Raw genomic sequence first — 57,671 nt, forward strand, 5'->3', positions numbered from 1 at the left:
TTTATCATGAGGTAAAGATATAAATTAAGTCTTAAGTCTTAAGTTATAAGTTATAAGTTTTTTCGACAACAATCTTTTTTTATCAGAATCTTTAAAAATCAAATAGTGTATCAAATACGATTTAAAATTTATATAATATATGTTTTGACTTTCTATATCATTAATATTCGTACCTTGTAACCTCTAAATAAACAATATTAATTACTTTTTTAGCAGAAGCTGATAAAATTAATATGGCAAAATTTAGAATACATCAACAATATTTTTATTTTTGTAATTGAAAAATCAAAAAAAATGAATCTTCACGAATATCAAGGAAAAGAAATTCTTAGTAAATATGGTGTGAAAGTACAACGAGGAATCGTAGCAAGTACACCAGAAGAAGCTGTAGAAGCTGCTAAACAATTAACTGAGCAAACTGGTACAGGTTGGCATGTTGTAAAAGCACAAGTACACGCAGGTGGTCGTGGAAAAGGAGGCGGAGTAAAACTTGCTAAAAACTTGGACGAAGTTAAAGAAAGAGCAAACGATATCATCGGAATGCAATTGGTGACTCCTCAAACTTCTGCTGAAGGTAAGAAAGTTCATCAAGTATTAATCGCTGAGGATGTTTATTATCCAGGTGAATCTCAAACAGAAGAGTACTACGTATCTGTATTATTAGATCGTGCAACTGGTAAAAACATGATTATGTATTCTACAGAAGGTGGAATGGATATCGAAGAAGTTGCTGAATCTACACCAGACAAAATCTTTACAGAAGAAATTGATCCAACGGTAGGTATTCAAGGATTCCAAGCGCGTAAAGTTGCTTTCAACTTAGGTTTATCAGGAAACGCTTTCAAAGACGGTGTTAAATTTATCACTGCTTTATATAATGCATATGTAGCGATTGACGCTTCTATGTTCGAAATTAACCCAGTTCTTAAAACATCTGACGATCAAATTATCGCTGTAGATGCTAAAGTAACTATCGACGACAACTCATTATTCCGTCATCCAGATATCGCTGCTTTACGTGATACAAGAGAGGAAGATGCAACTGAGGTTGAAGCTGGTGAAGCTGGATTAAACTTCGTAAAATTAGACGGAAACGTAGGATGTATGGTTAACGGGGCTGGATTAGCAATGGCAACTATGGATATCATCAAATTATCTGGTGGTAATCCTGCTAACTTCTTAGACGTTGGTGGTACTGCTGATGCTGAACGTGTAGAAAAAGCTTTCCGTATCATCTTAAAAGACGAAAATGTAAAAGCTATCTTAGTTAACATCTTTGGTGGTATTGTACGTTGTGATCGTGTTGCTCAAGGTATCTTAGATGCTTACAAAAACATGGGAGACGCTATCAATGTTCCAATCATTGTTCGTTTACAAGGAACAAATGCTGAAATCGCTAAACAAATGATTGACGATTCTGGATTACAAGTTCACTCTGCAGTTACATTACAAGATGCTGCTGATAAAGTAAAAGAATTATTAAACTAAGATTAGTTTAGTTACAATATCTAAAAACTCTCAAAGGAAACTTTGGGAGTTTTTTTATTCAATTTATTTTTAATAATAACAAAAGAACTATTTTAGTTACTAAAAATTTGAACTTTGTTTTTTTCTATAGAAAATATGTATCATAAACTTTATTATCAATAACAAGTTTTCTTATTTGTCCTATTTCTACAAGAGCTTCTATTTCTTTTTTTAATTTTTCTTCTGTAATATTTATATCAGAATTACTTTTTATAAATTTATATAAATTCCATATTGTGTATTGATATTTCAAATCCTCATCATAAGGAATAAAGTTATAATCACAAATAATGTTATTTTGAATAACTTCGCAACCACCTCCATGAAATCGGTAATTAAAATCATCTATACTTCCCTTTCGTTCGAATAAAACACCTATATGATCTTCATATAAATTATCATTTATATCATAATGCTTCTTTAGCGCTTCTTCAAATGAAATAATGAATGACCTATAAATTCTTAAATGTAATTGTATATCTATCATAATTTTAATCATTTATATAAGTTATTATGTATTTAATTTACTTTTAATAAAATAAAAACCTCCTCTCAGCTATTGAGAGGAGGTTTCCTTTTACGCATATTAAAAAAGTCTATATATCGTCAAAATCGATATTCGTAAACGACTCCACTTCCGTTTCATCTTTACTTACAACTTTATTTTTTGGATCAAAATCTTTTTGATGTCTTTCCGAAATAACCTCTTGTCCTTTCTGTGCAAAAACAAAATCTGTTGTTTCGTCTAACATTTCCTTGAAGCTTTCAAAGTCTTCTTTATACAAATAGATTTTATGTTTTTTATAATACACATTTCCATCGTCTTGTGTATTCTTTTTACTTTCTGTAATTGTCAAATAATAATCACCAGCTCGTGTTTCGCGAACGTCGAAAAAATAAGTTCTTCTTCCAGCCCTTAATACCTTAGAAAAGACTCCTTCTGCATCCACCTTTTCTTGGTTTTCAAAATCATTCATAAGTCTAATAGAGTTTAATTGTTAAATGTTTCCTAACAAATCTAAAAAAAATTAAGAAAACAACAACATTTTAGACAATTAATTTCTATTTTTTTATGAATTAAGCAAATATTATCTTAATCAAGAAGCTGTTTATTATACAATTCGTAATAATATCCATGCTTATTTAATAATTCGCTGTTCGATCCATTCTCCAAAACATGCCCATCTTCTAATACTAAAATCTGATCTGCACGCTTAGCAGAGGAAACACGATGTGTGATGATGATTGTTGTTTTACCTTCTATCTCCGAAGCCAAATTATTCAGAATTTGCTCTTCCGTTTCTGTATCTACTGCAGACAAACTATCATCAAAGATTAATATCTTCGGATCGTTTACCAATGCACGAGCAATAGAAACACGTTGTTTTTGTCCTCCAGAAAGTGTTACACCACGTTCACCTACTACAGTTTCATAACGTTCTTTAAATCGATCAATATTATCATGTACAACTGCTTTCTTCGCATAAAACTCAGCTGTTTTCTCGTCATCATCATCTGTACCGAATAAAATATTATTGGTCAAAGAATCTGAAAATAGAAATGCTTCTTGCGGAACATAGCCAATTTCTTCACGAATTGATTCGACATTAATATCATGAATATTTTTTCCATCAATCAAAATTTCACCTGAAGATGGTTCTAAGGAACGAGCTACTAATAATGCAATTGTTGATTTTCCTGAACCTGTTTTACCAAGAATAGCTAAAGTTTCTCCTTTATTAATTTTGAACGAAACATTATCTAACGCCTTAATTCCTGTATTTTCGTAAACATAAGAAACGTTCTTAAACTCGATTGTTCCTTCTACTTCATGATTAACCAATTGTTTCTCTTTCACATCAGTTTCAGCATTCAAAAATTCGTTGATACGGAACATCGATGCTTCTGCACGTTGAACTACCATTGTAATCCATCCAAGAGAAGTAAAAGGCCAAATTAACATATTTAGGTAAAGGAAAAATTGAGCAATAGAACCAATATCCATTGTACCTTGTATGTATTTTATTCCTCCTAAATATAAAATAACCAAATTACTAACACCAACAACCACAACCATCAAAGGACCAAAAGCAGCTTGAATTTGAGCTAAATTTAATGCACGTTTTTGATATTCATCTGCTTCACCTTCGTATTTAGACTTTATAAATTCTTCTGAATTAAAGGATTTTATCACACGAATTCCAGCAAATGTATCTTGTACAGACGACGAAATTGTAGATTGTTGTTCTTGTACACGTTTACTTTTCTTATTTATATTTCGTGCTACGCTGTAAATTAATAGCGATAAAACTGGCAAAGGAGCTAATGTATATAACGTCAATTCCTTATCAATTTGTAACATAAAATAAGCAATAATAACTACACGAGACATCAAATCTATTGGATACATAATTCCTGGTCCAAGATACATGCGCACCAAACCAACATCTTCGGTGATACGATTCATCAAATCTCCCGTTTTATGTTTTTTATAAAACGACAATGACAGTTTTTGATATTTATCGTAAATCACATTCTTTAGATCAAACTCAATATAACGAGATGCCACAATAATCATTTGTCGCGTTCCTACAGTCAAAGCACCACCCAAAACTTTAAAAAAGAAGAACGCCAAACTCGTGTACATCAAGCCTTGTTTTAATAAATCAAGATTGCCTGTTCCATTATTTTTAAAATTCTGTAATAATTCTTCAACCGTATTGATTGCTTCTTTGATATATGTTACGGAAAAAACTTGTACCCAATTGGCACAAATAGTAAAAACGAAACCCCAAAATAGCTTCCATTTATACTTCCATAAAAATTTATTTAACTTTTGTAATGATTTCACAAAACAAAATTACATTCTTTTTTTTACCTTTGCATCAATTTATTAGACGTTATATCATTGAAATTATGTTGGGAAGAAGACAACTACGCGAAAAAGTAATGCAGAATATCTATGCTTACAATAGTTTAGGAACTGAAGGCGAGGAAAGGACGGTCGAGAAAAATATGATGAAAAGTATCGATCAAATCTATGATTTGTACATTTATATCCTAAATTTGATTAAAGTTCAAAAAGACATTGCTGAGCATAAAATTGAACTTGCAAAATCAAAAAACTTTCCAACCGAAGAAGATTTAAATCCAAATTTAAAATTTGTTCAAAATAAAGTTTTCAAAATTTTAGAAGAAAATCTTGAGTTGTCTCGTTATTCGAATGACAACAAATTTTTACTTTGGGATATTTATGATTCTTATCCAAACAATATCTATAAAAGCCTTACAGAAAGCGAAGCGTACAAAACGTACATGAGCAATGACAAGAGATCTTTTGAGGAAGATAAAGAGTTTATTATGGACTTTTTTGTAGAATTGATTGCTGAATACGAAGATTTACACGATTACTTAGAGGGAATTCAAATTACTTGGGCAGATGATGTACATATTGCAAATGCGATGGTACACACCACAATAAAATCGTTCCGTCAAAATAGTTCACCATTGATTTCATTATTCAAAGTTTACAAAGACTTAGATGACAAAAAATTTACAGAAGAATTATTCCGTAAAACAATTCGTCATCAAGCCGAAACGAAAAAAATGATTGACGAAAAAGCGGATAACTGGGAATTAGAGCGTATTGCAACTATCGATTTGATTATTTTGGAAATGGCTTTGACAGAATTTCTATATTTCCCAAATATTCCAGCAAAGGTTACAATCAACGAATACGTAGAATTAGCGAAAAATTATTCTACAGAAAAATCACGTGTTTTTGTTAACGGAATCTTAGACAAAACCCTAAAAGAGTTAAAAGACAATAATAATTTACCAAAATACGGTAGAGGTTTATTATAATCCTTATTTTTTCTTAAATTTGACTGAGACAAATAATTATAAAAATGAAAAGTAAATTATTTATTTTAGGTGCATTCGCCTTATCATTCGCAATCAGCTCTTGTGGAGAAAAAAAAGCAAGCGATAACTTTACAGCAGAAGAAACAGCACAACAAGCTGAAAATGTTGTAGATCCTGCTACTGCTCCAGTTTTAACATTAGCTGAAGCTAACCACGATTTTGGAGATGTACAAGCTAATAATAAAGTAGAAACATATATCAAGTTCAAAAACGACGGTAAATCACCATTGGTTATTCGTGATGCTTCAGCAACTTGTGGATGTACAGTTCCAGAATTCCCTTCTACTCCAATTGCAGTAGGAGCTACAGATTCTATAAAAGTTGTTTATACAGCTGGAAATATGAACGGTAAACAACAAAAAACAGTCACTTTAGTAACAAATACAGTAAACGGTCACGAAAAATTTGACATTTCTGCTAACGTTATTGGAGCAACTGCAAATGACCAAAATGCTCAACAAGCATTTGGACAATAAATATTAAACCATTAAAATATAAAAATGATTCAAACAATCTTTTTACAAGCTGGTGCTCAAGGCGGAGGTATGTCGATGCTTTTGATGTTCGGAGGTATGTTCGTGATTATGTATTTTTTCATGATTCGTCCACAACAAAAGAAAGCAAAACAAGAGAAACAATTCCAAACAGACATCAAAAGAGGAGACCAAGTTGTTACAACATCTGGTATTCACGGTAAAATCAATGAGATTTACGATGATGCTGTAGTAATTGAAACTGGAGCTGGGAAAATTAAATTTGAAAAAGCTGCCATTTCTCGTGAATTAACTGCTGCACGTTACGGAAAAACTACAGAAAAAGCTGAAAAAACAGAAAAAGCTGTAGAAGAAAAAAACTAAAATTAAGGTTAACATATATTTAACTGATTGCCGAAGGAATTATTCTTCGGCATTTTTTTAACTTCAAACCATGAAAAACAACCAACCTTTTGTAGTAGGAATTACAGGTGGCATAGGCTCTGGAAAGAGTACCGCAGCAAAATTCTTTGAGGAATTAGGCATTCCTGTATATAATTCTGACACAAGAGCGAAAATCATTCAGAATGAAAATTCCGAAGTAAAAGTTAAAATTATAAAAGCTTTTGGAGAAGATTCGTACAATGAATACGGTTTAAATAAACCATATCTATCCAAACAAGTTTTTCAGAACAATGAAAAGTTGAACATTTTAAATTCAATTGTTCATCCAGCAGTTTTCCAAGATTTTGAAAATTGGAAAAAAGCTCAAAAATCGGATATTGTGATGAAAGAAGCTGCTATTTTAATAGAAAGTGGAAGTTACAAAGATTGCGATGTTGTGATAAGTGTAGTGGTTGATCTGGAAACGAGAATTGCACGAACTGTAGAAAGAGATGGTTTATCACGAGAAGAAATTCTTGCAAGAATAAACAATCAGATTTCGGACGAAGAACGAATCGCTAAATCAGATTTTATCATTGATAATAATGGCGATTTAGCTCACTTGAAAAATGAAGTGGAAGAAACGTTTATCAAAATCAAAAAAATGATTTAATCGTCCAAATTTTAACAAAAAGATAGAAATTAGAAAAGATTAAACTATTTTTAATCATTCAATAAAAAATAAATGAAAAAAGGATTTTATAAAATCTTAATCGTTATCATGAGTGTTGCCCTTATAGGATTGATAATCATTCAATTCTATTGGCTAAACTTAACAATTCAGAATGGTACAGACAGTTTTAACAACAACGTGTACCAAGCGATGAATTATACAACTGAAAAAATAAATAAAAACGAATTAGAGCGATATTATAAGAAATTCAATAATATACAATCAGATTTAAAGTCAAATAAAGATAAACCGCAAGTTGTAACCAATCAAGTCATCAAAGATTCGCTTGGTGTAACGTATGCTTATGTAACGCGTTATGTGGTCGAAAAATCGATGTTGCCGTCATCTGGAAAATACAATGATAGTTTGACGAAAGCGAATATTTATTCGCAGGAGCGAGTTTTCAAGATAGACAAAGATTCTTCTGCTAGAGGAATTCCGAATCTGAATCTGAATTTTGAGCATGCTTTACAAGACGGAACATTTACGCTGGAAAGCGCTGCGCGTTGGGATGCAGGCTCTACGCCGATCGACAAACGTGTGAATTATGCAATGTTAGATTCGATTTTGAAAAACGAATTACGTAACAGAGGAATTCATCAAGCAATGCCAATTTTGGCAGTTTTGAAAAAAGATTCGACAGAAACAAATGTCAAATCAAAAGATTTTGATCGCAATAAAATCGAATTTATGGTTCCGCTATTTTTGGACAGAAAGGATCATATCGAATATTATTTGGCAGCAAATTTTGTTAACCGAAATTTAGCCATTGTTGCGCCAACAGTTCCAGTTATTTCATTGACATTTATCTTAACCATGATTATTATTACGGTTTTCTCATTGTCAATTTATTACATGCAATTGCAACGCAAGAGTTCGGAAATTAAGACTGATTTTATCAATAATATGACGCACGAATTCAAAACGCCTATTGCAACCATTAATATTGCGTCTGATGCATTGCGTAACGAAAAAATATTTACTGATCCTGAAAAGGTGAAATATTATGCAGATTTGATCAAACAAGAGAACAAACGTATGAATGCTCACGTTGAGATGGTCTTACGAATGTCAAAGCTTGATCGCAATCAAATGGATATGAATTTTCAGGAAGTAAATTTGAATGGGATTGTACAAAAAAGTGTTGAGCCGATAAGATTTATTGTAGAAGAAAGAAATGGTACAATATTTGAAGAATACAACGCAGAACAATCATTTGTAAAAGGAGATCCGTTCCATTTAGAGAATATCGTTATTAATGTATTGGATAATGCTCGAAAATACTCTCCAAACACACCGGAGATTAGAGTAAAAACATACAACAAAGACAACAATTTTTTAATTGAAATTTCTGATAAAGGAATGGGAATGCCGCAAAACGTTCTGAAAAAAATATTTGAACAATTTTATAGAGAAGAAACGGGAAATATACACAATGTAAAAGGTCATGGACTTGGGTTGGCTTATGTCAAAAAAATCGTTCAGCTTCACGGTGGACAAGTTTGGGCAGAAAGTTCAGCAGGAAAAGGAAGTACTTTTTTCATTAAAATTCCTCTAAAATCATAGATCAATGAGTGATAAACAACGATTACTTTTAGTAGAAGATGATCCAAGCTTCGGAAGTGTATTAAAGGATTATTTGGTTATAAACGATTTTGACGTAACGCACGCAATCGATGGTGAAGACGGTCTTGCCAAATTTAAAGAAAGTGATTATGATCTATGCATCCTTGATGTAATGATGCCTAAAAAAGATGGTTTTACATTAGGAAAAGAGATCAAAGAACTAAAAAGTGAACAACCAATTATATTTTTAACAGCGAAAAACATGCGCGAGGATGTTTTGAATGGTTACAAAATTGGAGCAGACGACTATGTCTTAAAACCATTTGATTCGGAAGTTTTATTGTACAAAATAAAAGCTGTTTTACAACGTAATTCTGGTGAAGAAGAAAAATTTGAACAAGAAGATTTCAAAATTGGTAAGTTTACGTTCAATGCAAAATTGAGACAATTAATTTACGATGGTAAATCACAAAAACTTTCACCAAAAGAAAACGAATTGTTGCGTTTATTAGCTGTTTACAAAAACGATTTAATGCCTCGTGAGATTGCCTTAACACGTATTTGGCACGATGATAATTACTTTACATCGCGTTCTATGGACGTATATATTGCAAAATTACGTAAGTATTTAAAGAAAGATCCTGCAGTAGAAATCGTGAATATTCACGGAGAAGGGTTCCGACTTTTAATTCAAGAATAAGATTACAGTCTTTATAGAAAAAAACCTCAACATAGTTGAGGTTTTTTTTTGTGGCGCTGTATTTTTAATTATCAACTTCTGCTCCTAAATTTCTGTATTGTTGACGAAACTTTTCAGCCCATTTAAACCATTCATCATATTGGGCATCAGGATGATTTTCTTTATCTAAAAAAGATTTGATATAATCATCTGAAAAATCTTTTGGATAATTTTGCATTGAATCAAACTCGTTATTTAACCAAGCTTCGTTTAAAATTTGGTTTACTTTATCAACTGACAAATGAATGTCATAATTATGATATTGTCCAGAAGCAGAAGATTTGAAGGTTGTTTTCATTTTCTCTTCTTTCGTTCTTGCAATAAGATTTCTATTATTTTTGTGTTTCCCAAACCACACTCCTGCATTACGCAATTGTATTTTTTCGTCTAACAAATTGACAGAATCTTTCCACATGTACAACCAATAATCTTTTCGGTAAACTCCCATTAAAATAGAGTTTAATATCCAATATTTACGCTTAGTTTGATTATCAACCAAACCTAATTTATACAAGAAGGTAAAAAACTTAAATTTATTAAACATAAATAAATCCATAATAAACGGATTAGATGTAAATGTTTTTAAAGGATAAGTCGTTTCTAATTGATTAGAAAGTGAATTAACTTCAGCATAGTTATCATCAGAATAAATACCTAAAATACCTAATTTTGTTAAATGAATGTTGTTAGACTTCATTTCAGAAATCAATTCGTTACAATTAATTTCTTTGGTAAACCAAACGTCATCTTCTGTGATTAAAAAATAATCTGAAGCATTTTCTACTGCCTTTCTCCAACTTTCCGTAGGTACTGCAAAACCATTGTTCACAATATCTTCTTTTATGTTTTTAGACTTCTGATTATAATTAATTGTAGGAATAATTTCCACTGCATATTTTTCTACAATTTTATCTAAATATTCTTTTGGAGTACCATCATCAACAATCTTTATTAGAAAATTACCTGTTACATTTTTGATAATCGATTGTATACATCGATCCAAATAATAAGGACGATTAAATGATTTTATAATGATATCCATTTATTATTTTTTCATTTTGTATAAAATAGCCTGAACTGTAGAAATTGGGCTTCTAAAAAAACATTCAATCAAAGGAATTAAAAATGTAGGATTTTTCTCATTAAGTAAGTAATTAAACTTTTTATACATCACTTCTGATCTTGATTTTCCTAAAATTTCTTTGCGTTTTTTTCCTTTGATACCTCTTCTATCTAGTGCACGTTCTTTTATAATATGATGATCACGATAGGTTATATAACTTTTCTTAAAACCTTGAGAAATTCCTGTCGGAGAAATACGATAAAAATAAAGAGGTTGCTCTACAAAATCTATCTCGCCTACTTCCTCTACTTTATAATACCAATCCTGATCTAACGCATTTCTCATAGTTCTGTCAATGTTACCATTTTCGATAAACTTCAATCTATTAAACACAAAAAAATGAGTCATAGCAGACTTTCCATATTCTAAATAAGTCATTCCATTTGGAATTTTAGTACTTGTTTTACAAACTTCTACAGGATTAAGATCTTTATCACAAATCCAATGTTGAGAATATAAACCAGCTAAATTTGGTTTTTCTTGTAAACGAGATAACATTACTTCTAATGCTTCTGGCACCAACGCATCATCAGGATCAATAATACCTACATAATCTGCTTTTGCAAGATTAATTGCATCATAAATAGCTTGTCCATAACCACCATTTTGTTTCTGTTGATAGAAAGATATGCGCTCATCTTTCGGAACATATTCTTTAATAATTTCTACAGATTCATCCGTTGAACAGTCATCTAAAATTAACAACTCAAAATTTTCGAATGTTTGAGCTAATACACTTTCTATTCCTTTTCTCAAATAATGTGCATTATTGTAATTACACATTAACAAGGTAATAGCAGGCTGATTTATTGACATAATTTAGTATTTATTCGGAATGTTTTTCATTTTTACTAAAGCAGAACCAAAAACTTGATGCATATCGTAGTATTTATATTCTGCTAATCGTCCACCAAAAATCACATTAGAAACTTCTTTACTTAATGATTTATATTTTGAGAATATTTCATCATTTTCTTGATTATTAATTGGATAATATGGTTCTTTATCCAAATTCCAATCATCAGAATATTCCTTTGTGATATATGTTTTGGATTGAGTACCATATTCGAAATGCTTATGTTCAATTATTCTGGTATATTTTTCATTATGCGAAGTATAATTTACAACAGCCACACCTTGATAATTTTCTTGCTCAATAATTTCGTTCTCAAAACGTAAACTTCTGTAATTTAATTGCCCAAATTTGTAATCAAAAAAAGCATCAATTGGTCCAGTATAAATTATATTTTCAGCAAGATTATTCCAATATTCTTTATCTTTAAAATAATCCGTATCAAGTCTTACCTCGATTCCTGCCAATAGTTTTTCAAAAATTTGAGTATATCCACCTATTGGAATCCCTTGGTATTTATCATTAAAATAATTGTTATCATACGTAAAACGAACAGGTAAACGTTTGATAATAAAAGCTGGTAAATTAGTTGCTTTTGTGCCCCATTGTTTTTCTGTATACTCTTTAATTAATTTATTGTAAATATCAAACCCAACTAAAGAAATCGCTTGTTCTTCTAAATTTGATGGATTTTCAACTCCAAATTCGTTCGCTTGTTGAGCAATAATTGCTCTTGCTTCATCAGGAGTTTTTACATTCCATAGTTGATGGAACGTATTCATATTAAACGGTAGATTGTAGATTTCTCCTTTATAATTTGCTATTGGCGAATTTGTATATCGATTAAATTCTGCGAATTGATTCACATAATCCCAAATCGTTTTATCATTTGTATGAAAGATATGAGCACCATATTTATGCACATTTATCCCTTCTATACTTTCTGTAAAACAATTTCCAGCAATGTGACTTCTTTTCTCAATAACGAGACATTTATATCCTTTTTTTGTTAACTCGTAAGCTGATACAGCTCCAAAAATACCTGCACCGATAATAAGAAAATCATATTGATTATTCATAGAATTTAGTTTGATTTAGTTGGTAAATTTACAACTTTTCGTTGTATTAACTACTTTATTACAAGAATACTAAATTGTAAAAAAAAATACATTGTTTTTTTACTAAATTTGCACAACTAAACTTATCACATGCAAACTCCATTAGTCAGTATCAATATTCCTGTTTTTAAATGCGAAGATTATATAATCAGATGTTTAGAATCTGTAAAAAATCAAACGTATCAAAATCTTGAAATTATTTTAGTTAATGATTGTACACCCGATAATAGCATACAACTTATCGAAGAATTTCGCGCTAATAATACAGCTCTAAACATAAAGTTATATCATTTAGAAACGAATCAAGGCTTATCTGTTGTTCGCAATACTGGAATTGAAAAATCTACTGGAAAATATATTTATTTTTTGGATAGTGATGATGATATTACATTTAACTGTATCGAAAAATTAGTAGAAAATGTACTGATAAATAACACCCAAATGGTTATTGCTCAAAATCGTTGGATGAATACATTCGATAATACGACGAAAGATTTTGGTTTTCCAACAAGATCTCAATTAAAAATTTACGATTCAAATTCAAGTATTTTTGAAGCTTATTGTAAAGGTTCTTTTCCTGTTTCTTCTTGGAATAAGTTAATTGATTTGGTATTTATCAAACATCATAATATTTATTTTGTTCCTGGTTTATATGCGCAAGACGAATTATGGATGTTTCATTGCATGGAAAAGATAGACAGTTTATCTATTATTGATGATATAACGTATAATTATTATTTGCACGCTAATTCTGTCATTTTTAATCGAACTAAACGAAACTCTGAAAATCATCAAACTATTTTAGAATGGATTGTAAAATCTTATCAAAAAACAACTGATACAGATAGAAAAAGATTAATACGAGGTTGGATGATCAACTTTAAGAAATTGATTATTCAAATGCAATGGAAAGTCTTAAAAGACGAAGCTTATTTCAAAATAAATTATAATCGCATGAAAAAAGCACCATCTCTTACTTTTTCTGATTATTGTAGTTCTGATTTTACAAAAGAACAAAAAAAGGAAAATTTATTACTAAATCTTCCTACTAATATTGGGTTTAAAATCTTTAAGAAACGTTATGAGGGGTAAATGTATTGATAAATTAAATTCTGTTAAATGGAAACTTTATTATAAAATAAATTTATTAAAATTAAAATATATTGGTGATAACAAACAATTTATATATAAAAACTACGTACGTATAAAGATTAAAGAAGGAGAAGTGGATCAGGGTATTGACAAATTTATATGGTCTTATTGGAACACCTCAGAATTACCATCAGATATAGTAAATTTTATAAATTCTAATCGTAGAATTAATCCTAATTTTAAATATATAATAGTAAATGATTATAATCTCCAAGAATATTTAAATGATTTTCCTAAAGATATTAAGTTTCCAAGTGTACAACATAAAGCTGATTTAATTCGATTGTTGCTATTAAATAAGTATGGAGGAATTTGGATAGATATCACAACTATTCTAACAAAATCATTAGATTGGGTCATTGCACTGCAACAAAATCATAAAACTGAATTTGTAGGTTATTATAATCCTCATATGATGAGAGATAATGATAGTTTACCTATGATTGAAAATTGGTTTATGGCTGCTCCAAAAAATTCTAAATTCATTAAAATATGGTTAAATGAATTTCTTGAAGCACTTAAAAGTGAGAGCCCTAGAGATTATTATCAAAAACATCATGATTTTGAAGACATAAGACAAAATATAAACCCTCCTTTTGATAGAACATTTACTATGCATTTATCAGCTCAAAAAATTTTACAACATAATCAATTTTCGTATTATTTAATAAATGCTGAAGATGATGGTCTCTATTTTAATTATTGTTCAAAAAATAGAGTTGAATATTGTTCAAATTTATTATTAAGAGGATTTTCAAATCTACCATCTGTAATTAAAATAACAGGTGGAGATCGTATAAAATTGAATGATTTTATAAATAAAAAAGTATTTTCTAAAAAATCAATTTTTTATACGTACAAAATTATAAATAATTATTAAAATCTGGCATCAACCTTTTGTCATAAATGATTTGTTTATGATACTTTAAAGATAGTGGAACCATTATTCTTGATAAAATGCTAAACCATTCGATAGGATAACCTTTATTAAAACCTCTGTCTATGCCTGGATTTTTTTTAAGTTCATCATAATATTTATCTAATCTATAATGCAATTCTTGATACCATTCTGCAACAAAAAGTGAATAAGGTTTACATATAAAACCACAATTCCCTATACATAATCTATAATATTTAAAAATATCTTTATTTAACTCAATATTATCTCCTTTCCCTCCCATTTTACTTGGATTAAACTCAGGATAGCCAGCAATAACTTTTTCTGAGTTAGATTCTAAATTTTCAAAAATTTCTATCCAATTATTATTATTTCTCTTTATATCACTATATCCTCCCCCATAATGATACATAAAATAACACCTTAAATAATCTGATTTATGGACTAATGAAAGATACTGATAAGCTGGATGTAAAGGAAAATCAGGCAGAATATAACTATTCAAATTTTTTGTTGTAATTAATTTAACTTCTATTCCAGTATCCTTTTTTAAAATATTTAAACACTCTATTCTATTATTTGTTATTTTATTTTCTCCTGTCCAAAAACAATAAATAACCCTATCTATTTTTTGATTACTTTTTACTGGATATTTATCATCTAAGTGATTATTTAAAAAGTGATTTTTATACTTATTAGAAAAATATTTGTACGGGATTACTTTATGATAACTAAGTCTATAAAATGATCTAACTTTGAGTAAGAAAACATAAAGAAATTCTAATTTAGTTCTTAAAATTTTTAGTAACCGTTCTTTCATTTTTTTAGTAAATAATATTTTAAATAAGTAAATAAACTTAAATTATTTCGAATTATTTTTTTTTGATTTGAGTTTATTTTTTCGGTATAATAAATTAATTTCTTAACAAATTTTATTTTTTCATACTTATTAAATCTTAATTCATATTCATTAAGTAAATCATTATAAAATATACTCATGGCAGTTTTTTTATACTTAACAACTTTAGCACTAACATTTGTTGTTAACTGTACTTCACTTCTTCTTATTCCAACAAATGCCTGATTTGATATTTCTAAACTATCCATCCCAAATTCAAAAACTAACATTGCATCACTTCTCCAAGCTAAGGGATATTTCCTAATTCCTCTTTTTTCAAAAACTTCTCGAGAAAATACATTTTCAGATATTGAAATCCAATAAATTTGATTTAAGTCATTTAATAAATGTTGTTTAGAATTAAGATTTTCTATTTGATTAAATTCTTTCAGTATTTTACTTTGTTCAGATATCTTTAACATCTTAAATCTTAACAAGTCGAAATTACCTTTTTTATAAATAATCTCATAAAAAGTTTCTACAAAATTATCACTGACTAAATCATCATCACCTAAAATTTGAATATATTCTTCTTCATTTGTTAATGCAATACACCTTTCCCATTGTTCAACTAATTTACCTTGGCCTCCATAATTTTCTTCAAATTTCAAATAGGTTAAATTAATTTTTTGTCTATATGATTCTATCAAAGTCGAAGGGTCTTCTGGACTATTATCATTCCCTATGTATAAATTAAATCTATTATCAGTTTGATTTGATAAACTTCGTAATGTCTCTTCAAAATAAGTTAATTTATAATACGGGATAACTATTGCTAATTTAATTTCTGACATAATACTCTTTGATTAAATTATTCAAATACTCTTTTTTATCTTGTAAAGAAAATTGATACTGTAATTCATGTACATCTATTGAATAATGTTCACCTTTATTTTCAATACTTTTTTTTGATTTTTTATTTAATAAAATTTCAAAAGTCAAAATGATCTCTGGGATATAAAAATTTTCTGTATAAGCGACATTTACAATTTTATTCCATTTACCAAATTCTATGTATTGTAGTGTAATACGTTTTACATCTTCTACATCAATCAAATTACGTGTTGCATGTTGATGAACAACCAAATCCTGTCCTGTCTTGATTTGTCTTGATAAATAATTCATCAGCAAATTAGGATTTCCTCCTCTCCCAACAGCATTACTAACTCTTAAAATAAGAAAATGTTCTGCTTTTTGTTTTATTATTTCTTCGATATGAAGTTTATGAAGTACATAAGGCGAATTATATTTTGAAGAATCGTAAATAGAACATGTACTAAAATAAACAAACAATTTGTTTGAATATTTTGCCATTGTCTCCTCAACTAAATTTTGTTCGCGTAAAAACTCTTCTTCCCTTGTTTCTGAAGAATTAGAAACTCCAGAAGCAAAAAAAACAACATCATCTCTATCGCTATCAAGAAACTGAGAAGCAATTAACCCTTTACCAATAATCATAATAAATGATCTAAAATAAGTTGTGATGCATTTCCATTTCCAAAAGGATTAATAAAATTATTATTTCCTTTTTGTAATTCGTTGTAAAATTCATCTTTTATCATTTGCTTATTTGCACCAACTAATACACCACATCCACATGCTAAAACTTCTGGTCGCTCGGTTTCTTCTCGCAGTATAATAACTCTTTTCTGTAGAGTTGGTGCTTCTTCTTGGATTCCACCAGAATCAGAAATAATTAGTAGTGATTTTGCCATTAATTTTACCGCCTCTATATAGTTCAGTGGTTCTATAAATTTTATATTTTGTGGTGTACGTTGTCAAAATAATTTAGACACCTCTTTCTAAAAATTAAGAGAGTGTTTGGTTTATAAATTTATTATTTTTTCTTGAAAATACAACTGCCTTCTTTTTGCAATTGTTTGTTGTTTAATAATTGCTCTTTGTTCCAAAATTTTATCTGCTCTACCAAAATAAACATCCGAAGGTGTAAGGTTGTTCAAAGCCTCATGATACCTAGAATTGTTATAATTTTCTACAAACTTATTTAGAGCTTCTTTCAGCTCATCAGGATGATAATAATGATCTAATTTCACTACATTTTTCATTGTTCTATGATACCTTTCGATTTTTCCTTGTGTTTGTGGATGTAGTGGTTTTCCTCTTACATGCTTCATTTTTTGCGTATTTTTCAAGTAATCTTTTAATTCACTTGACACATAACAAGGTCCATTATCCGATAATAATTTTGGTTTCTGTTTCGTCTTTAATTTCGCTTTTTCAATTGCTGTTTTTACAGTTCTTTTCACATCTTCAGCTTTCATGGAGCTACACAATTCCCAATGAATAATATATCGACTGTAATCGTCTAAAATTGTGCTCAAATAATACCATCCCCATCCAATAATTTTAAAATAAGTAAAATCGGTTTGCCACATTTGATGAACAAAATTTGTTTTATCTTTAAATTCATTCGCTGCTACAATTAAAATATGATTGGGAGCAGAAATTAAATCTCGTTGCTTCAATATTCGATAAACACTCGATTCTGAAATATAAATTCCTAATTCATCAGTCATTTTGAAAGCCAGTTCTCTAGCAGATAACTCTGGATAATCTAGAGCTAATTCTACAATTAAATCTTTCTGAGATTCAGGAATACTATTCCATTTTCGATGAATTGAATGGCGTTTAGATTCTAAACCTTCAAAACCATTTTCTAAATAATTTGAATACCATTTATAGAAGGTGCTTCGGGCAATTCCAAACTCCTCTAAAGTTCGTTTAACCCCAATTTCTGATCGAGTTACAATCTGTATGATTTCGTGTTTTTCACTTGCTGATAATCGCATATATTTCTTGAATTTTGTCTTTAATCCAACGAATCCAAGGTTTTTTTTACGATATCATAGCGAACAACTAAATCAGCTACAATCTCTTTTAAACGCTGATTCTCTTTGCGTAAATCACTTACATCATCACTTGTTGCTTCTCGTGTAATATCTCCAGACAATCGTTTTTTACCAGCTTCTAAAAATTCTTTATTCCACTTATAAAATTGAGATTGTGAAATAGCATATTTGCGGCAAAGTTCAGCTATTGAAATCTCAGCACGTAAGGCTTCCATCACAATTAAAATCTTTTGTTCCGCTGTAAATATTCGTCTTGTGTTTTGACGAATATCTTTTACAAATTTTTCAGGAGTTTTCTTTTTTGAATTTGCCATAATTAAAGTTAATGCTTTTTAAAACACTAGCTTAAATTTTAGGTCTTAGATGTCCACTTTTTGCTGACGATTTACAATTTTGTGGAACATCATCAAATGTTTTGAAAATAAACTCTCTCGTTTTTGGATTAGGGTGTAAACTCCAATAAAATGTAATCAAAGGATTCTCAATCGCCAATTCTTTTATAGCCTCGCAAATAGAAAACATATTTTCACTAATATTTTCTCTTCTATGTGCTGTAATAAAAACGGTAGCTTCTTTTTCTAAAGATATAGCCTCTTTTTTTAAGACGTGGCTTAATAAATCAATAATTGTATTTCCTGTAAGTATAATTTTATCTTCAGAAATATTCTCTTTTAATAAATTATTTTTAGCAAGTTCTGTTGGTGCAAAATTTATTTTACTTGTCAACGAAACTACTCTACGGTTATACTCTTCTGGAAAAGGAAAACAAATATCATCTGTTCTTAATCCTGCTTCTACATGATAAAATTCTTTTTTTTCTAAAAATGCAACCATTGATGAAGCAAGAACAGTAAATGTATCTCCTTGAGCAATTATTTTTTCTATTGCATTCGATTTTACAATCTCAGCAATACCATCTATTAATTTTGCTAATAAATTAGAATTTGAATACTCATTTGATTGGGATTTAAGAAAATAATCTGGCTTAAAATCAAATAATTCTTCCATTTCTGTCAAAATGTTGGTATGCTGACCCGTGTTTATTGTAATAAACTGCAATCTTCTTTTCTTTGCTTCAAGTAAAATTGGATATACTTTCAGAAATTCAGGTCGAGTTCCATAGATTAAGGCTATCATTTTAGTTCAGTTGGTTTTAAATCGTATTAATATTATCCGTTGTGCTTTTTTTTGTTTATTTTATCAATAAAACTGTCATTTCGAGTGGAATTCTGAAAGAATTTTGTGTCGAGAAAAAAGTTATTGAAGATAAAATTCTATGCTCGATTAATTTTCTACATTTTATTTCGATAAATCACTCGAATTCACGAATTTTAATTCAAAATGCACAACTGGTTAAATATAAGTAAAATTAATAGAATCTTTAGTAAAGGTTATTCTTATGACCTTATCATCTCTTACTAAAAAGATTTTTTAGCACATAGTTAACAATCATACGAAATGGAATTTGATTCAGAACCTGTTCTACTTCTATCATCTTATGATTGTAAATTACATTATGCACTTCCTTTTTCCCATTTTTTAGTTCAGCAAACTCTCTTGTTTTATAATAAGCATGTACATAATCTTTGAATGGATTTGGATAATCTCTATCATGCCATGTTCCGACAAAATGATGAGTTGCATAATTTTTAGGTAAATCTAAACAGAAATAAGTAGATGGGTAAATTACAATTCCATCTTTTCCTTCTTGGTATTCATCTCTATCAGGGTCAATTCCATATTCTTTCACTAATAAATCAGATACAAAAACGGTATTAGTCGTTAAGTCGAAACTTGTTTTTTCATCATAAAAATCAATTACTCGTTTTGCCCAAGGATGTCCTTTTTCTGTTGCCCAAAGTGCTGTAAAAGGTGAACCTTTAATCTCAAAACCAGAAAATGCACGATGAATTAAAAATTCATCCAACGAAAACTTTACCTCAACATCAATATCCATATAAATACCTCCATATTGATACAAAGCTAATGCTCGTGAATAATCAGAAACAAATGCCCACTTTTTATTCTCTGCAGCTAATCTAACATATTCACAACAATTGATATCGAAGTTAGTTTCATTCCATTCCATAATTTTGTAATCAGGAAGGGCTTTTTTCCAACTTTCAAGACAGATATAAAAAGATGCTGGTTTAGGATTACCTCCAAACCAACAGTAATGGATTATTTTTGGGATCATTGAGGTATTTATTTAAATTCTATCATTCTTATTTTATTCAATCCTTTGATTAATCCAAATTCTTTAATTATATAATAATATAATTCTTTCTTATTGATTTGTTTTAACATTTTTTTATTTTTATAAAAACAAGTTATAGCATTAGAAATTAAAAACTCACGCGAAACTTTAGATATAGTTAAATCTATGGTTTCTTTATAAGTATCAAAGTAATAATAATATTGATTCTCTGCTAATTTTTCTAAGTTATCAAGATTCACCTGATATGAATCTTTATGATATCTTCTAAGTGTTAAAACTTCATCTAAAAAAATTGCATTCTCCGTAAGCAATACCAATTTTACAAAATAATTATATTCTTCTGCGGACTTATTCCTTTCAGTAAAGAAAATTAATTTCGCTATTGAAGATTTAATGATTACATCAAATGTTATCCAATTAATTTTCTTTGTAATAAAATTATTTGCGGTTATTGGCAAACTAGATATTTCTCTATAATTAAGTGGATTTTTACTCTCAGGGTTATTAAAATATTCAGATTTAGAAACTATAAAATCATAATTATTTCTCAAAATTGTATTAAGCTTACTCTCTATATGATTAGGTAACATCAAATCATCACTGTCAAAGAAGATAATATAATCTCCAGTAGATCTCGTCTTACCAATATTACGACAAGAATTGGCTCCTTTCGGATAATCTTTTGGACGTTGATATAATCTGAATCTCTCATCTTTTTCGACAAAACTTTGTATTACTTCTAAAGATTTATCAGTAGAACCATCGTCAACAATTATACATTCCCAGTTTTTATATGTCTGTTTAATAATAGAATCTAACGTTTCTTCTATGAGATTTGCTCTATTATAATTAGGAATAATAATTGAAACTCTATTTGCCATAATTAAAGATTATTTTCGATTTTTTTATTCATAATACATTTAATTAATAGATGTTTATGATTTAATTTTCATTAAAAAATTTATCATATTTTACTCCATAGATTGTAAATAAATTCAGGAGTTTTATTAAACAAATAGAAAATAAAAATACCAATACCTAAGAAGATTCCCTGAAAACTTTTGAATGTAAGTAATTCTTTAACAATAAAAAGCATACTCTTAAAATCTCTCTCTTGTACAACCTTAATTGATAATCTTTTTAATCTTTGTTTTGTATCTGTAACAATACGTAAATAGTTATTCTTTTTAGAAATTTTCAATTTCTGAAAATTAACAAAACATCCCGAAAAATTAAAAATTTTAGGCTGACTACTATTTTTTGCTGATTTTGTGCTTGAATGTTGTCTATAATAGAAAAGTGCTTGATTAATTATTTTATAGTTAAGTGTTTGGTAATTTTTTGAAAAAATACTCAGAAGAAATTCTGTTTCTTGCCCTCGTAATATGGCTTCATTAAATCTAAAGTTATTCTTTGTTAAAAAGAATTTATTAAATAATATACTTGGAGTTAATACATTAAAATTATCTCCCCAAACCAAATAATCATATAAAATATTCTTTTCAATTATAATATCATGCTCTTTGATTAATTCTAATTCAGAATTAACTATACTATGCGAGCAAATAATAATATCATCATTCTCTATACTATTTATTTTTACTGAAATAAAATCACTGGTCATCACATCATCACTATCAAACCAATTGATGTATTCGCCTTTTGAAATATCAAATCCGTAATTCCGCGCACCATTCCCTCCAGGCTTATAGTTACTTTGGCGTTTATAATAAGAAATTCTAGTTTCCTTTTCTATATAATGATTTAAAACTTCTTCTGTATTATCTGTACTTCCGTCATCCACTACAATACATTCCCAATTTTGGTAAGTTTGTCCAATAATCGAATCTAATGTTTCGCCTATTAAATCAGCACGATTATATGTTGGAATAATGATAGATACTAAAGGTTGTTCGGTCATTTGATTTAAATTTGTTTTTATCGTGTGAATTCCTGAACATTGTTTTCGGAACTTTTCACGTTCTGATTCTTAAACAAAATATAGGACAAATCTTTACAATTAAAAACAAATGATTGACTGGTTAGGTCGTGTTGAATATTGAATGATCTCGATACAAACTCAACTAATTTTGTTTAACGTGTAGTTATATAGTGTTTAAGTCACGCAAATATACAGAATTAGATTTGGAATGACATGTATTTTATAAAATTGTTGTGAGGGTAAAATGATAAGGATGCGCCGCCCCAGAAGAAGCATGTGGTTGATAAACAACTGTTATACTGATTATTGGTAAAGCAAATTCGGTTACTTTTTCATTATCGTTTATCAATTCACATGTTATTTTTTGTCTTGGATTTTGATTTTCTACAAGAGAGTAATAGAAATATTGCGGACAAACAAGTTCTAACTCTAACTCCTTATTGTAATATATCCATCCAAAACAGATTTCTAAATATGCAGTAGGATGCTTTTGAGCACAAAAATGACTTAAATTATTTTCTATAAACAAAGTGTTTTCGTCTAAAGAATAGGTACAATCAAATGGATTTAATTTCGAATTTTTATTTAGTTTCTTGTGCTGAAGTTTTCCTTTTTCGTGAGCATCAATCAAAGCTAAATAGAAGTTTTCTTGTGTTGATTCTTTTCTTATTTTGGAGAAAAATGACATCAATTGATTGTGAAAAGTTCCATCTTTTTGTCGCCATATCATAGGATTAAGTGCTTTTTTGAAACGCCCTACGAATATGGCGACTTCTTTAAAACGTTGTTGTACAGCTTTTGTACGGGGATGTTCGTGTGATTTTCCATTTACAAACCCTCCTGTATTTTTTTTGACAAACGTTTGTCCATTACGCTGAAAAAATATCAAATCTCCTACTTTTCCTCGAATATTAAATAAATTGTCTGACTTTGCCATAATAACATTATATTTACTTACTGAATGTCAATAATTTAAATATACTATTATTTTACATTTCTTCAAAATTTATTCGATTTGGTTATTCCTTCTATAACGCCTTTATACTACCTTTATATCGTTTTTATACACCTTCTATACCTTGGTTAGTTCATCCTAAAAAGAAGACAAGAGTAGAGTTAAATACATCTACTTAGATTGTTGTTTAGTTTATCTTAAAATACTATTGTATAAATCAAAATGCTTTTGAGCAAATTGTTTGGGTATGCTCTTTTCCTTTTCTGACATTATAAATTTAATTCGTCACTTATAATAATTAATCATTTTCTATAAGAATACCTTTTCGAATATTTACTGAAAATAGTAACATACATAAGTAGATTCTAGATTAGAAATAACAATTATAAACCATTGTATTCTAAAAAAATGTAAGGTTTATTTTGTTTAGATTTTTCTAAATTTTGAATGGTTGATTGATAAGTTTTATTTATTAAATTCTTTTGTTTTTTTAAACGCTTCATTTCTTGGAAATTAAATAAGAATATATTCTTCAAAATTTTATTTCGAATAATTTTTAAATCTTTTATTTGATTTAGTGAGTGATTTGGATTTGAATATTCTAATAGTAATTTTCTTTCTTTTGAAATTTCAGGATTAAAGTATTTTGTATTACTTCTTCCTTCACGATCGTGATAGATAAAGACTTTTGGGTAAACTCCTATTTTTAAACCTTTGTATTTTAAACGATGAACATAATTATCATCTTCAGCATAATGAAAAAATGTTGGGCTAAATCCTCCAACTTTTTCAATGCTTTTTTTAGTTAGTAACCATGCCGCTGCACAAATAAAATCAGATTGGTACAATCTATTTTGTACCGTATTTAAGACAAAGTCTGAGTAGAGTTTTTCACAGTTTTTAGGAGAAATATAATTTGAAAAATTGTAATCTAATGCACTCCCTTTTCCATTTAAATGAATTGGACTAACAATACCAAAATCTGAATCTACTTTGGATATTTTAACTAAATTTTCTATTGTATTCGAATCAACCCAAGCGTCTTGATTTAAAAGAAAAAAATACTCTGCTCCATTTTCTAAAGCATATTTTAATCCTTGATTATTAGCACCTCCAAAACCTTTATTTTCTTTGTTTTCAATTAAATAAACTTCAGGATAATTTTCTTTAATAAATTCTACAGAATTATCTGAAGAATTATTATCAATTGCAATAATCTTTACAGGAATAGTACTATTAATAATTGAATCAAAACATTTCTGTAACCAATCATTACGCATCCCGTTGTAAATTACTATTATAACATATGTATCCTCCATTAATAACGTATTTTATAATATAATTTGAAAATATTTTGCAATATTGGATACTTTTTGATTAATAACTTTCTCTTTCGAGTATTATTTAAATAAAAAAATAATTTGTTTAACTGAAAATCCTCATATTTTTCATAATCTTTTATTATACGATTTCTATTTACATTAGTTTCCTGAGAGTCATGAATTCTAAAACTAACCAAAGGCTCATTAATAATTATAATTTTATATTTTAATAACACTCTATACCAATATTCATAATCTAATATTTGCTTAAGATCATTATTAAAAACACCTATACTATTCATAATTTCTTTTTTAAACATGACAGTTGTAGGTTCTCCTATTTTATTTAATGGTGATTGAAAAAAGTCAGATCTCTTAAAAATATTCTTATTTAAATAATATAAGTTTGATTCAAAATCTAACAAATCTTCTAATTGAATTTGTAAATTACTATATTTTTTTATCCAATTAGACATTTCCTCATCAGATATTGATTTATTATTATTTATAAAATTTCTTTTACAAGCTACAAACTGAACTCCTTCATTATTATTAAAAACGTCAATCATTTTTTCTAAACAATTAGACTCTAATAAATCATCTTGAAACAAGAATTTAATGTATTCACCTTTTGCTTTTTGAACACTATAATTCCAATTCGCACCAATACCTGCAGGTTTATGATTATAAATATGAACTGGAAAATTAACTGCTTCCTTAAATCTTTTACAAATTTTTAGAGTTTCATCATTAGAATTATCGTCGGATACTATTACTTCTATATTTTTATACGTTTGATTCTTCACCGAATCTAATGCTTCTTGTAGATATTTCTCACCATTGTATGTTGGTATACAAATTGATATTAGTAGATTATTCTTCAAAACTAAATTAATTTGATTTTTTTATAACGTCAAATATCTCTTGAAAATTTTCAAGATATATTTTCTGATTTCGATCGTTTTGTTCCTTTATCTTAACGTTTAAATCACTACTAATAAGTCGTTCTACTAATTGAAACATTTCTAATTTTTCATCAAGATAAGAAAATTTTAAGTCCTTTATTGACCATGTTTCTATATAAGATTTTTGTTTTTTAATCTTATAATCTAGACCTACGTAAGGAACCCCATAATTCATAGCAGTAATTATTCCATGTAAACTTGTACCTATAAATACTTTACCATTAGCTATTATATTTATAATACTCGGTATATCTGGTTGCTTTATTAAAATACTTTCAAACTTTAATAAATCTTGAAACTTATTTAAAGCTTTATCATCTTCATGTCCACTTGCTGTACCTATTGGTAATAATATAATTTTATAGTTATACTTCTTATATATTAGTTTCAATTCATTAGCAATATGTTCGTATTCGTCTTTTAAGCTTAATATTGAAATTTGAAAAACAATATAGTCCTTTCCTATAAGTGGAACTAAATCTTTTTTAGGAAAAATTTTTGATAACATAACAACTGAATCTGGAGAAACTTTCGCTTTAATATTTTTTTTCTTTAAACTTGTATATGATATATCGTCTCTAACATTGAGTACACTAGCATCTTTCAAATCCCTCATTATAAACCCATCAACTCTATAACCACCTCCAACTGAATTATAAAAAAATTTAACATCAGGATTTTTGAAAAGTTTTCTACTCATCGAAAATGGATATGGGCTAATGCCACCTAAAATTTTTCTTGATAAAAATTTTAATAATTTATAATTATACTTTCGAGGTAAATAATTTCCTATATAATTAAAAGTTTTTGATAATTTAGGATTTATAAAATAATATAATCCTTCCCAAGTTGCCCCTAAACACTCTCCACCAGCTATTATTATAAAATCAATCCTAGAGCCATTAATATCTTTTATCATTTTCTTATAATTTTCAGATTTAAAGGCTCCAATATGAGTAAAATCAGATTTAATTAATGAGTATTTTTTTAAAACAATATCGCGATCTACAATAGATGAGAAACAATAATCAATAACTATTGGAAATAAAAAATCCCCATAGTTCATTCGATCATGTGGACCAAATATGGCAATTTTATTAAGTTTATTTTCTATTTCATTCATTTTTGTTCTATTTCGGCATTCATAAAATAAGGTGCAAAATCCGCCAACTCTAATCCCTCTACCTTAAACTTAACAAAATCTCGGTAGATACATAACCATTCATTTATTTTATCAGAACTATTATTCGTGTTTTCAGCTAGCATATAAGTAATAGAATATTCTCCGTCAATCAATCGTATGTCTTTTAAATTGATTTTCAAAGTAGATTGCTTTTCACCTTTAAAATACCCATTGAAACGATTCGTATAAACAGATCCTACTACCTTCATATCCTTATCACTAATTCGGATAATTGCAAAATATTCTTTATAATGTTTCTTTAAATTAACATCAAATTCGAGCTTTATATCTTTTCCAAACGGAATAACAATTGCTTGATTTTTACTTTCGTTTGATTCAAAAACAACTTCTTGATTATTTAATTTAAAATTAGACAACTCCGCACCATCTTGCATCTCAATTAAACCTAGTTTGTCGTTACTAAACTCATTTAGGTACAAGTCAATTCCTTTGTGAATATTAGTTCCATGGTAATACGATTTACCATGACGCATAAACAACACTTGGTTACATGTACGTGTAACATCTGGCATAGAGTGACTCACAAATATAACCGCTGCTTTTTGCATAATCTCCAACGTCTTGTTGAATGATTTTATTCGAAATCCAACATCGCCAACAGCTAAAACCTCATCTAAGATCAGTACATCGGGCTCTGTAAAAGCGGCAACCGAAAAACCTAAACGTACTTTCATCCCCGACGAATAATATTGTACAGGCGTATCAATAAATTCTTCTAACTCTGAAAAGGCAACAATTTCATCGTATTTCGCATCAATCTCTTTTTCTGTTAGTCCTAAAACAGCTCCATTGTTATAAATATTTTCGCGTCCTGTAAGAATTGGGTTAAAACCAGCAGTTAGCTCAATTAAGGCATTAACACGTCCTTTCATGGTAATCTTCCCACGATCTGGAGCGATTAAGCCTGTTAAAACTTTTAGCAATGTTGATTTTCCCGCTCCATTGTGTCCTAACAAACCAAGACATTCACCTCGGCGAACTTCAAAACTGATGTCATCTACCGCCCAAAACTCTTTTTTACGTAAATCTCTAACCTTATTGTTACCAAAAAAACTACTTCCTAAATCTTGTAAACCATACAATAATCCTAAATTAAGATCCTTACAAAATTTCTTCGAAACATTTTCTACTTTAATTAAAACTTCGTTTTCCATCACTTACAATTACATACGTTCTACAATAATCGGAATAGATACACGATAAAAAATCCAACCAATAATTAATGCGATTAAGCTCACTACAAATATCAACAACAGATACATCGGTTGATCCCATCCATAACCTGTTAATAAATTACGTGCAGAATTGATGATAGGTGTTAATGGATTAATATTAACCAATTTTGCCAAGAAAGGGTTTTTCATCTCTTGATACACAACTGGTGTGGTATACATTGCAAAAGATAAAAACAAAGGAATTCCTCTTCCAACATCTTTATACAACATACCAATTGGTGTTATTAACAATCCAATTGCATTTCCTACAAAGATTAGAAACAAAACCATTGCTAATCCTAATAGTACGTTTACACCTGGATTAATTTGAAAAACTAACAAGGCTAATCCAATAATAACAATTTTTATAACAGTGTTAAAAACTACTTTATAAAACCCTGACAATAAAATAGCTTCTTTCGGGAAATTAATTTTTGAAATTAATGCTTTTGCTCCATTAGTCGAAACTAAAGGCGAGTTGATGCTTTCAGAAAAAATACTCCAAAGCATTGATCCAATAAATACAAATAAAGGATAAGGCAACTGATCAGTTTCAATTTTCACAGCGCCAGACATACTCAGAAATATCCAAACAAGTGCATTGATTAAAGGTGTGATAAAAGCCCACATAACACCTAATAAAGATTGTCTATATTCGGCTTTTTTATCTCTGATGAATAATCTTTTTGCTAACTCTCTCGAGTCTAAAAAATCGGTTAACATCGCCTTAATTTCGGCAATAAAACCTGTTTTTCTTTTGGAAGAATACGTTGTAATCTTCAAACTCATAAAATAAATTTAGGTTGTTTAAAATTTTAGGTTCTTTTTTCAGAACCTAAAACTATTTAATTATACTGTTTTTCGTAATAATTCTGATAATCACCAGACGTTACATTATCTAGCCATTCTTTGTTTGATAAAAACCAATCGATAGTTAGACTCAAACCTTGCTCAAACGTCACACTTGGTTTCCAGCCTAATTCTTCATTGATTTTTGTTGCATCAATTGCATAACGTAAATCGTGACCTGGACGATCTTTAACGAAAGTTATAAGCTTTTCAGAAGTTCCTGCTTCTTTTCCTAATTTTTCGTCCATTTGTTTACACAATTCTTTTACCAAATCGATATTTTTCCACTCATTGAAACCTCCTACATTGTAAGAACCTCCATTTTTTCCTTCGTGGAAAACTAAATCAATCGCTTTTGCATGATCGATCACAAATAACCAATCGCGTGTATATTTTCCATCTCCATAAATTGGAAGTGGATTTCCGTTCAAAATATTATGAATACATAACGGAATTAATTTTTCTGGGAAATGATTTGGTCCGTAATTATTTGAGCAATTCGTCATCACAATTGGTAAACCGTATGTATCATGATAAGCTCTTACAAAATGATCCGAAGATGCTTTTGATGCCGAATATGGTGAATGCGGATCATAAGACGTTTCTTCTGTAAAAAATCCTTCATCACCCAAAGCACCAAAAACCTCATCTGTCGATACATGATGAAAACGTTTTCCTTCGAAACCTTGTGCTGAGCCTGTCGAAGCATTCATCCAAATTGTTTTTGCAGCATTCAACAAATTCACTGTACCAATCACATTTGTCATCACAAAATCTAACGGATTTGTTATTGAACGATCCACGTGAGATTCGGCAGCTAAATGAATAACACCATCTGGTTGATGCTTTTCAAAAACCTCTAAAATATGTTTGGCATCCGTAATATCAGCTTTTACAAATTCGTAATTTGATTTACTTTCGATGTCTTTCAAATTCTCTAAATTTCCTGCATACGTCAATGCATCAAGGTTGATGATTTTCGTTTCAGGATATTTTAAGACAAATTCTCTTACAACGTGAGATCCGATAAATCCAGCCCCACCTGTAATTAAAATAGTTTTCATAGTATTTTAGTTGTTATTTTTAATCGTTTCCAAACAAATCGCGCGTATAAACTTTCTCTTTCACGTCAGCCAATTCAGGTGCATTTCGATTCGAGATAATCACATCACATTCTTGTTTAAAAGCTTCAAAATCATTCATTACCTTTGATCCAAAGAAAGAATCTTCTTTCAGAACTGGTTCATAAACCACCACTTCAATTCCTTTTGCTTTGATTCGTTTCATTACTCCTTGAATCGCAGATGCTCTAAAATTATCTGAACCTGATTTCATAATTAAGCGGTAAACACCAACTTTCTTAGGATTTTTAGCGATGATAGAATCTGCAATAAAATCTTTTCGCGTTCTGTTTGCATCAACAATTGCTTGAATGATATTATTTGGAACCGCATCATAATTCGCCAATAATTGCTTCGTATCTTTTGGCAAACAATATCCACCATATCCAAATGATGGATTGTTGTAATGCGAACCGATACGAGGATCCAAACCAACTCCTTCAATAATTTGCTTACTATCCAAGTTGAAAGTTTGTGCATAACTATCTAACTCATTAAAGTAAGCGACACGCAATGCTAAATAAGTATTCGAAAATAATTTGATTGCTTCTGCTTCGGTTGAATGTGTAAACAACGTTGGAATATCTTTCTTAATTGCTCCTTCTTTCAACAAATTAGCAAAAACTTCTGCTCTTTCGCTTTGCTCACCAATAATAATTCTTGATGGATACAAATTGTCGTATAAGGCTTTTCCTTCTCTCAAAAATTCAGGAGAAAAAATAATATTTTGATATTCTAATCGTGATTTTAAATCTTCAACAAAACCAACTGGAACTGTCGATTTTATAATAACTACAGCATTCGGATTAAATTGTTTAACATCCTTTATAACCGATTCTACACTTGATGTATTGAAATAATTCGTTTTTGGATCGTAATCCGTAGGCGTTGCTACAATCACATATTCTGCCTTTGCATAAGCAGTTTCTTTGTCTAAAGTCGCAAGAAAATTAAGTTCTTTATTCTGCAAAAAATCTATAATTTCTTTATCTTCAATCGGAGATTTTTTTGCATTGAGCATTGCAATCTTTTCTGGAACAACATCTAACGCCACTACTTCATTATGCTGAGCTAATAAAATTGCGTTAGACAAGCCAACGTAGCCTGTTCCCACTATTGCTATTTTCATTTATGGTTATTTAAAATTAGTTTAAGAGAACAAATTTAGTGAAATTCTCTCAATTCAAATACCAATTTACTAAAAATGAGCAAATAGACAAGCTTATTTACGTTTATAAAACTGTAAAAATTTTTATTTCATTTTCAACGAATCGATTATCTAGTTCTTCATTTGTCAAACTGGAAAAAATTTCAGTCAAAATTAGTTCTGTTTTTAATATTCAAATTAACTTTACAAAAGTTAAAAATATAAACGTAATGTCTGTAAATAAAGAAATCAAACGTATCACTACAGAAACTGTGCGTAACATGAAATTTACCGGAGAAAAAATTTCGATGTTAACGGCTTACGATTTTACAATCGCTTCGCTTGTAGATGCGGCTGGAACTGAAGTTATTTTAGTTGGTGATTCTGCGGCTAATGTAATGGCTGGTCACGAAACTACTTTGCCAATTACTTTGGATCAAATGATTTACCATGCGCAATGTGTCGTTCGTGGAGCAAAACGCGCTTTGGTTGTAGTTGATTTACCTTTTGGTACTTATCAATCTGACCCACAAAAAGCCTTAGAATCTTCAGTTCGAATCATGAAAGAATCGGGTGCGCATGCAATCAAATTAGAAGGAGGGAAAGAAATCGAAGAATCTATTCGTCGTATCGTAAATGCTGGTATTCCTGTTATGGGACACTTAGGTCTTACGCCACAATCTATTTACCAATTTGGTTCGTATAAAGTGCGTGCAAAGGAAGATGCAGAAGCAGAAAAATTAATTAGCGATGCTAAATTATTAGAAGAATTAGGATGTTTTTCATTAGTAATGGAAAAAATCCCTGCTGATTTAGCTGCTAAAGTAACAGCCTCTGTTAATATCCCTACAATAGGAATTGGTGCAGGAGCTGGTTGTGACGGTCAAGTTTTAGTTGTACATGATATGTTGGGGTTAAACAACGAATTCAAACCAAAATTTGTTCGTAAATATTTAAACTTAGAAGATCAAATTCATCAAGCTGTTGGACAATATGTTGCTGATGTAAAATCGGGCGATTTCCCAAATGTTAATGAACAATATTAAATAAGTCATGAGTAATAAGTTTTGAGTAGTGAGTTTTTAAATAATAACTTGAGAAAATTCTAACTCAAAACTTTCAACTCATCACTCAAAACTCAAACATGAATCCAGAAATTTTATTCGAAGACAATCATTTGTTAATCATTAACAAAAAAGCGGGTGAATTAGCACAAGGAGACGAAACAGGCGACATTCCACTTATCGATAGTCTAAAGGACTATATAAAACAACGTGACAATAAACCTGGAAATGTTTTCTTAGGTTTAGTTCATCGATTAGATCGACCTACTTCTGGCGTTTTAATTTTTGCCAAAACTTCGAAAGCCTTAACGCGTATGAACGAAATGTTTCAGAAACGAAACATTGACAAAGTTTATCGCGCGATTGTACAGAGTAAACCTCCGAAAGATTTTGAACGTTTGGAGCATTATTTAAAGAAAAATCCGAAAAATAATAAAACTACGGTTTATTCCAAACCAACGCCTGATGCGAAAAAAGCAATTTTAGAATATACCTATCTTGGTGCTTTAGATACTTTTCATTGCGTAGAAGTGAAGTTATTCACAGGTCGTTCGCATCAAATTCGCTCGCAACTTTCTGCTATAGGCTGCCCTATAAAAGGTGATTTAAAATATGGTGCAAAACGATCAAACCCTGATGGAAGTATTTGTTTGCATGCTTATAAAATCACGTTTGAACATCCAGTCAAAAAAGAAGAAATGACAGTTGTAGCTCCAGTTCCGAAAGATGCAATTTGGCAAGCAACAACCAAATTTTAATTCGTAAATTTGTCTCTTATTTGTTTGTCAAATGAACAGCATTTTTTATTTTATCATCTATCAAATTTCTCGTTTACCATTATCGGTATTATACAGATTTTCGGACTTTTTGTTTTTTCTGTTATATACGGTTATTGGTTACAGAAGGCGTGTTATTAGAACAAATTTAGAGAAATCTTTTCCAGAAAAATCTCAAGAAGAAATAAAAGCAATCCACCGAAAGTTTTATGCTAATTTTTGTGATTATTTAGTTGAAACCTTGAAAAGTTTTTCCATTTCGCAAGAAGAATTAGACAAACGATTTACCTATTCTAATCTCGAAGTTTTTGATGAAATAAAAGCCGAAAAACGAAATACGATGATGATGTGTGGACATGTTTTCAATTGGGAATGGTTCATAGGTGCTGTCAAATATCTATCTACAAAGGAAACAGCAGCAGTTTATCATAAAATTAGAAATCCTTTTTGGAATGACAAAATTAATGCCATGCGTGGTCGTTTTGGAACAAAAGCCTTGGACATGAAAGATGTTCTGCGTTTTATGATGAAAGCTCCAAATGACGGAGAATTAACGTATTTATTTGTGGCTGATCAAAGCCCGAAACAATCTGCAGTACATTATTTCATTAACTTTCTGAATCAGAGAACACCTGTATTTAATGGTTTTGATAAAATTGCACGCCGCAAAGATATGGGTGTTGTATTTTGTAAAACTGAAAAAATAAAACGTGGTCATTATCATACGACTTTCATTCGTTTGAAACCTCAACAAGAGGAATTCGCCGAAAATGAAATCGTTCATCAATTCTTTGACCATTTAGAAAAAACTATTCAACAACATCCAGATAATTGGCTTTGGAGCCACAAACGTTGGAAATATGCCGATTTATAATATGAAAACAGCAATTGCCATTTTGAATTGGAATGGAGAAAAATTACTTTCTCAATTCTTACCTTCAGTTATTAACAATTCTAAAAACGCATCGATTTATGTCATTGATAATGCGTCGACTGACCATTCTATTGAATTGTTGAAAACTCAATTTCCTGAAGTAAAAATCATTCAAAACGAAGGAAATTATGGTTTTGCACAAGGATATAACGAAGGTTTAAAACATATTGATGCGGAGTATTTTTGTTTGCTTAACTCAGATGTTGAAGTAACTGAAAATTGGATTGATCCAATTGAAAAATTGTTTGATAACAACCAAGATATCGCCGCAATTCAACCCAAAATACTAGACTACAAAAACAAAGAATATTTTGAATATGCTGGTGCAGGTGGTGGTTTTATAGATAAGTTTGGTTATCCTTTTTGTCGTGGGCGAGTTTTTTCTACGTTAGAAAAAGATAACGGTCAATACAACGATACAACGCAAATTTTTTGGGCAACTGGCGCAAGTTTATTTATCAGAAAAAAAGATTTCTTTGAACAAAATGGCTTTGATGAAGATTATTTTGCGCACATGGAAGAAATCGACTTGTGTTGGCGATTAAACAATGCTGGACGAAAAGTTTTTTATTGCGGAGAATCTACTGTTTATCATTTAGGTGGCGCAACTTTGAATAAAGCTAATCCGAAAAAATGGTATTTAAATTACCGTAATAGTTTGTGGATGATGTTAAAAAATCTTCCTGCTAACAAATTATTTCCGATGCTTTTTACTCGTCTTTCTATGGACGGAATTGCCGCAGTAGCTTTTTTACCCACACAAGGTTTACCGCATGTTTGGGCAGTTTTCTTATCGCATATGCATTTTTATTTTGGTTTTATAAAAATGTATAAAAAACGTCAAAAGCACCAAATCAAAAACTACTCTGATAAAGAATTATTGCCTTTTCAGTATTTTATCAAAAAACGTCAATACTTTAAAGATTTAAAATAATAACTCCTCAAGAATTAAATTATTTCTTAAAATTTATATAAAATTTTAATTCTATTATTGTAGAATATAAAAATATTACTATCATTGTAGAACAAATCAAACTACAATGAGAAAAAAACTATCACTATTCACTTATTTTGTTTTATTAACAACAATTTCATTTGCACAAAAATTAGAAGTTACTTACCAAGAAATTGTAAAAGTAAATGCAGATGAATTTAAAGGTTCTGTAAAATTTTCTACAAATGGTAAAGCAAGTCAAATTCCTAATGATGTTTACGATAACATGATTAAGAATATGCAAGAACCAAAAGATTTTATCTTAACAATCAATGATAACGAATCTTTTTACAATAAAATTGAAAAGATAGATAATCAACAAGGTAGTGGAATGCGCGTATCAATGAGTTTTGGTGATTCTGGAAATGGTTTATTCAAAAATTTAATTACAAAAGAATATTTGAAAAGTGTAAAATCATTTGACAAAACTTATACGATAAAAGATAAACTAACTGAATATAAATGGCAATTGACACGAGAAACAAAGAAATTAATTGGTTTTGATGTTAAAAAAGCAACTGCAATTGTGGATAGCACAACCACAGTAACTGCATGGTATGCACCAAGTATTACGATAAAAGATGGACCTGGAGTTTACAATGGTTTGCCTGGGTTAATATTAGAAGTAGAAATTAAAAATACTAAAAATAAGGGAATTGAAAGTAGCATTATTCGTGCAACAGAAGTAAAAGAAGTTCCTAATCTTAAACCAATCGAAAAACCAAAAGATAAAAATACAATCTCTAACGAAGAATATAAAGCGTTGAGTGAAAAAGCAATGGAAAGATTGAAACAAATGAGCTCTGAAGGTGTGAATAAAGATTAATAATTCAATCAATATGTTTGAGAGATGATTTTATTTAGTATTTTAACATAAAACATCTTATAATCAACAACTTGAACTATCATGAAAAAACTATTAACCTTATTTGTTTATTCTACATTATTAACAACAATTTCGTTTGCTCAGAAATTAGAAGTCACGTACCAAGAAGCTTTGAAAATAAATCCTGAAGAATATAAAAGTACAGTTAAGTATTCTGCTGATGGAAAAGAAAGTACGATTCCAAATGATATTTTCGCAGAACTTTTAAAAAGTGCGACTGAACCCAAAAATTATCTTTTAACTATTTATAATAACGAAACAAGTTATAAGGAAATTGAAAAAATAAATAATGGTCAAAGTGAAGACATGTTTGATTTTGATGCAGGAAATAGTTTAAAGGATTTACTCAAAAATTTAACGACGAAAGAATATTTCAGGAATGTTAAAATAATGAATAAGCCTTACATTGTAAAAGATAAATTAACTGAATATAAATGGCAATTAAGTAGAGAAACTAAAAAAATAAATGGTTTTGATGTCAAAAAAGCAACAGCTATAATTGATAGTACAACAACTATCACAGCTTGGTATGCTCCGACAATAAATATTAAAGATGGACCTTCTATGTACAATGGTTTGCCCGGATTGATTTTAGAAGTAGATATCAAAAACTCGAAGAGAAAAGGTATCGAAAGTCATACAATTCGAGCAATAGATATAAAAGAAGTTCCTAATCTTAAACCTTTCGATCAACCAAAAAATAAAAACATTATTACTAAAGAAGAATATAAAGCTCTAAATCAAAAAGAAATAGATCATTATAAAAATATGAATTCGGAAGGAGTTAGTAAAGATTAAAAATAAATTTTCTGAGACAGATTAAACATTTTCGTATTTTAATTGTCTAAAGAACAAATTACATCAAAATGAAAAAAATAATTTCAATTTTAATTTTATTTATTGGTTTTGTTTCTTTTGCACAACAAGAAAAACTGGAGGTGAATTATACTTCTCGAATTATTCTTCCAAAAGATTTCACATTTCAAGCTCCAGGTGGAGGTAGTGGTAGACAAATACCAAAAGAAATGCAAGAACAGTTTATAAAATCAATTCAAGAACCGCAAGATTATACATTAACTATTTTAGGCGACGAATCACTTTATAAATTAATCGAAAAAATTTCGAACAATCAAGAGCAAGGAATGAGAGGTCCTCGTGGTGGAGGAAGAATGATGATGATGAATGGTGATAATATTTATAAAAATACCTCAACTCATCAATTGTTAAAAGAACAAAATATGATGGCAAAAACGTATATCATAAATGATTCTTTGCAAAATTATGATTGGAAATTAACACGAGAAAGTAAAACTATTTTAGGAAACGAAGCAAAAAAAGCCACAGCTATAATAGATAGTATTCAGACAACTGTTTGGTATATACCAACTATAAAATATAAAACTGGACCAGAAAATTATTGGGGATTACCTGGACTAATAGCAGAAGTAGAAACAGAAATAAACAGAGGTCCTGTAAAAGGAAAACGTATAATTACTTTATCTAATATTTCTACTTCGACAAACTCAAAAGCGATTGAAAAACCAAAAGATAAAAGCGCAATATCTCAAAAAGAATATAATAAACTAATGGATGAGCAACGCAAACGATTTGAAGATATGCGAAACTCTGGTGTTAATAAACGTGATTAATTTTTTTGAAATATTTCATTCATAATCATATTTTAAAACTTATATTTAATTCTAAATTAATCTTAAGAAATAAAATACTATGAAAGCTTTAATCATCGTAGATATGCAGTACGATTTTTTACCTGGAGGTACGTTAGCTGTAAATGATGGAGATAAAATTATCGAACGCATAAATAAATTACAAGAAAAATATGATGTCGTTGTCGCAACACAAGATTGGCATCCAGCTAATCACAAAAGTTTTGCTTCGCAACATCCACAAAATAATGCTTTTGATGTAATTGAACTAAATGGAACACGTCAAGTTTTATGGCCAGACCATTGTGTGCAAGGAACAAAAGGAGCAGAAATACATAAAGATATTAATCAAAATAAGATTAGTGCGATTATTAGAAAAGGAATGAATCCTAATGTAGATTCGTACAGTGCTTTTTTTGATATAAATAAGAAAAATCCAACAGGTTTACATGGATTTTTACAAGATCATAATGTAACAAGTGTGTATATATGTGGTTTAGCTGCCGATTATTGTGTGTATTATACCGCAAAAGATGCTTTATCACTTGGTTATACAACTTATATTTTAGAAGGTACAACAAAAGCGATTAACCAAGACCTTTTTGATGAATTGAAAGAAGATTTCACTAAAAAAGGAGGGAATGTCTCAACCTATTTATTATAACAATAGAATAAATACGTAGATAAAAAATGTCATTTGAAAACCTTAACTTTTTGAATGACATTTTATTTTTAACTAAAAAACTAACGTTTTTATGTAACATTACTCTATAAAAGTAGACTAACTATACAAATGAACTATATATGAAAAAAGCAATCTTAACATTTGCCTTAGGAATTATCACAACAACAGTTTCTATCGCACAAGACAATAAAGCTCAAAACATTGACGCCACTTATATCATGGAAGTTAAAATGGATTACGAGCAAACAATGAAATCTATTCCTCAACAATTAAAAGCACAAGTTGGTCCAATGCTAAAAGCTGAAATTGATGCTGGAATTTTTATGACTTATTTCTTCAAAAGCAACTCTAAAAATTCAACTTTTACATTAGAACAAAAAGTAGACAATGGACAAGGTGGTTTAGGAATTATTGCGCAACAAATGGCTGCCATGGACAACAAACCAACTTATAAAGACTTTACCGTAACACCAAATCTATATTACAAAGAAGTGGACATGGGCGTAAAGCAATATTTAATCAAAGATCAAATTCCAGATTACAAATGGAAAATTACACGCGAAAAAACTGACATTGCAGGATATCAAGTAACAAAAGCAGAAGGTGTGATGATGGATTCTATTCCTGTTACAGCTTGGTTTGCTCCTTCTATTCCAATTAAAGATGGACCTACTTCTTTAGCTGGCTTACCAGGATTAATCATCAAAGCAGAGTTTGATGCAAATGGTGCTAAAATGATTTATACTTTAAAAGATTTAAAAATTTCTGATAAAGAACTAAAAATTGCTTTACCAACAAAAGGTGAAGTTGTAACACAAGATCAATTTGTTAAAATAATGCTGGATATGCAGAAAAAAATGCAAGAACAATTCGGCGGTGGAATTGACACCAAATAATTATCACCAAATTAATCAGTTCTATTAAAAATAGAACTGATTAATTACCAACCTAAATCTCTACAACCTCTACCAATAATTATACGATAACACTATATTTCTATGAAGAAAATACTCTACCCGATCTTACTTATCGGAGCTGCACAATTTACAATTGCACAAGAATGTAAACTAAAAGGTACAGTTGCAGACGAAAATGGAATCCCTGTTACAGATGCTTCAGTTTCTATCTTTGATAGTAAAAACGAAGGAAAAGGTTTTGTTTTTACAAGTAATGTAGGTGAGTTCGAATTCAAATTACCTTGTGGTCAAAAATATGACATCGAAATCGAACAAGCTGGTTTCGAAACATATGTTGAAAATGTTGATTTAACTGAAAATGTCAACAAAAAATTAAAACTTAAAAAAGGAAGTCAAATTTCTTTACAAGAAACGATTGTAAAAGCACAACAAGCAATCAAAGTAAAAGGTGATGTTATAGAATATGATGCAGATTCTTTTAAGGTTGGAAATGAAGAAACTTTAGAGGATATTTTGAAAAAACTTCCAGGAATCGAAGTGGTGAATGGAAAAGTTATGTACAAAGGAAAAGAAATGAAACAAGTGACTGTTGGTGGTCGTGAAGTTTTGGGTGGTAACGAAAAATTATTAAATAAAAATTTACCATCTGATGCTGTTTCTAAAATTCAGTTGGATACAAAATTCAAATCAAATCCATTCGCTTCGTCTTTACAAGAAGATGATGAGCAATTTGCTTTAAACATCGAACTAAAAGATAATATGAAACGTCTTGCTTTTGGTAATGTAACTTTAGGTGGAGATGCGGATCAACATACAGATGCGCAAGCAAAGATTTTCTACTTTTCAGAAAAAACAGATGCAACTTTAATCAACGACTTTAATACGTTTGGAAAACAAGTTTTTGATCAAGATGATTACATGAGCTTCTTTGGTGGCTATTCAGAATTTACCTCAGATGGTAGTGTTTTGTCATTACGAGGAGGCACAAATAACTTTATGTTTCCATCAGAAGCGACTTATCCTGATATGAATACATATAATGGAGCAATACATTTTGGTGTTGAACCAAATAAAAGATTAAAAATTTCTGGTTTTGGACTTATTAATACCAATAATATTAGTTACGATTCTAGAGAAGAGCAACTTTGGCCAAATGAAACAATTATTAATGAGGAAAAAAATAACAATAATCGATTAATGGGAATGTCTCGCATTAGAATTGATTATAACCCCAATGACAAAGGACAAATTAAATATCGTTTAAACTTTAATTATTTAGGAAATGACGACGAAAAACTAATTGATCGTACAAAAGATGGTGAACAACTAAGCTCGAGTAAATATTATACAGACCGAAAAAATTATTCATTAGCTCAAACATTATCCTATATCCGAAAAGTTGGTAGAGATCATAATATTGGTTTTTATTTACGTCATCAATATCAAAATGAAAATCCGGAGTATAATATATTTTCTAATACAATGCCATTTACTGCATTTGGTAATTTAACACAAATCAACAATCAATATAACTTAAATCAAGATCAAAAATATCTTGTCAATACAATTCAAGCCTATTCTGTTTTCAATTATTTATTAACCAATACATCTAACCTTAAATTAAAAGCAGGAACAAATTTTAGTACACAAGATTTTGATAATTCTATTTCCGATTATCAAACAATACTTCGTACACCAAAAGCAGAAACCAATACAGCTTTTGACTATAATGAAACTTTTTTTGACGCAACATTAACTAAGAAATTAGGTAATTTTCAAGTAGATTTAGGAGCAGGTCTTTCTTTATTCAACGAAAAAGCAAAATTTTATGATGGATCAAAAATCAACTTTAATCTTACTAAAATTTTACCACATATTAATCTGCAATACAAGTTTAATAACGCGACAGGTATTTATTCAAGCTATTCGCAAAACTATAGTTTACCACATGCAAAAGACTTATCAGATTCTTATGTATTACAAAATTATTATTCAATCTTCGAGGGTAATAGAGAACTTAGACAAGCTTTAACGCATGTAGCAAATATTAATTTTAATCATTTTAATTCATTTAATTTCTTTCAATTCTATACTGGTTTTACATATTCTAAAAGAGAAAAAAGTATCTTGACTTCTTCTTTGATGAATACAATCAATAATACGCAAGTCAATACACTTCTGAATTCTGATTTTGAAGACGAAACCTATTCTGCAAATTTTATGATTGGTAAACGTTTTGCAAAATGGTACAATGCAAGATTAAACGGTAACATTTCATATTCGGATTCGTATTCTTATGTAGGAAATATTATAGATAATCCGGACACACCAGATCCTAATGATACAAAAACAGTTACAAATAATTACAATAACAAATCAATTTCACAAAATTATACGCTGACAAATACGTTTACATTCAAAAAGAAATTTGAATTAAAAGCTGGTCTTAATTTAAATTTAAACAATTACGAATCAGAAATTATCAATAGTACAAATACTGAAAATAATAGAGCCCAAAAATCAGAAAACTGGCGTCCTTTTGCCGAAGCTGCCTATTCTGTAACTGATAAATTATTAATCCAATCAGATTTTTCTTATCGTTTACAATATGTAGATAAAGTAAAAAGAAATGAAGCGAAGGAATTAAATGCTTCTGTTCGATATAATATTGCTCGTAAAACTTATTTATCTCTTACAGGAGGAAATCTATTAGGAAACAACGTCATCTTGACAAATCAATTTACTAACAACTACATATCGACTACAACACGTAATGTTTTAGGAAGATATTTTATTGTAAGTTTAAGATACAAGTTCTAAATCAACGAATTACATTTTATCATTTTATTTTCACAAACGCGTCTACAAAATAGGCGCGTTTCTTTTATGAATAATTTTTGTACTTTTAAATTATATCAACAAATAAAAAACAAATGGAAAACCTATCTAACGACATTTACAAAATCATTCAACCCGAAGATTGGACAAAAAGTCTTAGCGATAATCAAATTGTAGAACTTTCAAAAGAAAATGATTTTTCAAAAAACATTTTAGATGAAGGAAGAGATTATTGTTACTTTTTAGACAAAAAATTTTACGTAACACGCGAAAAACATATCGAATATGTTAACATGTCTTACACGCTAACTGACCCTGCTAACTTAGAAAAAGCGTCAACTTATGATACTATTGTAGAAGAAAACGAAACATACCTTATTCATCGCATAAGTGTTATTCGTGATGGACAATTAATAGATAAATTAGCTGATAGTACAATCAAAGTTTTGGACAACGAAGTTGATAGCGGATCTGGTGTAATTAATAAGAGTAAAAAAATCAATATCTCGATCAAAGATTTGCGCTTGTATGATATTCTTGTGTTAGAAGATGCAAGAGAAAAAGTGTTTACAGACAAAGATTTTGTTCGTAAAGAATACAGCCGATATTTATGGGTGAGCCCAGATTCTTATTGGGCTTATGGAAATTATAAATTCGAATTGATTAACCAACGTGATGATGAATTTTCTTACAAGAAAAATTTCTTTCGTGATGAGAATGCTAATTTAATCGAAACTAAAAATGGAACAATTCCTCCTGGAGAATCATACACATTTGAACTTGTAAACTATCTGAATCCAACAGATCCAAATCGTGAAATTTTTCCTTACATCGATTTTGCAACAAAAAGTACGTGGGAACAACTTTCTAATTTTATTTCGCCTTATTACGAAGAAGTCATTAATAAAGCAAACTTAGAAAGTTTTGCACCAAATTTAGTCGAAAAACTAAACGAATTTTCTGATCTTGAAGATAAAATAGAATATGCAATAGAATATGTTCAAAACCATATTTATTATATCTACAATGCCGATGAAATGAGCGGACACAAACCACAAGAAGCAGAAGTAACTTACGCTAATAAACAAGGAGATTGTAAAGCAAAATCTATTTTATTAAAAGTTATTTTTGATTATTTAGGATTAGAGTCTTCTATTATTTTATTGAATTACAATACCGATTTTTATTTCAAATATTATCTTCCATCGTTGTTAGCATTCAATCACGTTATTGTGAAAGTGAAACATAAAAACGAAACGTATTATGTGGATGCAACTATGCGAAATGAATATGGTTATCTTGAGAACAGAAGTTTTATCTATTTTGCACATTATTTGGAAATCAAGCCAAATGAAACCTTACAAATTCGACCTCCACACAAATTTCCAAAATTTTGCATTGATGAAAATGTTAATGTAACTACAAAAGGAAACGAAGGTTATTTGGAATCGACTTCTATTTATCGTTATAATCGTGCAAATAATATGCGACGTTATTTCAAAAACACAAACAAACGAGAAATTATAGATAGCTGGAATAGCTTCTTTTATTATGCGCTAAATTATAGTGCTGATCGACCAGAAATGGATTTGAGAGAAATTTTCAAGGATACATCGATTGATATAATTTCGGATGATAAAAAACTAAACGAATTAACGATAAAATATAAAGCTAGAATCGAAAATCCGTATTTCAAAGACAAAGTTACAAACGAACGTTTCTTGATGTTTTTTGATCGCAATGTTCCGAAAAATAATGTACGAGATTTCATTCACAAAGATGCGTCTTTTTGGCATAATTTCGATAGTGAGAAATATGAAATCAATTTAAAAACAGATCAAAAAATTGATACAAAAGAAAAGTATACCATTCAAGAATCTGATATCAACGATGAGTATTTTACCTATTCGAGCCGAAAAAAAATTACTCCAAATTCAGGAAGTGTTTTCATTGAATATAATCCGACGACAAATCATGAAATTACAGCCCAAGATTTCGAAAAATTCCGCAACAATCATTACATCATAGCTGATAGCAATTATGGTTTAGGAATAGATATTATAGAAGCAGGAATTATGAATTCACTGAAATTTAAAATGAAAAAAATGTTTAAATAATTGATAAAAAAACTCCCAAAAAATAATTTTAGGGAGTTTTTTTTATTTAATCACCTGTGGATAATCAAACAAATTATTCGGATCATATTTCTTTTTCAATTTTTGTAATCGAGCTAGATTATTTCCGAAATAAGCATTATTTGCTTCAGGAAAATTAATATCTGGATAATTTCTATATTGCTTTACATTTCCTAAATTTCTCAATAATTTTTGTACTTCTTCAAATGATTTTGTCAACTTTTCTTCTTGGGAAGGCAAATCCCAATATGCTTGTAACTCGCTTAAATAATTAATATCTCGATGCGGATAGGCTGTATCTGAAGAGTTAATCTCATTAATTTTTCCACCCAATGTATTTATTTGATAAATCATTCCTTTAGAAGATGTTACTTTAGTAAATAAATCCGTCAAACCATTTTCTATATCTCCAATTCCTTTGTACAAACCTGCCGAAGCATTTTTGAAATAAATTGGCTCTTTAATACCATAATAATTTTTTAGTGCTGCTGACAGATTTCTATTTTTCATTGGTTTATAATCATTTGCTAATGGAATTAAACTCGTAAAAGTCTTCTCAAAATCAGTTTGATTCGAGGCAAAATTGGTAAATAAGATCGTCAAAAACTTTCCATTCAAAACAAAAGCTGAGAATGCTTCATGAGGTAATTTTTCGGTAGATTGAAACCAAAGTTGAAGTAGTTTCACAAATTTATCTGAAGTCAAATTATTAAATTTCATGCGATATCCACTAAATGATGAGGGTGCAGTATAAGTTTTGAAATGTAATTCAGTTATAACACCAAAATTACCATTTCCTCCACCTTTGCACGCCCAAAGTAAATCTGGATCAACATCAGAATCGATTGTATTTCCTTTGTAATCGATCATTTTAACGCGAAGTAAATTATCACATGTTAAACCATATTTTCGACTAAAAAAACCGTAACCTCCACCCAAAGTCAAGCCACTAATAGCTACAGTTCCACACGAACCAGCAGGAATAATTCGTTTTTTAGGTAAAAAATCTGCATAAATTTCTTGTAATAAACAAGCTGGTTGCAACTTTACTTTATTCTCTTTTAACCAGGTAATTTTATTCATCAAACCAAGATGAATCAATAAACCATTATCAATATTCGAAAAACCTTCGAAACTATGTCCACCACTTCGAATCGCTATTTTTAGTTTCTTTTCATTTGCTAAAGCAATTGCGGTTTTTATTGCTTTTTCAGATTTACAAACTGCTATAATTTTTGGGAACTTTTCAATTCTTTTGTTAAATGATCTTCGATATTGATCGTACTTTTCATCATCTTTTGTTAATAAAATTAAGTCGTCATCCAAAAAATCATCAAAGGAATAAAAAGACATAAAAAAAATTCCTAAACTACTTGTAGCAAGCATTTTTAGGAATTCTCTTTTTGTATAATTTTGTTGTGACATAGCTAAAATTGGTTTAGCTAAATATACAACTATTTGATATTATTCTCTTTCAGCCAGTTTCTATAATTTTCAGCATTTTTCAAATGCTCCTGATAATCATTCGTATAAATATGATATCCTGGCTTTTTAGGATCTGCAACAAAGAAAATAAAATCGTGATTTGCTGGTGATAAAACCGCATCGATTGCTCCTAAATTTGGTAAACAAATTGGTGCAGGAGGCAAACCTTTGTTACGATATGTGTTGTATGCATTCGACGACCATGTCCATTTTTTATAAACGCGTTGCACTTTTTGATCCCAACCATTTTCCATTTTATATGCATAAATAGAAGTTGGATCGGCTTCTAAACGCATATCCTTCGCTAAACGATTCATATACGCACGCGCAACTTTCTGTTGCTCGTCCATATTATCTGACGATTCTAACTGAACTATAGAAGCTAATGTTGTCACTTGTAATGGCGACATATTAAGTGCTTTTGCTTTCGCTAAACGGTCTGCATTCCATACTTTGTCATGTTGAGCCACCATTTTTTCTACAAACTTTTCTGGCGTAATTCCCCAATAAACAAAATACGTTTCTGGTATAAAATATTGTTTAACCGTTTCATCATTTAAAGTTGTATCATTTTTTTCTTTTACAAAATCACGAATAGCAGTTAATACTTGAACCGAATCCATATCAAGTTGTTTAGAAACAGAACCTGCCAAATGATAAATTGTTGGTTCATTCTTGATACGAAGTTTCACTTCTTCTTGCTCTCCGCCCTGTAAACGATCAATAATATCGCGATTAGAATCAGTGCTTGAGATTTTATACTTTCCAGATTTTATTGTTGCTGGATAATCTGCATCTTCTGCATATTGTTTGAATAATTTTTCGTCCTTTAAAAATGGTTTTAAAGAATCTAAAACTTGTTCAAATTTAGCTCCTCTAGAAATATAAATAAAACCATCTTTGGTTGCATTTCCTTTGAAACCATCTACAAATGTACATCCTATAAGTACGAATGAACAGATTAATGTTAATACTAAATTTAATTTTTTCATTGGATTGAATTAAATTTCAATTTCACCTTCAAAAACTTTTATTGCTGGTCCATTTAACCAAACATTGACAAAGTTATGATTATTTTCTTCAAAATTTACAGATAAATCTCCACCCATTGCTTTTACTTTGATATCTTTTTTGTCTACAAAATTTTTCACATAAGCAGAAATAGCTGCAGCCGTTATTCCAGTTCCACACGCTAATGTTTCGTCTTCTACTCCACGTTCGTATGTTCTTATTGTAAGACTATTGTCGGGCATAACCTCAACAAAATTCACATTAGATCCTTTCTCAAAATATGGTGCTCCATTGCGAATTTTTTTCCCTTTATTATAAACATCAACATCTTTCACGTTTTCAACAAACTCAACATGATGTGGCGAACCTGTGTTCATAAATAAATATCCATCGTGATCTTCTACTTCATTCACATCAATCATTTGTAAACGAATAACAGCTTGATCTACGACACCATGATGTAAGCCATCAATTGCATTAAATGTCATTTTGTCATTAGCTACTTCCAAATCATTGGCAAATCGAATAATACAACGTCCACCGTTTCCGCACATGGTACTTTCGTTTCCATCTGAATTAAAATACACCATTCTGAAATCTGAATTTTCATCATTCTGCAATAAAATTAATCCATCTGCTCCAACTCCAAAATTACGGTCGCAAAGCTTATTTATTAGACTTGTAGAAATTGGAAATGTTTTTTCTCTATCATCAATCATGACAAAATCATTCCCAGCACCTTGATATTTATAAAACTTTAATTTCAACTTCTTAAATTTTAAACAAAGTAAATACATTTTTGTCACTCTTAACTAATGTTATAAAAGATTTATAATTTAGTGTTAACATCCGTTAAACGATTTGAAATGTTAAAGTTTTGGTCTTAAATTTGATTTAATCTAAAACATTAAAAACTTATATAATAAAGATGAAAAAATATACAGGTTACTTATTAGTTGGATTAGTGAGTTCTATGACAACTATGGGAGGTTTTTATTTGATGAATGAAAATGGAAATAACCCATTTATTACAAATGCAAGTAATCAGAAAAACGGAGACTTTGAATTTGTAGACTATAAAGGAAATTACAATTACGATGCTCCAAATTTTGTACAAGCATCTAATAAAGCTGTACATACGGTTGTAAGTATTAAAAATTATTCGAATCAAAGACAACAGCAACAACAGCAAATGTTTGATCCGTTTGATTTCTTTTTTGGACAACCAGAACAACAACAAAGAGGAAGACAACAACAGCCTGACCAAGATCAACCATCTGGAATGGGTTCTGGTGTAATTATTTCTCAGGATGGTTATATCGTAACAAACAATCACGTGATACAAGGCGCTTCTAAAATTGAGGTGACGTTGAATAATCAAAAAAGTTATATTGCTGAATTAGTTGGAACTGATCCAAGTACGGATATTGCCTTATTGAAAATTAGTGAAAAAGGTTTACCATTCACAAAATTTGTCGATTCTGATGCCATTAACGTTGGAGATTGGGTGTTAGCAGTTGGTAATCCATTTGGATTAACTTCTACTGTAACAGCAGGTATTGTTTCGGCAAAAGGTCGTAGCATTAATATTTTAGGTAAAAACTCTGAATCTCCAATTGAATCGTTTATCCAAACAGATGCGGCAATTAACCCAGGAAACTCTGGTGGTGCTTTAGTAAATGCAAACGGAGATTTAATTGGTATTAACACTGCTATTTCTTCACCAACAGGTGCTTATTCTGGATACGGATTTGCTGTACCTGCAAACTTGGTGAAAAAAGTTGTAGAGGATATAAAATCGTATGGAATTGTACAACGTGGATATTTAGGTATCAAAGGTTTTGATTTATCAAATGAAGATGCTGTAAAACAGTACAATAAACAATTCAAGAAAAATGTAAAAACAGATAATGGTGTAATGGTAACTGAATTAGTTTCGAAAGGATCTGCAATCGATTCAGGAATCGAAGAAGGTGATATTATTACAGCTGTAGACGGAAAACCAATTACATCTTTTTCTACATTATCATTCATGGTAGGTAGTAAACGTCCTGGTGACAAAGTCGCATTAACAGTAAGACGTGGAAACGCAGAAAAAACGTACACAATTACATTAAAAGATGCGAAAGGAAGTACGAAAGTTAGAAGTAAAGCAGATTTAACACCTACAGAACTTTTAGGTGCACAATTTGAACCATTAACAGAACGTCAAAAAGATAATTTTGGAATCAATTATGGTGTGATGGCAAAAAATGTAGAATCTAGTGGAAAATTAGCTGCAGCAGGTGTACAGGATGAATTCATTATTCTTTCTGTCAACGATAAAAATGTAAGCTCGCAAGAAGACATAGAAAAAATCCTAAAAAATTATAAAGGACGCGTTTCAATTAAATTTGCAGATTATTACGGTCGAATTTATACAAAAGGATTTACGATGGATTAAAATTTTGAGTCGATTTTAAATTTTAATAAATCATTATAAATAGCTACAACAAATTATGTTGTAGCTATTTATTTTTGTAGTAAGTATATTTACAAAAAATCAACTCTCATGAATCTTAAAAAAACACTTTTCATCATTACCTTATTTCTCAGTTCTATTTCATTTGCACAGAAAGATCTGATTGGCGCTTCTGTCAGTTACTCAAATCAATCTGGAAATTTTGGTAAAGCAGGTTTATTTATAGTTACAGGTTTTAATAGTAATTCTATACTTTATAAAATAGATGCAAATGTTAACATGGCATATATGCGAGATAATTTTCATGTCATACCCGAAATTGGTATTACTGGATATTTGGCTGGCGGAGGTTTTTATTATATTTTTCCGTTTGTAGAAAGTGAATTTACGCCATACACCATTACGCCAAAAGTTGGAATTTCCGTTGGTACTTTTGTTGATTTCGGAATTGGATTTGGTTTTAAGATTAATGAAAAAGAGGACTTCAAACCAATCAAAGGATTTCAATTTTCGGTTGGTCTCAATATTCCTTTTAATGTGAAATAGAAAAAGATTTTACTAAAATCTATTACTCAATCTAAAGCAAGTTTGATATTAAATCCTATCACAACTATCAACTTTCACTTATTATTCATTAATTTTATCGCATGAAAAAATTCATCGCAATCTTTGTTTTAATTTTTAGTTTTCAAGCAAAAGCACAACAAAATTTAACCGATTATTTCACAATTAATGTTGGTTACGAATATTGGAATGGAAATTACGGAAAAGTTGGAACAGATTTATTTCTGGTGCAAGACAACAATAATATTTTGACATTTAGCGCCAATGCTAATTTGGGTTATATGAAGGATAAATTTCGTGTAATACCAGAAGTTGGAGCGGGATATATGTTCAATTTCCGTAATAACCCAGGTGATCCCTATAGTTCTAATTTCAGTTCTGCATTTTATGTAATTCGTGCCGAAGTTTCTCCCTGGACAATCACTCCAAAAGCTGGAATTGCCGTACTAAGTATTGTTGAATTGAATGCAGGTTATTCATTTGAGTTTAGAGAAAATAAGGATTTTAAAGACATGAGTGGTTTCCGAGCTGGATTAATTATTCATTTGCCGACTCAGCTTTTTTAGCATTTCGAATGCTTTTACGCAATTCTTTCAAACGGATATACAAATCTGATGTAGAAGCATTTTCTTCTATTGCTTTAAAAATGAACACACCTTTATCAATATAAAAAAAGATAATAGCCTCGTGATCTGCTACTTTAAACGCATTTGTAATTCCATTGATTTTATTTTCAACCCAAGATAACTTGCATGTTTGTAAATCGAAAACATGATCTTCGTTTCCCAATATATCTTTGAAAATTAATTGATCTCCTTGTGTATAAAGAACTCCACTTCCTTGAAAGGATTTCATTTTTAAGAATCTTCCTTGTGGACGTCCGATATTATAGCGTACAACAGCTTTTAATTCAATATCATCAGGTAAACTTTTTAAAGTATACATTTCATTTTTCTCTCTTACCTTTGCATCTGATACAGCAATAACAAAGAATATCGAAACAAAAACTCCGAATATTAAAAAGATAATTAAAATTGATAAAAGCGCTGCCATAGTGTTATTAATTGTTAAGTAAAGTTATAAAAAAGCTTGAATTAACATCTAAATAAACCACTTTTTTTACCTTAGCCCTGCAAACAACCAATATTTATAGTAATGAAAAAATTATTTTGGATACTAATTCCTACATCAATATTTGCTCAAAAAGGTGAAACTCAACTGAAAGCAAATACACTTACCCTTCCTTTAGCTATGATAAACCTTGGAGTTGAACACGCTTTAACTGATAAAATCACATTACAAGCTGCCGGATTTATTTCGCCATGGAAGTCATTTGCTGGTAATCATTTGCAAATGTATATGGGTTTTGTTGAAGGAAGATACTATTTTGATCAATCAATGAGTAAATTTTATATTGGTCCAAATATCGGTTTAGGCTTTTTTGATATCCAAAAATGGAATTATTGGAATACAGATAAATACCAACGCGGAGTTGCTATTTTAACCGGAGCGACAATTGGTTATCAAGTTAAAATTAATGAACATTGGGGGTTGGATGTTTTTGTTGGTGGAGGACATTCACAGGGTAACTACAAAGGTTATTACAAAGAAGATGCTTCTAATATTGGTCGCTATGATTCTGCTCAATCATTTAACAAAAGTGGAGAATGGCTACTATACAAAGGTGGTGTTATGTTAACTTATAAATTTAAACGAAAAAAATCCAACTAAAATTAGTTGGATTCTTTCATAATTAGTGTTAATTAGAATTAGAAAACTAAGATTTTAGCTGTATTCGCTTTTCCTTGCTTATCTAACGTTTTGATGATATAAATTCCTTTATTCCATCCATTCGTAAAAATTGTTTTTGTAAAATTACCTGAGGAGATTAGATTTCCATTAATGTTATAAATTTGATATGTTTGGTAATCATAATCAATACGAACTTGATTTAAGTTACTTAAATATTTTATCGTTTGTGTTGAAGTTGTAATATCATTTACACTCAAAGTTTGCATTGGCAGTTTATAAAACTCTGTAAGGAAACTTGTCGCTGAATAATTAGATCCATAATAGATATACATACGATCGTATTCACCTTTTCTGTTCAACAAATATCCAGCATTTGTTATACTACCTTTTTCTGTTCTACCAGAAAAATCTGCAATAATATTATTTTCGTTTTGAGCAATTCTATATGTGTTTGCTATTTGATTATTTTCACGATCTTGTAAAGCATAAACATACTCAATTTCATTATCGTCGTTAATAATTGTAGGGTTAAGTGTAACATCTGTCAAAAACACTTTAAATTTTTCTGTAGTAGATGTTAAAGGTAATTTCACCTTTTTTACCTCTTTCCCATTATTATCAAAATGTTTTACAACACCATACATTTTATCTCCATCGATCTCTGGCATTCCCATTCCAAAAACATAGTTATATGTAGTTCCATTTGCTATACGATTCATGTCTAATGTTAATAATTCATCATTATGTAACGCAGGGAAATCATAAGCTACAGAGAAATCTGGTAAGTTGTAAACTCTTAAATTAGTAATTCCTTCTGGACCACCCATCATCATTACAGCTTGATCTTTTTGATTAGGTAACTCTTGTAACATCAAATTATTCTCTGCTCCAGCTCCCGCAACTTGCTCATCTATTTTATGAATAAGAACACCATCTTCGTTTACGACATAATAGTTATACCATTCTTGGTCTGCTAACATATCATAAATGTAAGAACCATAAGTAAATTCTAACTTATTATCTGTATTATATGTATTTTTAGAAATGTCATATTTATCTGTATTGTAGAACATTCCAAAAGTTGCCATAGGAATTGTATAAGGATTTTCCTCATCAAATCCGAAAACAGGTAATTTAAATGATTTTTCTACTGTAAACGTATCATAAGCTATTAAATCCAATACAAATTTTGCATTTGAATTAAATTCTAAGGTACTATTATCTACTAATTTTTCTGTATAATGTGCAAAAACTAAATAATCTTTTCCGTCTAAATTTTTATGTGTAATAGGAATTCCTGCATAAAAATTAGCTAAATCAAAAGGAAGTTTATATTCTTTTGTTTGTGATGGATTATTTAAATCAACTTTAGTAAGAATAACTTCATCATCAGTATTATCATAAGCAAAAAGACTATAATTAGAATTTTGATCTTTCTTAATTTCAAAACTACTCGCATCAGTTTTACTTACAATTTCCCCAGTTTCAGAGACTAACCAAATTTGATGTTTTTGAAATTCAGGTCCACTTCCACCTTCGAAAAAGTGAACATAGATTGGAATAATTAGTTTTGTATTATTTGCTAAAATTTTTGATGAAAAATCGCTAACCACTTGTACAGAGTTCGCACTTTCTGGAATTGATATTTTAAATTGTTTCTCAACTTTTAAATTATCATCATAAATTTGAAACTGAAAATAAGCTCCCGCTTTGTATTTTACTTCTGTACCAAAAAATAAAGTTTCTCCATTATCTACATTATTTCCAAATCCCCATCCTTGAGAATTAATCGTAGCAAAAGGTTGTAAATTACTTTGCTTTTTTTGCCCTCTACCATATTCCATAGCTTCGGTTGGAGAACTATATATTGTAGCTTTATTAAATGAAACAAAATCGATTTTCTTGTTCAATTTTTCAGCTTTCGTCTTTTCAATCTTAGTTGATTTAGTCAGTGTATTATCAAAAATACTTTGTGCATTCGCGCAACCAATTCCAATAATTGTCGCCAAAAGAATAAAAGTCTTCTTCATATTTTCCGTGTTATCTTTTTTCAAATGAAGAAAATAATTTTTGAATACAAAATCAAATTAACTACTACATGAAAGAAACTTACTTAAATTCATTACTTACAAAAAGAGATTAATACATTTATTAACAGTATATTATATTTTGTTATTTAAGGAATTTAGTTTTTTATACTTTTTCGTCTAATTTTATAAATTTTCCGAAATATTAAAATTATTAAAATAAAAATTAAAGAAATTGGAAGCCAAAATTTTGATAATTTCGTAAAAAAGGTTTGGTCTTTATGTAATAAATAATTCAAACTTTTTTCTTGAGCAATTAAAAATTTTTTGTCTATCGCTATTGCTGTAGTTCTAACAAGATTACTATATCTTTTATACCCTTCAAAATCTCTTAACTCGTATGAATTCTGAGCTAAAAGTTTATAGATTTGATTGCTTACCTGCAATGGTTGAGAAGATTGAATGTCCTTCAATACTTCGTTCAATAATATATTCGAATTAGAATAATTCTTTTCATACTGATAAATTCGAGCCAAGCTAATTTTGGCTGATTGATCATATTCTTCTAATTTATTTTTATGAATAACTTCTGTCGCTTCATTCAAATAAAATTTGGCAGAATCCAATTGATGTTTATCAATCAAACAATTTGATTTTTCAATGTATACCAATGCCAAATTGTTCAAAATAGACTGATTACTTTCCGAGGTTTTATAGGCTTTTATCGCTTTATTATAATACTTAATCGCAAAGTCACAATCCAAATCATCTTTATACCCATTTCCTTTTATTCCATATATATTTCCTAAATACATGGCTTTTTTCTCTGTTGGAAATGCATCGGAAGAAATCAATTTTACTGACTCATCCAAATATTCACGCGATTGTGTATTAAAACCATATCCTTGAAAAAGCTCACCTAATCGTCCTAAAATTCTAGCTTCGTTAAAAATATCTTTTTCTTTTTTCACATAGTCATACGTTTCATACGCATATTTCAGTGAATTATAACTATCATCTAAAGATGAGTATGCATTTGTTTTGATTAATCTTGCAGTAATTTGATCATTTTTATCAGAAGAATTTTTGATAATTCTGTCCGCAATTTCGATTGCTTTTTTGGGGTTAAAATAGACATAATCGTACGCAATTCTAACGCTATCTACTTTTTGTGCAAATAAAATAGATGAAATGAAACCGAAAAAAAAGAGGAATAACTTAGTCTTCATTTTCTGTCAAATTTTTAATGAATAATGAAGGAGTAGTTCCTGTCACCAACTTAAAAAAAGTGGTAAAACTACTTTGGGAAACAAATCCGCTTAGAGTTGCAAGATGACTAATTTTATACAAACGAAACTTTTTATCTTCTTTTAGACACTTTGTAATATACTCAATACGCAGTTCATTTATATAATTATTAAAACTCTTCTGCTTTATATTATTAAGAATTGAGGATAAATATTTTACGTTTGTATCTAAATCTTTTGCTAAAATCGTAATCGTAATTGTAGGATTTAAATAGCCTTTATTTTTTTCGAAATTCTCGAGTTTTATTAAAATTTCGTTTTCTACTTTATCTGAAATTAAATTTGGTTTACTAATCGCTTCCTCAACTTTTACTTTCTTTTTATAAAAAATAACAAACAAAATCATTGCTACCAATACAATACTAAAAATAAGAGACAACGTTTTTATATGTTTATTCTCTTTCGCTAATCTTACTTTATTTTGCTCTAATAATTTATTTACAAGATGATTTCGAGTACCTTTTTTATCAACATTTAATCTTTCATTAAGTGTTGATAATTGTGTGTTATAATTGGCAAATTTTTCGAGAGAATTATTTTTAAGATAAAATGATCTTAATTTTTTAAGAAACATAAATCGTTCTACATCATTGGTCGTTGTTTGCAAACTATCAGCTATTGCATTTGCTTCAATTTCGGACTGAATTGGATTTGCATTAATAGAATTGATAGAAAGATCTGTTCGTAAATCCAAAAACTTATGATGAACACTATTGATCCACTTTTTATCTTTGGACTTTACTTTTCTATATAATTTTTCTGAATGTTCCTTAAAACCTAAATATTGAGACAAATCGGCACCAATTATTGTGTATTTGTCTTCTATTTCTTGATTATCTAACGCTTCTACTTCTGGTTGAATGGCGAAATAAAGATCTAATGCTTCAACATCTTTTGAAACATAAATCTTAATCTTAATCAAATCAAGTTCGTAATTTAATTTTTGTTCTGGGTTTGTTGCATTGTTGATTAAATATTCATAAATCTTAATACTTTTCCCATTATCCTTTTTTATTTGTTGTATTGCTTCTTGATAAAATGTATTATTCTCATCTGTATTCTGAGAAAATCCAAAGATTGGCAGTACAAATACAATCCAAAAAACAACCTTATATACCATTTCTTACTAAACCTAATTGTAAAAATAAAAAAACTCTGATGTTATCAGAGTTTTTTATGGATATATAATTAATATTTTAACATATTAATATTTATACAGGCGTATTCATATCAAAAGCTTCAAGATATTCGGCTACACGTTTCACAAACATACCTCCCAAAGCTCCATCAACCACACGATGATCGTATGCATGAGATAAGTACATTTTGTGACGAATCGCAATCATATCTCCTTGTGGAGTTTCGATAACTGCAGGTTTTTTCACGATTGCCCCAACAGCTAAAATAGCTACTTGCGGTTGAGGAATAATTGGTGTTCCTAATGTATTACCAAAAGATCCGATATTCGTAATTGTATATGTTCCTCCTTGAATTTCTACAGGTTTCAATTTATTGTTACGCGCGCGATTTGCTAAATCATTCACTTGCGAAGCTAAACCTGCTAAATTAAATTGATCTGCATTTTTGATAACAGGAACAATTAAGTTTCCACTTGGTAAAGCTGCTGCCATTCCAATATTAATATTTTTTTTCTTGATGATTTTATCTCCATCAACCGAAACATTAATCATTGGAAAATCTTGAATTGCTTTTGCTACAGCTTCGATAAAAATTGGCATGAAAGTAATTTTTTCACCATGTTTCTTTTGAAACTCATTCTTATTTTTATCTCTCCATAAAACAATATTCGTCATATCAACTTCAACGAAAGATGTTACGTGAGGCGCAATTTGTTTTGCTTGTAACATATTTTGCGCAATAATCTTACGCATTCTATCCATTTCGATAATTTCATCTCCTGCTCCAACAGAAATAGGTGCAGATTGCATTTGTGGTGCTTGAGGTTGAGTTACTGGAGCTGAAACAATATTTGCTGCAACTGGTTGAGTTGTTTGATTTCCTCTATTCTTAACAAAATTTAGAATATCATCTTTTGTTACACGTCCGCCTTTTCCAGATCCTGTAATTTGGTCTAATTCTGTTTGAGAAATTCCTTCTTCTTTCGCAATAGATTTCACTAAAGGAGAATAAAATTTATCATCAGATGATGTGATAACTGTTTCAGATTTGATTGTTGCTACATTAGCTTCGATAGATTTTGCAGTATCTGCAATTTCCTGATCACTATTTGTATCAACTTCTTCTGTTACTTCAGCTTGTTCTACAACTCCTTCAACAGATAAAATTGCAATAGGCTCACCTACTTTTGCAATTCCATCTACAGGAACTAAGATTTCTTTTAAAACTCCTGCAACTGGTGAAGGAACATCAGAATCTACTTTATCTGTTGCGATTTCAACAACCGATTCATCTTCGGCAATTGCATCACCAATATTCTTTATCCAATTGGTAACAGTAGCTTCCATTACACCTTCTCCCATCGAAGGTAGAATTAATTTATAGTCAGACATGCTTTGTGTATTTGCTTCTTACAAATCTAAACATTTTTTCGATTTTAAAAAATAGAGAAAAAAACTTTAATCGATTTCTATTTTAAAGTATTCGTAAAAATATTTGAATTAAATATTAATATGATAAAACATAAAGAGGTAATGAAGTTCTTATTATGAATTTGATAGTTTTGGTGATACAAAAAAATCCCCCAATCTAAGATTGAGGGATTTTTGAAATATTAAGAATAATTCTTAAGCTTCGTAAGTTGCTGTACCGTTATTAACTTGAGGTTCTTTGATTTCACCAAAGCTTTTCTCGAAGTTAGTTACGTTTTCTGCTAACGATTGAGATAATTGTTTAGCTTGTAATGGAGACAAGATAATTCTTGATTTTACTGATGGTCTTGCACCTGGTAAAAATTGAACGAAATCTACAACGAACTCAGATGGTGAGTGGTTG

The 57,671-nt window shown here is 29.6% G+C and carries 56 protein-coding genes and 1 pseudogene (2 of these 57 cut by a window edge); 24 read left to right on the forward strand and 33 right to left on the reverse strand.

What is annotated here, in order from left to right; genetic code table 11:
* On the reverse strand, positions 1–8 hold the 5' end (the start) of the coding sequence (locus AC2I98_RS08445; protein ID WP_486411275.1) for an ABC transporter ATP-binding protein. The gene continues 667 nt to the left of window position 1, outside the view; only the first 8 of its 675 coding nucleotides appear in the window; it begins with the start codon at positions 6–8; its stop codon lies beyond the left edge, outside the window.
* 286 nt (positions 9–294) lie between these two features.
* Between AC2I98_RS08445 and sucC the strand changes: the two genes are divergently transcribed.
* Positions 295–1,488, forward strand: coding sequence for an ADP-forming succinate--CoA ligase subunit beta (gene sucC / locus AC2I98_RS08450; protein ID WP_486411276.1), 1,194 nt, complete (start codon positions 295–297; stop codon positions 1,486–1,488).
* 124 nt (positions 1,489–1,612) lie between these two features.
* Here sucC and AC2I98_RS08455 read toward each other — a convergent pair whose 3' ends face one another.
* From AC2I98_RS08455 to AC2I98_RS08465, 3 genes are all read right to left on the reverse strand, one after another.
* Positions 1,613–2,014: a DUF6896 domain-containing protein gene (locus AC2I98_RS08455; RefSeq protein WP_486411277.1), complete on the reverse strand. Its 402-nt coding sequence runs from the start codon at positions 2,012–2,014 to the stop codon at positions 1,613–1,615.
* A 109-nt stretch (positions 2,015–2,123) separates the two neighbouring features.
* Positions 2,124–2,504, reverse strand: a complete 381-nt coding sequence (locus AC2I98_RS08460) for a PUR family DNA/RNA-binding protein (RefSeq protein ID WP_486411278.1) — start codon at positions 2,502–2,504, stop codon at positions 2,124–2,126.
* Between the two features lie 116 nt (positions 2,505–2,620).
* Positions 2,621–4,378: an ABC transporter ATP-binding protein gene (locus tag AC2I98_RS08465; RefSeq protein WP_486411279.1), complete on the reverse strand. Its 1,758-nt coding sequence runs from the start codon at positions 4,376–4,378 to the stop codon at positions 2,621–2,623.
* On the opposite strand from AC2I98_RS08465, the gene nusB reads away from it, so the two are divergent.
* The 6 genes from nusB to AC2I98_RS08495 all read left to right on the forward strand — a co-directional run bounded on the left by nusB (position 4,369) and on the right by AC2I98_RS08495 (position 9,307).
* On the forward strand, positions 4,369–5,391 hold the full coding sequence (nusB, locus tag AC2I98_RS08470; RefSeq protein WP_486411280.1) for a transcription antitermination factor NusB: 1,023 nt from the start codon (positions 4,369–4,371) through the stop codon (positions 5,389–5,391). The genes AC2I98_RS08465 and nusB overlap by 10 nt on opposite strands.
* Before the next feature lie 44 nt (positions 5,392–5,435).
* A complete protein-coding gene (locus AC2I98_RS08475) occupies positions 5,436–5,927 on the forward strand; it encodes a DUF1573 domain-containing protein (protein WP_486411281.1) in 492 nt (163 codons plus the stop codon).
* 24 nt (positions 5,928–5,951) lie between these two features.
* A complete protein-coding gene (gene yajC, locus AC2I98_RS08480; RefSeq protein ID WP_486411282.1) occupies positions 5,952–6,308 on the forward strand; it encodes a preprotein translocase subunit YajC in 357 nt (118 codons plus the stop codon).
* A gap of 70 nt (positions 6,309–6,378) precedes the next feature.
* A complete protein-coding gene (gene coaE, locus AC2I98_RS08485; RefSeq protein ID WP_486411283.1) occupies positions 6,379–6,981 on the forward strand; it encodes a dephospho-CoA kinase in 603 nt (200 codons plus the stop codon).
* A gap of 72 nt (positions 6,982–7,053) precedes the next feature.
* Positions 7,054–8,607, forward strand: coding sequence for a sensor histidine kinase (locus tag AC2I98_RS08490; RefSeq protein WP_114998924.1), 1,554 nt, complete (start codon positions 7,054–7,056; stop codon positions 8,605–8,607).
* Between the two features lie 4 nt (positions 8,608–8,611).
* Positions 8,612–9,307 carry a response regulator transcription factor gene (locus tag AC2I98_RS08495; protein WP_019974263.1) on the forward strand — a complete coding sequence of 232 codons (696 nt, stop codon included), beginning with the start codon at positions 8,612–8,614 and terminating at the stop codon, positions 9,305–9,307.
* A gap of 64 nt (positions 9,308–9,371) precedes the next feature.
* Here AC2I98_RS08495 and AC2I98_RS08500 read toward each other — a convergent pair whose 3' ends face one another.
* Genes AC2I98_RS08500 through glf form a run of 3 tightly spaced genes read right to left on the reverse strand, consistent with a single transcriptional unit; the run spans position 9,372 to position 12,401 of the window.
* Entirely contained in the window at positions 9,372–10,388 is a 1,017-nt protein-coding gene (locus tag AC2I98_RS08500; RefSeq protein WP_486411284.1) for a glycosyltransferase, read from the reverse strand.
* A 3-nt stretch (positions 10,389–10,391) separates the two neighbouring features.
* Entirely contained in the window at positions 10,392–11,285 is an 894-nt protein-coding gene (locus tag AC2I98_RS08505) for a glycosyltransferase family 2 protein (protein ID WP_486411285.1), read from the reverse strand.
* A 3-nt stretch (positions 11,286–11,288) separates the two neighbouring features.
* On the reverse strand, positions 11,289–12,401 hold the full coding sequence (gene glf / locus AC2I98_RS08510) for a UDP-galactopyranose mutase (RefSeq protein ID WP_486411286.1): 1,113 nt from the start codon (positions 12,399–12,401) through the stop codon (positions 11,289–11,291).
* A gap of 129 nt (positions 12,402–12,530) precedes the next feature.
* Here glf and AC2I98_RS08515 point away from each other — a divergent pair, with 129 nt between their 5' ends.
* Positions 12,531–13,532, forward strand: a complete 1,002-nt coding sequence (locus AC2I98_RS08515; protein WP_486411287.1) for a glycosyltransferase family 2 protein — start codon at positions 12,531–12,533, stop codon at positions 13,530–13,532.
* A complete protein-coding gene (locus AC2I98_RS08520) occupies positions 13,495–14,472 on the forward strand; it encodes a glycosyltransferase family 32 protein (RefSeq protein WP_486411288.1) in 978 nt (325 codons plus the stop codon). Before AC2I98_RS08515 ends, AC2I98_RS08520 begins: the two co-directional genes overlap by 38 nt.
* Here the strand turns inward: AC2I98_RS08520 and AC2I98_RS08525 are convergent.
* The 17 genes and pseudogenes from AC2I98_RS08525 to AC2I98_RS08605 form a co-directional block, all read right to left on the reverse strand.
* Positions 14,456–15,310 carry a capsular polysaccharide synthesis protein gene (locus AC2I98_RS08525; RefSeq protein ID WP_448352877.1) on the reverse strand — a complete coding sequence of 285 codons (855 nt, stop codon included), beginning with the start codon at positions 15,308–15,310 and terminating at the stop codon, positions 14,456–14,458. The genes AC2I98_RS08520 and AC2I98_RS08525 overlap by 17 nt on opposite strands.
* A complete protein-coding gene (locus tag AC2I98_RS08530; protein ID WP_486411289.1) occupies positions 15,307–16,182 on the reverse strand; it encodes a glycosyltransferase family 2 protein in 876 nt (291 codons plus the stop codon). The genes AC2I98_RS08525 and AC2I98_RS08530 overlap by 4 nt, the downstream gene beginning before the upstream one ends.
* Positions 16,169–16,846 carry an NAD-dependent epimerase/dehydratase family protein gene (locus AC2I98_RS08535; RefSeq protein ID WP_486411290.1) on the reverse strand — a complete coding sequence of 226 codons (678 nt, stop codon included), beginning with the start codon at positions 16,844–16,846 and terminating at the stop codon, positions 16,169–16,171. The genes AC2I98_RS08530 and AC2I98_RS08535 overlap by 14 nt, the downstream gene beginning before the upstream one ends.
* Positions 16,843–17,103 carry a UDP-N-acetylglucosamine 2-epimerase gene (locus AC2I98_RS08540; RefSeq protein ID WP_486411291.1) on the reverse strand — a complete coding sequence of 87 codons (261 nt, stop codon included), beginning with the start codon at positions 17,101–17,103 and terminating at the stop codon, positions 16,843–16,845. The genes AC2I98_RS08535 and AC2I98_RS08540 overlap by 4 nt, the downstream gene beginning before the upstream one ends.
* A gap of 111 nt (positions 17,104–17,214) precedes the next feature.
* A pseudogene (locus AC2I98_RS08545) lies at positions 17,215–18,572 on the reverse strand (IS3 family transposase).
* A gap of 31 nt (positions 18,573–18,603) precedes the next feature.
* On the reverse strand, positions 18,604–19,395 hold the full coding sequence (locus tag AC2I98_RS08550; RefSeq protein ID WP_486411292.1) for a UDP-N-acetylglucosamine 2-epimerase: 792 nt from the start codon (positions 19,393–19,395) through the stop codon (positions 18,604–18,606).
* A 271-nt stretch (positions 19,396–19,666) separates the two neighbouring features.
* Entirely contained in the window at positions 19,667–20,455 is a 789-nt protein-coding gene (locus AC2I98_RS08555; RefSeq protein WP_280049744.1) for a glycosyltransferase family 32 protein, read from the reverse strand.
* Between the two features lie 8 nt (positions 20,456–20,463).
* Positions 20,464–21,357, reverse strand: coding sequence for a glycosyltransferase family 2 protein (locus tag AC2I98_RS08560; RefSeq protein ID WP_486411293.1), 894 nt, complete (start codon positions 21,355–21,357; stop codon positions 20,464–20,466).
* Between the two features lie 83 nt (positions 21,358–21,440).
* Positions 21,441–22,397 carry a glycosyltransferase family 2 protein gene (locus tag AC2I98_RS08565; protein ID WP_486411294.1) on the reverse strand — a complete coding sequence of 319 codons (957 nt, stop codon included), beginning with the start codon at positions 22,395–22,397 and terminating at the stop codon, positions 21,441–21,443.
* Between the two features lie 241 nt (positions 22,398–22,638).
* Positions 22,639–23,355, reverse strand: coding sequence for a hypothetical protein (locus tag AC2I98_RS08570; RefSeq protein WP_486411295.1), 717 nt, complete (start codon positions 23,353–23,355; stop codon positions 22,639–22,641).
* 401 nt (positions 23,356–23,756) lie between these two features.
* Entirely contained in the window at positions 23,757–24,692 is a 936-nt protein-coding gene (locus tag AC2I98_RS08575) for a glycosyltransferase family 2 protein (RefSeq protein WP_486411296.1), read from the reverse strand.
* Positions 24,692–25,501: a glycosyltransferase gene (locus AC2I98_RS08580; protein ID WP_486411297.1), complete on the reverse strand. Its 810-nt coding sequence runs from the start codon at positions 25,499–25,501 to the stop codon at positions 24,692–24,694. Before AC2I98_RS08580 ends, AC2I98_RS08575 begins: the two co-directional genes overlap by 1 nt.
* A gap of 85 nt (positions 25,502–25,586) precedes the next feature.
* Complete coding sequence (locus AC2I98_RS08585; protein WP_486411298.1) at positions 25,587–26,783, reverse strand: polysaccharide pyruvyl transferase family protein; 1,197 nt, start codon at positions 26,781–26,783, stop codon at positions 25,587–25,589.
* Positions 26,780–28,018 carry an ABC transporter ATP-binding protein gene (locus AC2I98_RS08590; protein WP_486411299.1) on the reverse strand — a complete coding sequence of 413 codons (1,239 nt, stop codon included), beginning with the start codon at positions 28,016–28,018 and terminating at the stop codon, positions 26,780–26,782. The genes AC2I98_RS08585 and AC2I98_RS08590 overlap by 4 nt, the downstream gene beginning before the upstream one ends.
* Before the next feature lie 9 nt (positions 28,019–28,027).
* On the reverse strand, positions 28,028–28,867 hold the full coding sequence (locus tag AC2I98_RS08595; RefSeq protein WP_486411300.1) for an ABC transporter permease: 840 nt from the start codon (positions 28,865–28,867) through the stop codon (positions 28,028–28,030).
* Positions 28,868–28,923: 56 nt separating this feature from the next.
* The gene (rfbB, locus tag AC2I98_RS08600; protein ID WP_486411301.1) at positions 28,924–29,991 is read right to left on the reverse strand and encodes a dTDP-glucose 4,6-dehydratase; all 1,068 of its coding nucleotides are present in this window, start codon (positions 29,989–29,991) and stop codon (positions 28,924–28,926) included.
* Positions 29,992–30,010: 19 nt separating this feature from the next.
* Entirely contained in the window at positions 30,011–31,177 is a 1,167-nt protein-coding gene (locus AC2I98_RS08605) for a nucleotide sugar dehydrogenase (RefSeq protein WP_486411302.1), read from the reverse strand.
* 248 nt (positions 31,178–31,425) lie between these two features.
* Here AC2I98_RS08605 and panB point away from each other — a divergent pair, with 248 nt between their 5' ends.
* From panB to AC2I98_RS08660, 11 genes are all read left to right on the forward strand, one after another.
* Positions 31,426–32,241, forward strand: coding sequence for a 3-methyl-2-oxobutanoate hydroxymethyltransferase (gene panB / locus AC2I98_RS08610; protein WP_038331097.1), 816 nt, complete (start codon positions 31,426–31,428; stop codon positions 32,239–32,241).
* 98 nt (positions 32,242–32,339) lie between these two features.
* Entirely contained in the window at positions 32,340–33,017 is a 678-nt protein-coding gene (locus tag AC2I98_RS08615) for an RluA family pseudouridine synthase (RefSeq protein ID WP_486411303.1), read from the forward strand.
* A 31-nt stretch (positions 33,018–33,048) separates the two neighbouring features.
* The gene (locus AC2I98_RS08620) at positions 33,049–33,909 is read left to right on the forward strand and encodes a lysophospholipid acyltransferase family protein (RefSeq protein WP_486411304.1); all 861 of its coding nucleotides are present in this window, start codon (positions 33,049–33,051) and stop codon (positions 33,907–33,909) included.
* A gap of 1 nt (position 33,910) precedes the next feature.
* A complete protein-coding gene (locus tag AC2I98_RS08625; RefSeq protein ID WP_486411305.1) occupies positions 33,911–34,903 on the forward strand; it encodes a glycosyltransferase family 2 protein in 993 nt (330 codons plus the stop codon).
* A 106-nt stretch (positions 34,904–35,009) separates the two neighbouring features.
* Positions 35,010–35,789, forward strand: coding sequence for a GLPGLI family protein (locus tag AC2I98_RS08630; protein WP_486411306.1), 780 nt, complete (start codon positions 35,010–35,012; stop codon positions 35,787–35,789).
* A gap of 81 nt (positions 35,790–35,870) precedes the next feature.
* Entirely contained in the window at positions 35,871–36,647 is a 777-nt protein-coding gene (locus tag AC2I98_RS08635; protein ID WP_486411307.1) for a GLPGLI family protein, read from the forward strand.
* A 68-nt stretch (positions 36,648–36,715) separates the two neighbouring features.
* Positions 36,716–37,498 (forward strand): GLPGLI family protein, encoded by a 783-nt coding sequence (locus AC2I98_RS08640; RefSeq protein WP_486411308.1) that lies wholly within the window; start codon positions 36,716–36,718, stop codon positions 37,496–37,498.
* Positions 37,499–37,577: 79 nt separating this feature from the next.
* Entirely contained in the window at positions 37,578–38,180 is a 603-nt protein-coding gene (gene pncA / locus AC2I98_RS08645) for a bifunctional nicotinamidase/pyrazinamidase (RefSeq protein ID WP_486411309.1), read from the forward strand.
* A gap of 140 nt (positions 38,181–38,320) precedes the next feature.
* Complete coding sequence (locus AC2I98_RS08650) at positions 38,321–39,097, forward strand: GLPGLI family protein (protein WP_486411310.1); 777 nt, start codon at positions 38,321–38,323, stop codon at positions 39,095–39,097.
* 102 nt (positions 39,098–39,199) lie between these two features.
* Positions 39,200–41,938, forward strand: coding sequence for an outer membrane beta-barrel protein (locus AC2I98_RS08655; protein WP_486411311.1), 2,739 nt, complete (start codon positions 39,200–39,202; stop codon positions 41,936–41,938).
* 113 nt (positions 41,939–42,051) lie between these two features.
* On the forward strand, positions 42,052–44,073 hold the full coding sequence (locus AC2I98_RS08660; protein ID WP_486411312.1) for a DUF3857 domain-containing protein: 2,022 nt from the start codon (positions 42,052–42,054) through the stop codon (positions 44,071–44,073).
* A gap of 42 nt (positions 44,074–44,115) precedes the next feature.
* Here AC2I98_RS08660 and AC2I98_RS08665 read toward each other — a convergent pair whose 3' ends face one another.
* The 3 genes from AC2I98_RS08665 to dapF are packed head-to-tail and all read right to left on the reverse strand — an operon-like array spanning position 44,116 to position 47,384.
* Positions 44,116–45,516: an FAD-binding oxidoreductase gene (locus AC2I98_RS08665; RefSeq protein ID WP_486411313.1), complete on the reverse strand. Its 1,401-nt coding sequence runs from the start codon at positions 45,514–45,516 to the stop codon at positions 44,116–44,118.
* 29 nt (positions 45,517–45,545) lie between these two features.
* Complete coding sequence (mltG, locus tag AC2I98_RS08670) at positions 45,546–46,568, reverse strand: endolytic transglycosylase MltG (RefSeq protein WP_486411314.1); 1,023 nt, start codon at positions 46,566–46,568, stop codon at positions 45,546–45,548.
* Between the two features lie 9 nt (positions 46,569–46,577).
* A complete protein-coding gene (dapF, locus tag AC2I98_RS08675) occupies positions 46,578–47,384 on the reverse strand; it encodes a diaminopimelate epimerase (RefSeq protein ID WP_486411315.1) in 807 nt (268 codons plus the stop codon).
* A gap of 131 nt (positions 47,385–47,515) precedes the next feature.
* Here dapF and AC2I98_RS08680 point away from each other — a divergent pair, with 131 nt between their 5' ends.
* The 3 genes from AC2I98_RS08680 (at position 47,516) to AC2I98_RS08690 (ending at position 50,178) form a co-directional block, all read left to right on the forward strand.
* Entirely contained in the window at positions 47,516–49,030 is a 1,515-nt protein-coding gene (locus tag AC2I98_RS08680) for a Do family serine endopeptidase (protein WP_486411316.1), read from the forward strand.
* Between the two features lie 108 nt (positions 49,031–49,138).
* Positions 49,139–49,594 (forward strand): hypothetical protein, encoded by a 456-nt coding sequence (locus AC2I98_RS08685; protein WP_486411317.1) that lies wholly within the window; start codon positions 49,139–49,141, stop codon positions 49,592–49,594.
* 101 nt (positions 49,595–49,695) lie between these two features.
* On the forward strand, positions 49,696–50,178 hold the full coding sequence (locus tag AC2I98_RS08690) for a hypothetical protein (protein WP_486411318.1): 483 nt from the start codon (positions 49,696–49,698) through the stop codon (positions 50,176–50,178).
* Here AC2I98_RS08690 and AC2I98_RS08695 read toward each other — a convergent pair.
* On the reverse strand, positions 50,150–50,665 hold the full coding sequence (locus tag AC2I98_RS08695) for a hypothetical protein (protein ID WP_486411319.1): 516 nt from the start codon (positions 50,663–50,665) through the stop codon (positions 50,150–50,152). The genes AC2I98_RS08690 and AC2I98_RS08695 overlap by 29 nt on opposite strands.
* 102 nt (positions 50,666–50,767) lie before the next feature.
* Between AC2I98_RS08695 and AC2I98_RS08700 the strand changes: the two genes are divergently transcribed.
* Positions 50,768–51,343, forward strand: a complete 576-nt coding sequence (locus tag AC2I98_RS08700) for a DUF3575 domain-containing protein (RefSeq protein ID WP_486411320.1) — start codon at positions 50,768–50,770, stop codon at positions 51,341–51,343.
* 38 nt (positions 51,344–51,381) lie between these two features.
* On the opposite strand, the gene AC2I98_RS08705 is transcribed toward AC2I98_RS08700, so the two are convergent.
* The 5 genes from AC2I98_RS08705 to AC2I98_RS08725 form a co-directional block, all read right to left on the reverse strand.
* Positions 51,382–53,394, reverse strand: a complete 2,013-nt coding sequence (locus tag AC2I98_RS08705) for a hypothetical protein (protein ID WP_486411321.1) — start codon at positions 53,392–53,394, stop codon at positions 51,382–51,384.
* A gap of 155 nt (positions 53,395–53,549) precedes the next feature.
* The gene (locus tag AC2I98_RS08710) at positions 53,550–54,620 is read right to left on the reverse strand and encodes a tetratricopeptide repeat protein (protein WP_486411322.1); all 1,071 of its coding nucleotides are present in this window, start codon (positions 54,618–54,620) and stop codon (positions 53,550–53,552) included.
* Entirely contained in the window at positions 54,610–55,818 is a 1,209-nt protein-coding gene (locus tag AC2I98_RS08715; RefSeq protein ID WP_486411323.1) for a helix-turn-helix domain-containing protein, read from the reverse strand. The genes AC2I98_RS08710 and AC2I98_RS08715 overlap by 11 nt, the downstream gene beginning before the upstream one ends.
* Before the next feature lie 91 nt (positions 55,819–55,909).
* Complete coding sequence (locus AC2I98_RS08720) at positions 55,910–57,229, reverse strand: dihydrolipoamide acetyltransferase family protein (RefSeq protein WP_486411324.1); 1,320 nt, start codon at positions 57,227–57,229, stop codon at positions 55,910–55,912.
* Between the two features lie 234 nt (positions 57,230–57,463).
* Positions 57,464–57,671: the 3' portion of a DUF3467 domain-containing protein gene (locus tag AC2I98_RS08725; RefSeq protein ID WP_038331074.1), read on the reverse strand. It continues 86 nt past the right edge of the window; the window shows 208 of its 294 coding nt (coding positions 87–294); its start codon lies off the right edge, out of view; the stop codon is at positions 57,464–57,466.

It is taken from the genome of Empedobacter sp. EJD.6dd (assembly GCF_057369435.1).

Bases quoted from the DNA above. Each gene is read 5' to 3' on its own strand.
- AC2I98_RS08680 (WP_486411316.1), top strand. From the start codon at position 47,516: ATGAAAAAATATACAGGTTACTTATTAGTTGGATTAGTGAGTTCTATG.
- AC2I98_RS08590 (WP_486411299.1), bottom strand. From the start codon at position 28,018: ATGGAAAACGAAGTTTTAATTAAAGTAGAAAATGTTTCGAAGAAATTT.
- AC2I98_RS08560 (WP_486411293.1), bottom strand. From the start codon at position 21,357: ATGGCAAATAGAGTTTCAATTATTATTCCTAATTATAATAGAGCAAAT.
- AC2I98_RS08585 (WP_486411298.1), bottom strand. From the start codon at position 26,783: ATGAATGAAATAGAAAATAAACTTAATAAAATTGCCATATTTGGTCCA.
- AC2I98_RS08710 (WP_486411322.1), bottom strand. From the start codon at position 54,620: ATGAAGACTAAGTTATTCCTCTTTTTTTTCGGTTTCATTTCATCTATT.
- AC2I98_RS08500 (WP_486411284.1), bottom strand. From the start codon at position 10,388: ATGGATATCATTATAAAATCATTTAATCGTCCTTATTATTTGGATCGA.
- AC2I98_RS08615 (WP_486411303.1), top strand. From the start codon at position 32,340: ATGAATCCAGAAATTTTATTCGAAGACAATCATTTGTTAATCATTAAC.
- AC2I98_RS08650 (WP_486411310.1), top strand. From the start codon at position 38,321: ATGAAAAAAGCAATCTTAACATTTGCCTTAGGAATTATCACAACAACA.
- AC2I98_RS08715 (WP_486411323.1), bottom strand. From the start codon at position 55,818: ATGGTATATAAGGTTGTTTTTTGGATTGTATTTGTACTGCCAATCTTT.
- pncA (WP_486411309.1), top strand. From the start codon at position 37,578: ATGAAAGCTTTAATCATCGTAGATATGCAGTACGATTTTTTACCTGGA.
- AC2I98_RS08535 (WP_486411290.1), bottom strand. From the start codon at position 16,846: ATGATTATTGGTAAAGGGTTAATTGCTTCTCAGTTTCTTGATAGCGAT.
- AC2I98_RS08575 (WP_486411296.1), bottom strand. From the start codon at position 24,692: ATGGAGGATACATATGTTATAATAGTAATTTACAACGGGATGCGTAAT.
- AC2I98_RS08720 (WP_486411324.1), bottom strand. From the start codon at position 57,229: ATGTCTGACTATAAATTAATTCTACCTTCGATGGGAGAAGGTGTAATG.
- AC2I98_RS08530 (WP_486411289.1), bottom strand. From the start codon at position 16,182: ATGTCAGAAATTAAATTAGCAATAGTTATCCCGTATTATAAATTAACT.
- mltG (WP_486411314.1), bottom strand. From the start codon at position 46,568: ATGAAAAAATTAAATTTAGTATTAACATTAATCTGTTCATTCGTACTT.
- AC2I98_RS08495 (WP_019974263.1), top strand. From the start codon at position 8,612: ATGAGTGATAAACAACGATTACTTTTAGTAGAAGATGATCCAAGCTTC.
- glf (WP_486411286.1), bottom strand. From the start codon at position 12,401: ATGAATAATCAATATGATTTTCTTATTATCGGTGCAGGTATTTTTGGA.
- sucC (WP_486411276.1), top strand. From the start codon at position 295: ATGAATCTTCACGAATATCAAGGAAAAGAAATTCTTAGTAAATATGGT.
- AC2I98_RS08660 (WP_486411312.1), top strand. From the start codon at position 42,052: ATGGAAAACCTATCTAACGACATTTACAAAATCATTCAACCCGAAGAT.
- rfbB (WP_486411301.1), bottom strand. From the start codon at position 29,991: ATGAAAACTATTTTAATTACAGGTGGGGCTGGATTTATCGGATCTCAC.
- AC2I98_RS08540 (WP_486411291.1), bottom strand. From the start codon at position 17,103: ATGGCAAAATCACTACTAATTATTTCTGATTCTGGTGGAATCCAAGAA.
- AC2I98_RS08475 (WP_486411281.1), top strand. From the start codon at position 5,436: ATGAAAAGTAAATTATTTATTTTAGGTGCATTCGCCTTATCATTCGCA.
- AC2I98_RS08685 (WP_486411317.1), top strand. From the start codon at position 49,139: ATGAATCTTAAAAAAACACTTTTCATCATTACCTTATTTCTCAGTTCT.
- AC2I98_RS08705 (WP_486411321.1), bottom strand. From the start codon at position 53,394: ATGAAGAAGACTTTTATTCTTTTGGCGACAATTATTGGAATTGGTTGC.
- AC2I98_RS08550 (WP_486411292.1), bottom strand. From the start codon at position 19,395: ATGATAGCCTTAATCTATGGAACTCGACCTGAATTTCTGAAAGTATAT.
- AC2I98_RS08635 (WP_486411307.1), top strand. From the start codon at position 35,871: ATGAAAAAACTATTAACCTTATTTGTTTATTCTACATTATTAACAACA.
- AC2I98_RS08605 (WP_486411302.1), bottom strand. From the start codon at position 31,177: ATGAAAATAGCAATAGTGGGAACAGGCTACGTTGGCTTGTCTAACGCA.
- AC2I98_RS08700 (WP_486411320.1), top strand. From the start codon at position 50,768: ATGAAAAAATTATTTTGGATACTAATTCCTACATCAATATTTGCTCAA.
- AC2I98_RS08665 (WP_486411313.1), bottom strand. From the start codon at position 45,516: ATGTCACAACAAAATTATACAAAAAGAGAATTCCTAAAAATGCTTGCT.
- coaE (WP_486411283.1), top strand. From the start codon at position 6,379: ATGAAAAACAACCAACCTTTTGTAGTAGGAATTACAGGTGGCATAGGC.
- AC2I98_RS08505 (WP_486411285.1), bottom strand. From the start codon at position 11,285: ATGTCAATAAATCAGCCTGCTATTACCTTGTTAATGTGTAATTACAAT.
- nusB (WP_486411280.1), top strand. From the start codon at position 4,369: ATGATTTCACAAAACAAAATTACATTCTTTTTTTTACCTTTGCATCAA.
- AC2I98_RS08640 (WP_486411308.1), top strand. From the start codon at position 36,716: ATGAAAAAAATAATTTCAATTTTAATTTTATTTATTGGTTTTGTTTCT.
- AC2I98_RS08630 (WP_486411306.1), top strand. From the start codon at position 35,010: ATGAGAAAAAAACTATCACTATTCACTTATTTTGTTTTATTAACAACA.
- AC2I98_RS08655 (WP_486411311.1), top strand. From the start codon at position 39,200: ATGAAGAAAATACTCTACCCGATCTTACTTATCGGAGCTGCACAATTT.
- dapF (WP_486411315.1), bottom strand. From the start codon at position 47,384: ATGTATTTACTTTGTTTAAAATTTAAGAAGTTGAAATTAAAGTTTTAT.
- AC2I98_RS08620 (WP_486411304.1), top strand. From the start codon at position 33,049: ATGAACAGCATTTTTTATTTTATCATCTATCAAATTTCTCGTTTACCA.
- panB (WP_038331097.1), top strand. From the start codon at position 31,426: ATGTCTGTAAATAAAGAAATCAAACGTATCACTACAGAAACTGTGCGT.
- AC2I98_RS08570 (WP_486411295.1), bottom strand. From the start codon at position 23,355: ATGGCAAAGTCAGACAATTTATTTAATATTCGAGGAAAAGTAGGAGAT.
- yajC (WP_486411282.1), top strand. From the start codon at position 5,952: ATGATTCAAACAATCTTTTTACAAGCTGGTGCTCAAGGCGGAGGTATG.
- AC2I98_RS08690 (WP_486411318.1), top strand. From the start codon at position 49,696: ATGAAAAAATTCATCGCAATCTTTGTTTTAATTTTTAGTTTTCAAGCA.
- AC2I98_RS08555 (WP_280049744.1), bottom strand. From the start codon at position 20,455: ATGATCCCAAAAATAATCCATTACTGTTGGTTTGGAGGTAATCCTAAA.
- AC2I98_RS08490 (WP_114998924.1), top strand. From the start codon at position 7,054: ATGAAAAAAGGATTTTATAAAATCTTAATCGTTATCATGAGTGTTGCC.
- AC2I98_RS08525 (WP_448352877.1), bottom strand. From the start codon at position 15,310: ATGAAAGAACGGTTACTAAAAATTTTAAGAACTAAATTAGAATTTCTT.
- AC2I98_RS08455 (WP_486411277.1), bottom strand. From the start codon at position 2,014: ATGATAGATATACAATTACATTTAAGAATTTATAGGTCATTCATTATT.
- AC2I98_RS08595 (WP_486411300.1), bottom strand. From the start codon at position 28,867: ATGAGTTTGAAGATTACAACGTATTCTTCCAAAAGAAAAACAGGTTTT.
- AC2I98_RS08695 (WP_486411319.1), bottom strand. From the start codon at position 50,665: ATGGCAGCGCTTTTATCAATTTTAATTATCTTTTTAATATTCGGAGTT.
- AC2I98_RS08515 (WP_486411287.1), top strand. From the start codon at position 12,531: ATGCAAACTCCATTAGTCAGTATCAATATTCCTGTTTTTAAATGCGAA.
- AC2I98_RS08565 (WP_486411294.1), bottom strand. From the start codon at position 22,397: ATGACCGAACAACCTTTAGTATCTATCATTATTCCAACATATAATCGT.
- AC2I98_RS08460 (WP_486411278.1), bottom strand. From the start codon at position 2,504: ATGAATGATTTTGAAAACCAAGAAAAGGTGGATGCAGAAGGAGTCTTT.
- AC2I98_RS08625 (WP_486411305.1), top strand. From the start codon at position 33,911: ATGAAAACAGCAATTGCCATTTTGAATTGGAATGGAGAAAAATTACTT.